53 protein-coding genes (1 of these 53 only partly in view) are annotated in these 57,671 nt (G+C 37.4%); 13 read left to right on the forward strand and 40 right to left on the reverse strand.

All coding sequences use genetic code 11. The features are described from left to right. Nucleotides 1-226 precede the first annotated feature (226 nt). The 8 genes from I858_RS12295 to I858_RS12325 all read right to left on the reverse strand — a co-directional run bounded on the left by I858_RS12295 (nucleotide 227) and on the right by I858_RS12325 (nucleotide 5,928). On the reverse strand, nucleotides 227-730 hold the full coding sequence (locus tag I858_RS12295) for a sugar-transfer associated ATP-grasp domain-containing protein (protein WP_049694777.1): 504 nt from the start codon (nucleotides 728-730) through the stop codon (nucleotides 227-229). A gap of 157 nt (nucleotides 731-887) precedes the next feature. Next, on the reverse strand, nucleotides 888-1,229 hold the full coding sequence (locus I858_RS17540) for a polysaccharide biosynthesis protein (RefSeq protein ID WP_049694746.1): 342 nt from the start codon (nucleotides 1,227-1,229) through the stop codon (nucleotides 888-890). Nucleotides 1,230-1,243: 14 nt separating this feature from the next. Further along, nucleotides 1,244-1,516 (reverse strand): polysaccharide biosynthesis protein, encoded by a 273-nt coding sequence (locus I858_RS17545; RefSeq protein WP_049694745.1) that lies wholly within the window; start codon nucleotides 1,514-1,516, stop codon nucleotides 1,244-1,246. A 15-nt stretch (nucleotides 1,517-1,531) separates the two neighbouring features. Then, nucleotides 1,532-1,687 carry a hypothetical protein gene (locus I858_RS17050; protein WP_157886519.1) on the reverse strand — a complete coding sequence of 52 codons (156 nt, stop codon included), beginning with the start codon at nucleotides 1,685-1,687 and terminating at the stop codon, nucleotides 1,532-1,534. Nucleotides 1,688-1,711: 24 nt separating this feature from the next. Next, entirely contained in the window at nucleotides 1,712-2,386 is a 675-nt protein-coding gene (locus tag I858_RS12310; RefSeq protein ID WP_239457146.1) for a CpsD/CapB family tyrosine-protein kinase, read from the reverse strand. Further along, nucleotides 2,358-3,146: a YveK family protein gene (locus I858_RS12315; RefSeq protein WP_049694743.1), complete on the reverse strand. Its 789-nt coding sequence runs from the start codon at nucleotides 3,144-3,146 to the stop codon at nucleotides 2,358-2,360. Before I858_RS12315 ends, I858_RS12310 begins: the two co-directional genes overlap by 29 nt. 200 nt (nucleotides 3,147-3,346) lie before the next feature. Continuing rightward, nucleotides 3,347-4,042, reverse strand: a complete 696-nt coding sequence (locus I858_RS12320; RefSeq protein ID WP_049694742.1) for a response regulator transcription factor — start codon at nucleotides 4,040-4,042, stop codon at nucleotides 3,347-3,349. A gap of 236 nt (nucleotides 4,043-4,278) precedes the next feature. After that, nucleotides 4,279-5,928: a sensor domain-containing protein gene (locus tag I858_RS12325; RefSeq protein ID WP_239457147.1), complete on the reverse strand. Its 1,650-nt coding sequence runs from the start codon at nucleotides 5,926-5,928 to the stop codon at nucleotides 4,279-4,281. 407 nt (nucleotides 5,929-6,335) lie between these two features. On the opposite strand from I858_RS12325, the gene I858_RS12330 reads away from it, so the two are divergent. Next, nucleotides 6,336-7,043, forward strand: a complete 708-nt coding sequence (locus I858_RS12330) for a type II toxin-antitoxin system PemK/MazF family toxin (RefSeq protein ID WP_049694741.1) — start codon at nucleotides 6,336-6,338, stop codon at nucleotides 7,041-7,043. A gap of 267 nt (nucleotides 7,044-7,310) precedes the next feature. Beyond that, nucleotides 7,311-7,739, forward strand: a complete 429-nt coding sequence (locus I858_RS12335) for a hypothetical protein (protein WP_049694740.1) — start codon at nucleotides 7,311-7,313, stop codon at nucleotides 7,737-7,739. Nucleotides 7,740-7,801: 62 nt separating this feature from the next. Here the strand turns inward: I858_RS12335 and I858_RS12340 are convergent, their stop codons facing one another. The 4 genes from I858_RS12340 to I858_RS12355 all read right to left on the reverse strand — a co-directional run bounded on the left by I858_RS12340 (nucleotide 7,802) and on the right by I858_RS12355 (nucleotide 11,120). Next, nucleotides 7,802-8,179, reverse strand: a complete 378-nt coding sequence (locus I858_RS12340; protein ID WP_049694739.1) for a lipoprotein — start codon at nucleotides 8,177-8,179, stop codon at nucleotides 7,802-7,804. Between the two features lie 200 nt (nucleotides 8,180-8,379). Then, entirely contained in the window at nucleotides 8,380-8,811 is a 432-nt protein-coding gene (locus tag I858_RS12345) for a membrane lipoprotein lipid attachment site-containing protein (RefSeq protein ID WP_049694738.1), read from the reverse strand. A 139-nt stretch (nucleotides 8,812-8,950) separates the two neighbouring features. Continuing rightward, nucleotides 8,951-10,894 carry a helix-turn-helix domain-containing protein gene (locus I858_RS12350; RefSeq protein ID WP_049694737.1) on the reverse strand — a complete coding sequence of 648 codons (1,944 nt, stop codon included), beginning with the start codon at nucleotides 10,892-10,894 and terminating at the stop codon, nucleotides 8,951-8,953. Continuing rightward, on the reverse strand, nucleotides 10,866-11,120 hold the full coding sequence (locus I858_RS12355; protein WP_049694736.1) for a hypothetical protein: 255 nt from the start codon (nucleotides 11,118-11,120) through the stop codon (nucleotides 10,866-10,868). The genes I858_RS12350 and I858_RS12355 overlap by 29 nt, the downstream gene beginning before the upstream one ends. Before the next feature lie 320 nt (nucleotides 11,121-11,440). Between I858_RS12355 and I858_RS12360 the strand changes: the two genes are divergently transcribed. Both I858_RS12360 and uvsE read left to right on the forward strand, forming a co-directional pair. After that, nucleotides 11,441-12,199: an NRDE family protein gene (locus tag I858_RS12360; protein WP_049694735.1), complete on the forward strand. Its 759-nt coding sequence runs from the start codon at nucleotides 11,441-11,443 to the stop codon at nucleotides 12,197-12,199. A 77-nt stretch (nucleotides 12,200-12,276) separates the two neighbouring features. Next, on the forward strand, nucleotides 12,277-13,149 hold the full coding sequence (gene uvsE / locus I858_RS12365) for a UV DNA damage repair endonuclease UvsE (protein ID WP_049694734.1): 873 nt from the start codon (nucleotides 12,277-12,279) through the stop codon (nucleotides 13,147-13,149). Between the two features lie 576 nt (nucleotides 13,150-13,725). Here uvsE and I858_RS12370 read toward each other — a convergent pair. Beyond that, a complete protein-coding gene (locus I858_RS12370) occupies nucleotides 13,726-14,256 on the reverse strand; it encodes a sigma-70 family RNA polymerase sigma factor (RefSeq protein ID WP_049694733.1) in 531 nt (176 codons plus the stop codon). 473 nt (nucleotides 14,257-14,729) lie between these two features. Next, nucleotides 14,730-15,248 carry a GyrI-like domain-containing protein gene (locus I858_RS12380; protein ID WP_239457149.1) on the reverse strand — a complete coding sequence of 173 codons (519 nt, stop codon included), beginning with the start codon at nucleotides 15,246-15,248 and terminating at the stop codon, nucleotides 14,730-14,732. A gap of 234 nt (nucleotides 15,249-15,482) precedes the next feature. Between I858_RS12380 and I858_RS12385 the strand changes: the two genes are divergently transcribed. Next, complete coding sequence (locus I858_RS12385) at nucleotides 15,483-16,301, forward strand: TetR/AcrR family transcriptional regulator (protein WP_049694732.1); 819 nt, start codon at nucleotides 15,483-15,485, stop codon at nucleotides 16,299-16,301. Nucleotides 16,302-16,319: 18 nt separating this feature from the next. Further along, nucleotides 16,320-19,475 (forward strand): efflux RND transporter permease subunit, encoded by a 3,156-nt coding sequence (locus tag I858_RS12390; RefSeq protein WP_049694731.1) that lies wholly within the window; start codon nucleotides 16,320-16,322, stop codon nucleotides 19,473-19,475. 119 nt (nucleotides 19,476-19,594) lie between these two features. Here I858_RS12390 and tagH read toward each other — a convergent pair whose 3' ends face one another. The 4 genes from tagH to I858_RS12410 all read right to left on the reverse strand — a co-directional run bounded on the left by tagH (nucleotide 19,595) and on the right by I858_RS12410 (nucleotide 24,865). After that, nucleotides 19,595-20,413, reverse strand: coding sequence for a teichoic acids export ABC transporter ATP-binding subunit TagH (gene tagH, locus I858_RS12395; RefSeq protein ID WP_049694730.1), 819 nt, complete (start codon nucleotides 20,411-20,413; stop codon nucleotides 19,595-19,597). 18 nt (nucleotides 20,414-20,431) lie between these two features. Further along, a complete protein-coding gene (locus I858_RS12400) occupies nucleotides 20,432-21,238 on the reverse strand; it encodes an ABC transporter permease (protein ID WP_049694729.1) in 807 nt (268 codons plus the stop codon). A gap of 84 nt (nucleotides 21,239-21,322) precedes the next feature. Continuing rightward, a complete protein-coding gene (locus I858_RS12405) occupies nucleotides 21,323-23,680 on the reverse strand; it encodes a CDP-glycerol glycerophosphotransferase family protein (protein WP_053221278.1) in 2,358 nt (785 codons plus the stop codon). A 66-nt stretch (nucleotides 23,681-23,746) separates the two neighbouring features. Then, complete coding sequence (locus I858_RS12410) at nucleotides 23,747-24,865, reverse strand: CDP-glycerol glycerophosphotransferase family protein (protein ID WP_239457151.1); 1,119 nt, start codon at nucleotides 24,863-24,865, stop codon at nucleotides 23,747-23,749. A gap of 333 nt (nucleotides 24,866-25,198) precedes the next feature. Here I858_RS12410 and tagD point away from each other — a divergent pair, with 333 nt between their 5' ends. The 5 genes from tagD to I858_RS12435 all read left to right on the forward strand — a co-directional run bounded on the left by tagD (nucleotide 25,199) and on the right by I858_RS12435 (nucleotide 30,234). Beyond that, nucleotides 25,199-25,591, forward strand: a complete 393-nt coding sequence (gene tagD, locus I858_RS12415; RefSeq protein ID WP_049694728.1) for a glycerol-3-phosphate cytidylyltransferase — start codon at nucleotides 25,199-25,201, stop codon at nucleotides 25,589-25,591. Next, nucleotides 25,588-26,757, forward strand: coding sequence for a CDP-glycerol glycerophosphotransferase family protein (locus I858_RS12420; RefSeq protein ID WP_049694727.1), 1,170 nt, complete (start codon nucleotides 25,588-25,590; stop codon nucleotides 26,755-26,757). The genes tagD and I858_RS12420 overlap by 4 nt, the downstream gene beginning before the upstream one ends. Before the next feature lie 181 nt (nucleotides 26,758-26,938). Continuing rightward, the gene (locus I858_RS12425) at nucleotides 26,939-28,144 is read left to right on the forward strand and encodes a LysM peptidoglycan-binding domain-containing protein (RefSeq protein ID WP_239457153.1); all 1,206 of its coding nucleotides are present in this window, start codon (nucleotides 26,939-26,941) and stop codon (nucleotides 28,142-28,144) included. A gap of 195 nt (nucleotides 28,145-28,339) precedes the next feature. Next, nucleotides 28,340-29,533 carry a processed acidic surface protein gene (locus I858_RS12430; protein WP_049694726.1) on the forward strand — a complete coding sequence of 398 codons (1,194 nt, stop codon included), beginning with the start codon at nucleotides 28,340-28,342 and terminating at the stop codon, nucleotides 29,531-29,533. Further along, a complete protein-coding gene (locus I858_RS12435; RefSeq protein ID WP_049694725.1) occupies nucleotides 29,530-30,234 on the forward strand; it encodes a class D sortase in 705 nt (234 codons plus the stop codon). Before I858_RS12430 ends, I858_RS12435 begins: the two co-directional genes overlap by 4 nt. A 57-nt stretch (nucleotides 30,235-30,291) precedes the next feature. Here the strand turns inward: I858_RS12435 and I858_RS12440 are convergent, their stop codons facing one another. The 8 genes from I858_RS12440 to I858_RS12475 all read right to left on the reverse strand — a co-directional run bounded on the left by I858_RS12440 (nucleotide 30,292) and on the right by I858_RS12475 (nucleotide 39,209). Then, nucleotides 30,292-31,743 (reverse strand): trypsin-like peptidase domain-containing protein, encoded by a 1,452-nt coding sequence (locus I858_RS12440; protein ID WP_049694724.1) that lies wholly within the window; start codon nucleotides 31,741-31,743, stop codon nucleotides 30,292-30,294. Between the two features lie 309 nt (nucleotides 31,744-32,052). Continuing rightward, nucleotides 32,053-32,604, reverse strand: a complete 552-nt coding sequence (locus I858_RS12445; RefSeq protein WP_049694723.1) for a divergent PAP2 family protein — start codon at nucleotides 32,602-32,604, stop codon at nucleotides 32,053-32,055. Between the two features lie 113 nt (nucleotides 32,605-32,717). After that, nucleotides 32,718-33,809 (reverse strand): threonine aldolase family protein, encoded by a 1,092-nt coding sequence (locus tag I858_RS12450; protein WP_049694722.1) that lies wholly within the window; start codon nucleotides 33,807-33,809, stop codon nucleotides 32,718-32,720. 132 nt (nucleotides 33,810-33,941) lie between these two features. Continuing rightward, the gene (locus I858_RS12455) at nucleotides 33,942-35,618 is read right to left on the reverse strand and encodes a glycerol-3-phosphate dehydrogenase/oxidase (protein ID WP_049694721.1); all 1,677 of its coding nucleotides are present in this window, start codon (nucleotides 35,616-35,618) and stop codon (nucleotides 33,942-33,944) included. A 207-nt stretch (nucleotides 35,619-35,825) separates the two neighbouring features. Continuing rightward, a complete protein-coding gene (gene glpK / locus I858_RS12460; RefSeq protein ID WP_049694720.1) occupies nucleotides 35,826-37,328 on the reverse strand; it encodes a glycerol kinase GlpK in 1,503 nt (500 codons plus the stop codon). A gap of 22 nt (nucleotides 37,329-37,350) precedes the next feature. Then, nucleotides 37,351-38,181, reverse strand: a complete 831-nt coding sequence (locus tag I858_RS12465) for an MIP/aquaporin family protein (protein WP_049694719.1) — start codon at nucleotides 38,179-38,181, stop codon at nucleotides 37,351-37,353. Between the two features lie 179 nt (nucleotides 38,182-38,360). Beyond that, complete coding sequence (locus I858_RS12470) at nucleotides 38,361-38,906, reverse strand: glycerol-3-phosphate responsive antiterminator (RefSeq protein WP_049694718.1); 546 nt, start codon at nucleotides 38,904-38,906, stop codon at nucleotides 38,361-38,363. A 24-nt stretch (nucleotides 38,907-38,930) separates the two neighbouring features. After that, entirely contained in the window at nucleotides 38,931-39,209 is a 279-nt protein-coding gene (locus I858_RS12475; RefSeq protein ID WP_049694717.1) for a YciI family protein, read from the reverse strand. Between the two features lie 574 nt (nucleotides 39,210-39,783). Between I858_RS12475 and I858_RS12480 the strand changes: the two genes are divergently transcribed. Beyond that, nucleotides 39,784-40,959 carry a DUF2157 domain-containing protein gene (locus I858_RS12480; RefSeq protein WP_049694716.1) on the forward strand — a complete coding sequence of 392 codons (1,176 nt, stop codon included), beginning with the start codon at nucleotides 39,784-39,786 and terminating at the stop codon, nucleotides 40,957-40,959. After that, nucleotides 40,956-41,405, forward strand: a complete 450-nt coding sequence (locus tag I858_RS12485; RefSeq protein ID WP_049694715.1) for a GDYXXLXY domain-containing protein — start codon at nucleotides 40,956-40,958, stop codon at nucleotides 41,403-41,405. The genes I858_RS12480 and I858_RS12485 overlap by 4 nt, the downstream gene beginning before the upstream one ends. Before the next feature lie 126 nt (nucleotides 41,406-41,531). On the opposite strand, the gene I858_RS12490 is transcribed toward I858_RS12485, so the two are convergent. From I858_RS12490 to I858_RS12555, 14 genes are all read right to left on the reverse strand, one after another. Beyond that, nucleotides 41,532-42,233 (reverse strand): CpsD/CapB family tyrosine-protein kinase, encoded by a 702-nt coding sequence (locus tag I858_RS12490; protein WP_420812608.1) that lies wholly within the window; start codon nucleotides 42,231-42,233, stop codon nucleotides 41,532-41,534. Further along, entirely contained in the window at nucleotides 42,230-42,961 is a 732-nt protein-coding gene (locus tag I858_RS12495) for a YveK family protein (protein WP_049694714.1), read from the reverse strand. Before I858_RS12495 ends, I858_RS12490 begins: the two co-directional genes overlap by 4 nt. 165 nt (nucleotides 42,962-43,126) lie before the next feature. Further along, a complete protein-coding gene (locus I858_RS12500) occupies nucleotides 43,127-43,822 on the reverse strand; it encodes a sugar transferase (RefSeq protein WP_049694713.1) in 696 nt (231 codons plus the stop codon). Between the two features lie 37 nt (nucleotides 43,823-43,859). Continuing rightward, nucleotides 43,860-45,185, reverse strand: coding sequence for a UDP-glucose dehydrogenase family protein (locus I858_RS12505; RefSeq protein WP_049694712.1), 1,326 nt, complete (start codon nucleotides 45,183-45,185; stop codon nucleotides 43,860-43,862). Between the two features lie 15 nt (nucleotides 45,186-45,200). Continuing rightward, nucleotides 45,201-46,088 (reverse strand): UTP--glucose-1-phosphate uridylyltransferase GalU, encoded by an 888-nt coding sequence (galU, locus tag I858_RS12510; RefSeq protein WP_049694711.1) that lies wholly within the window; start codon nucleotides 46,086-46,088, stop codon nucleotides 45,201-45,203. Between the two features lie 152 nt (nucleotides 46,089-46,240). Then, nucleotides 46,241-47,194, reverse strand: coding sequence for a mannose-6-phosphate isomerase, class I (gene manA, locus I858_RS12515; RefSeq protein ID WP_049694710.1), 954 nt, complete (start codon nucleotides 47,192-47,194; stop codon nucleotides 46,241-46,243). A gap of 63 nt (nucleotides 47,195-47,257) precedes the next feature. After that, a complete protein-coding gene (locus I858_RS12520) occupies nucleotides 47,258-48,643 on the reverse strand; it encodes a sugar phosphate nucleotidyltransferase (protein WP_049694709.1) in 1,386 nt (461 codons plus the stop codon). A 432-nt stretch (nucleotides 48,644-49,075) separates the two neighbouring features. Next, on the reverse strand, nucleotides 49,076-50,383 hold the full coding sequence (locus I858_RS12525; RefSeq protein ID WP_049694708.1) for a glycosyltransferase family 4 protein: 1,308 nt from the start codon (nucleotides 50,381-50,383) through the stop codon (nucleotides 49,076-49,078). 47 nt (nucleotides 50,384-50,430) lie between these two features. Further along, entirely contained in the window at nucleotides 50,431-51,540 is a 1,110-nt protein-coding gene (locus I858_RS12530; RefSeq protein ID WP_049694707.1) for a glycosyltransferase family 4 protein, read from the reverse strand. Nucleotides 51,541-51,604: 64 nt separating this feature from the next. Further along, nucleotides 51,605-52,981 (reverse strand): hypothetical protein, encoded by a 1,377-nt coding sequence (locus I858_RS12535; RefSeq protein WP_049694706.1) that lies wholly within the window; start codon nucleotides 52,979-52,981, stop codon nucleotides 51,605-51,607. A 67-nt stretch (nucleotides 52,982-53,048) separates the two neighbouring features. Then, on the reverse strand, nucleotides 53,049-54,023 hold the full coding sequence (locus I858_RS12540) for a glycosyltransferase family 2 protein (RefSeq protein WP_049694705.1): 975 nt from the start codon (nucleotides 54,021-54,023) through the stop codon (nucleotides 53,049-53,051). Between the two features lie 36 nt (nucleotides 54,024-54,059). Further along, nucleotides 54,060-55,124, reverse strand: a complete 1,065-nt coding sequence (gene gmd / locus I858_RS12545) for a GDP-mannose 4,6-dehydratase (protein WP_049694704.1) — start codon at nucleotides 55,122-55,124, stop codon at nucleotides 54,060-54,062. Between the two features lie 11 nt (nucleotides 55,125-55,135). Next, complete coding sequence (fcl, locus tag I858_RS12550) at nucleotides 55,136-56,086, reverse strand: GDP-L-fucose synthase (protein ID WP_049694703.1); 951 nt, start codon at nucleotides 56,084-56,086, stop codon at nucleotides 55,136-55,138. 212 nt (nucleotides 56,087-56,298) lie between these two features. After that, a protein-coding gene (locus I858_RS12555; RefSeq protein WP_049694702.1) for an MOP flippase family protein crosses the window boundary here: on the reverse strand, nucleotides 56,299-57,671 show its 3' portion. Its footprint extends 103 nt past the window's final position; 1,373 of the gene's 1,476 nt are visible here — the last part of the coding sequence; the start codon falls outside the window, past its right edge; the stop codon is at nucleotides 56,299-56,301.

Consider the following 57,671-nt stretch of genomic DNA (forward strand, 5'->3'; position numbering starts at 1 on the left):
CGGGCTTGCGCTCCGAATCCTAGACTACTAAACGGTTTAAAATTCTCTAAGTAAAAAAACGGATAAATAATCTAGTCTCTTTCAGTATAGTTCTATGCTTCCAACTGGTCTGGCTACGGAAACTCTTGTGAGACAGCGAAAGCTGAAGCTGAGCTCCCAGGAAAGCGAAGTGGCCAGACCGGTTGGGTTGATTCCATGCTATTTGTATTAGGTAGACCAAGACAACTTAAAGCAAGTTATCATTTTCCATTAAAGTAGTCAGTAAAATAGCTTGTCCTTCCGAATCTAATGCCATCTTCCACGAGATGACACCATTGGTCTTGTTTTCACTATGCAATTGAATAGCAAATGACTTTAATTGATTAAAATGCGGAATCTTGCTTCCTTCAAAAACAAAGCGTGTTTGTGGGTGCTTATAAATTTTATGAAGTGTTGTCAAATCATAAGCGTATGATTTCAAATTCCCTTCATGGTCTAATCCGCAGGAAATTTCACTAATGCGATTAGCAAATTCAGTATTTTTATGGATTCTGCCTATTTCTAAACTAGCTGATAACAACGAAACCGTATGATCTTCACAATAAGTCACTAAGTTGATGGTATTTAAAGCATAAGGATAGATCTTATTCAAAAACGAATGTTGCTGAATGAGTTTATCATTCATATAACAGGCATCTCTACTCATCGCTCTCTCAAATTGAAATGCGTTCGTAAGTTTTTCTTCGCTCATCAGCTCACAGCCTTTCATAATTTATTGCTTTATAATTGAAATGACCAACTCACGAACTTATTCTTCTGAGGCTTTTTTTAATTGCTTTAATAACCGTGCTAGTTCTATTTGACTAAGTCGCTTCTGCTTTGGAAGTTCTGTATACACAACTCTTTTTTTAAAATTGAGACAAATCATCTTTACTAAACAAAGCTTCTCTCCCACTGATGTGTAGAATTTGTTGAATAATATGCGTGTGAGTAAGGTTTTTTTCATCCCGCAGAGCTGTTTTTACGGATAGACCGTTTCTAAAGAAATTCTCAGATAGTCGAATTATTTTATACTGAGTTGAGCTTGTTGCTGAAACACTTTCAACAATTATTTCAGCTAGTTTTTTAGAAGCTTCATTTAAATTTACTGGTTTTGCAGCCTTCTCAGAAGAAATTAGTACGAAAATATCGACGTGAAAGCGATTGGCAGCTTCTGCCATGTTGCGTGTGCTTTGAGCCTGTGAATACACTAGTTTGGCTGCTTCTAGTTGCGTAAAATCAACTTGTTGATCTCCACTGCATGAAAAATAACTGAAGGTTTATAACAGCCCATAAGTTCAAAAAGCCTTTTTTTATCTTGAATATTGGAGATGAAAAAAACAACTTTAGTGTGTTTCTCTATCTGTTTGCTTAACTCATTTTCAACTCTAGCTAATGACTCCAACTCACTTCCAAGCAATAAAACACATGAAGGATGAAACCGAGCGACTTGGCGTCCAATTTCTGTACCAATATATTCACTTGCGCCCGTAATCATCACTACCTTATTTGTTTAATGGGGAACTGTTGGCTTAGCTACTAGTTCTATTTTTTCTTCACGTTTTTTGAATTCCGTTAAAACAAGTCCAAGAACATGACGAAAGCCTCTAAGGAAAGATGTCAAAAAACGACGAAAAATGTCGTGCAATTGTCGTTTATTGATTTTCATGCGTTCTCTTCCTTCCCCAGCATTCTAGTTCATCTCCTCGTTGTAGTTATGATAATAATAATTTTCATTGGTCATTGGATAATTATTTAATACAACTCCGACTATAAATGCTTTTGAAGTCGCTAAAGAATCACGCGCTTTTTCAACACTGATTTTTTCTGACTTTCCTGTGTTGATGACTAATACCGTTCCATCGCATCGATTTGCAAGAATTTTAGAATCTGTTACCGAAAGAATTGGCGGCGAGTCAAAAAGCACATAATCATACAAACCACGCATTTCTTCAAGCAATTCGTCTAATGCATCTGACTCGAGCAATTCCGCAGGATTAGGCGGAATTTGTCCGCTCATCAGTAAATCCAAATTAGCAATGCCACTCGCTTTTACTGAATGCTTTAAATTCCCTTTTCTTAACAATAGATTAGATAACCCTGTACTGTTCCCCAGTTGAAAAGTTCGAAACAAAGTAGGTCGGCGCATATCCGCATCGACTAATAAAACTTTTTTACCCGTCTCAGCAAATACAATTGCCATATTCGCAGCAGTTGTTGATTTTCCTTCTTCTTTAGCAGGAGATGTAAACAAGAGCACTTTTGAATCTAGTTCAGGAATCGAAAAATTAATGTTTGTTCTAATGGTCCGATATTGTTCTGCTGCAATCGATTGAGGATTAGTACGAACCACCAATTTTCGCGGCATTACCCTTTTTGTCTTGTTCTTTGTTCGCATATATATCCTTCTCCAATCTTTCAGTCAAATTCAGTGGTTTGTCCATCTTCAAATCGTTATTTACTGGGCTGACAACTCCTAGCACTTGAAGCCCAGCCATTTCCTCTATATCTTCTTCTGAGCGAACGGTTGTGTTCAATTGCTCTAAAATAAGTGTTACACCAATACCAAATGCCAAGCCAATAATTGCACCTATCGCCATATTAAATACAGGATCTGGACGAATCGGCTTTGGACTTGCAGTTGTTTCAGCTGCAGCTAATATACTGACATTATCCACTTTCATCATTTGCTTGATTCTTTTTTGAAAAACAGTAGCTGTTGTGTTCGCAACTAGCACTGCTTGTTTCATAGAAGAATCTTCGACGGATAAAGTTATTACTTGTGAGCTTTCTATATTGTTGACAGTAATTCGTTCAGTTAGAGATTGAGCCGTTTCATTTAGCTCTAATTCTTCAATAACACTTGCTAATATAGCTGGACTTTTAATAATGACATTGTATGTTCCGATCAATTGAAGATTTGTATCAATATCTAAGCTATTAAAATCCTGACTAGCTGTTGTATTTTGGTTAATTAGAATTTGAGTAGTCGCTTGGTAAACTGGCTTCATAACGGTGTAGCTTGCTACTGCACTAAAAACAATAAAGGCAAGTGTAATAAGAAGAATTAGCGATTTCCTCTTGTACATTGCTTTAAGAAATTTATTCAAACTAAAGGTAGTCTCCATAGTCCAATCCTCCTGTTTCTGATCTATTATAGAACCAATGTACGAGATAAAGGTTAAATAGGGGTTAAATAATCTAAAAATTCCAATAAAATAGAAAACTTACACTTCATTCGACTTATGTATTTACGATCATGTAATTGAGTTATTGTTGTTTTCAACACTTATAATAAAAGCATTCGGTTTTTATACACCGAATGCTTTTATCTCCATATAAACTTATAACCGAATCCTCTTACCGTTTCGATAAACTTTGGTTGGGATGGATTTTTTTCAATTTTTTTTCGTAACTTACTAATATGAACTTTGACTGTTTGTATATCGCCTTCAGAGTAATAGCCCCAGACTTGATCATATAATTGCTCAGCAGTCCATACGCGATTTGGTGTCTGTGCAAGAAGAAGCAATAACTTAAACTCTTTATGATGAAGTTTTACTTGTTCTCCTCTGATGTACAACTCACGAGAGTCTACGTGGATATGGAGGTCTCCATATTTCAAAACGGCAAGTTGATCATCGTCATTTTTTTTCCAACTGTTTCTTCGAAGAACCGCCCGTATCCGTGCTTCTAATTCATTAAAATCAAACGGCTTAGTTATGTAGTCGTCTCCGCCTGCTTCAAGACCTTGTATTTTATAAGCCATTTCTTTTCGGTAGCTAACAAACAAAATAGGTAATGTTGTTTTTAGACGAACTCTTCTACACACTTCCAGTCCATTCATGCCGGTCATTTCGATATCTAGTAGCATAAGATCCGGCTTTTCTTTTTCCAGCAGCGCTAAAACGTGAAAGCCATCTGTAGCTTGAATGACGCGATAACCTTTTTTTAGTAAAAATAACCGCATCTGTTCTCGAACACTTTCATCATCTTGTGCGAGTAGTATAGTGATAGAACTCATTTATCTTCCTCCCATCCATTCAGTAGTAAGCCAGTATCGTATATTAAACTAGTAAAAAGACCAGTATTTGTATGTTAAATAGGATTTATTGTTTATCAAAATCATAACATTATTCATTTTAAAAGAATACTTATTTTTTCTGAAAATTCAAACATTCATTATTATGAAGAAGCTAGTGCACGCTTTAATATAAATTAAATTTTTATGTAAATATTCTCCTAATACACAAGACTAATTTATGTGAAAAGTGTTTTTTCTTTTTGTTTTGCTTGGTACATGGCTAAATCTGCACGTTTCATCATGGCAGAAATAGTTGTTTTCTCTGCTGACCCTAGTGCACTGCCAATACTAATTGAAAGGTCGAAAGAAAGGTGTTGAACGTTAATCGGAGTTTCCATGGCTAAGTAAATAGCATTAGCCATTTCTTTTACACGTTTGTCGCTAGTCACATTCGTTAGTAAAAGAATAAATTCGTCTCCTCCTAAGCGTGCAACAATATTTTCGCCTTGCACACAGCCAGTTAAACGATGTCCAAATTCTTGAATCACTGAATCTCCTATTTCGTGTCCCCACAAGTCATTAATTTCTTTAAAATCGTCAATATCAAGTATCATGATAGCTATATCTTGGCTTTGTTCTAGTCTGTCATTCGCGTATTCCTGAAAATAGCGACGATTTGGTAACTCTGTCAACGCATCAAAATATGCAAAATGCTTTAGTCGGTTCTCGTATTCTTTTTGAATCGAAATATCTCTTGCAATAATTACCATGTGCTTTAAGCTCCCATCTTCTGCTAAAACAGGAGTTCCAGAGACTTCTATCCAAATCCAAGACTTTTCTTCATGCAGCAACCGAAACTGTGATTGACTACGAATGCATTTTTGAGTGGTCCACTCGAAAATACTGGATACAACAGCACGATCTTCACTATGAATACGATCAAAAAACGTGCCTTTAAAATCAGCATTTACTGGAAACCCAAAAATAGTTTCCGCAGACGGCGATATATATAAACACTCTTTAAACTGACCAACAAGCATGATGACATCGTGTACATTTTCAGCAATAATCTGATAGTTCTCTTTTTCCACTTTATAAAATTCTGCTCTTTTATCTAATTCTGTCATATCTTTTGCAACTACATAATAGCCAAGCACATCATGGTCAGTCGTTATTCGAACAAACTTGACTAAACAAGCAATGACATTACCCGATTTATTTATCAAGTGTGCGCGTTGATCTTTCATTTCTCTCGCGACTGATAAGTTAAAATGTTCTTTTGCTAGTTTTCTATCTTTAACTACTACAAAGTCGAACATGTCTTTTCCTACTAAATCATTTATTGAATACCCACTATACCGACTGCTTACAGAATTCCCTCCTGTAATAAAGCCGTCTGTATCAACTGTAACGATTATGTCCGTATTGTTATCAAATAGAGATTGAGACCGTGTAAAATTTTCTACTAAATAATCATGCGACGCTTGTTTCTTTTTCTTCGTCATTTTTTCATTTGTAATATCTGTTGTGTGGCTTACGATATGCGTGCATGTTCCATTGTCTCCATAAAGAGGCGTTAGTGATGACTTTGTATATACCAACGCATTCTCACTGGAATAATAAAAATCTTCATAGTGAGCACTTTCTTTTGTTTTAACTACTTTTGCATATCTTTCTTTCAAAAAAAATGCGATTTCTGGAGTGTGAACTTCGTCGATTGTCTTTCCTATCGAAGCAGGATTCAATATGGTTTTTTCCATTGCTGCGCTGTTCAAAAATTCATAAGTGAAAGAAGCAACTCCGTTAACTCTGATGACCATTACCATTTCTTTAATGCCTTCTGTTAATATACGTGCAAAAGACAATGCTGTTCCCTCATTCTTCACCGCAGATCCCCCAATCACATCTTACTTATATAGATTCTCTTTTATAGTTTAGCAGAAAAAAAGATTAGTTATAGCCTTAGAACTAATAAAAACCCTTTTTTCTTACAAAAAATCATTATGATATTATCATTTATTAAGTTTTTTAAAAAAGACTACTCTATATACAAGTAACCCGTTCAGTTGAGAGACGCAAAACTCTCAAATAGCATCGGAAATAACAAGGATTTTAGCAATCAAAAAATGTACACTTATAACACCAAATAGCACTCCAATTCGCAAGGTTTTCAAAAAACCTAAAATCGTGGATCGGCGTTGCTATTTTTTTCTTCTCATTTTTCTCGCCTTTCTGTTCTTTTTCATTATGATTAATCAATATTGTTAAACTTTTTATTGTTAGGTGGTGCAAAGTGAGAAAAAATCAGGATTTCATAGTTAAAAGTATAGAAAAAATAAAAACCAAACCATTTATTTTCGGAGAAGATTTAGAAAAGAAAGAATTGTTATATAGAAAAGATAAGATTATTTTAAAAAGTATATTTAGGGATTATTTGAAGCTTGAAAAAGAAAATATTTGGGTTAAAGATGATTTTTATTTTGTATCCGATTATATTAATTCGATGATTGATTATATAACGCACAAAGATATAAAAAGAAAAACACCAAAATTGAAACCAGGAAATATAGTACTGGCTAATCTTAGTTTAGGATATAAGAATGAGCCTTCTTTTATCGGTCCCGTTATGATTCTTTCTGTTTATGGTCGGAATAGAATATTTGTTGTGCCTATATTAGAAAACTATGGATTTATTAAAAATGCATACCACTATAAAAATAATGTGGGTGGCAGTAAAAGGCATTATTTGCTTACTGAAGAAGAAAGTGCCACTGATAAAAAATCAGTATTTATTCTAGACAGTTGTCAAATGATCTCTACATCAAGAATTACTTTTGAAGAGAAAGTTGGAAATATAGAAGTTAATTCACGAACTTTTAAAGATATCAAAGAACTTATCTTTCAAAGAACACTGCCAACTGAATATAGAGGAAAAACAGAATTAGAAAATGAAATAAAAGAACTGAAAGATAAAATCGAAAAACTGAAAAGTGGAAAATAAATTTCATTATTTGGTTGACTTATTAAAATATTCGAGTAAATTATTAATTAGTAAACACCTCCTTTGTACGTGTTTACATTTGGGATGAGTAACTTAATTGTGATTCTCATCAGGGCGGAATGCCAAATTTTTAACTTTGGGACGGTATTTTTACCGTCAGCGCGGAATGCGACTTAAAAGCTATCGAGAAATCGACGGCTTTTTTGTTTATACTTATTTAACAAATCTTTCATTCGGGTATACACTAATCAAAAGGAGGCATCAAAAATGAACGAACAGCAAAAAGATATTGAAGAATTTATCAAAGTGATTAAAGAAGATTTAATGGAAATCTACAAAGTATCCGACAAACAAGCTATATCAGTACTTAATGACTTCAAGCTCCGCGAATTAATCGACAAGCACGGTGAACTGGTAGCCCATTATCCGTCACAAGAACTAGCTAAGATGGCATACGAAAAAAAGAGACCAGTACTCAAACTAAATCCAAATAATAAACTTGAACAAGAAGCAGCAGAAGAATACATTGGGTTGTTGATATCAGAAATAAAAGCCAGATATCAACTCAGTGATGAAGAAACTGTAAATCTAATGATTGATTCAAGATTCGTGGAATTGTTTCAGGAAGACCCATATTTCTACTTTCATTATCAGCCTGAAGTAGTAGCCGAACAAATCTATAATAGTAAAAGATGATTCATTTCCGAAGATCGGGAATGATTTTTTTGTGCAAAAAAAATGACACCGCTAAAGCGATATCATTCGTTATTTTTTAATATTAAGTTTTCGGTTTGCCCATCCCATTCAATTTCCATTGTTATCTCTTCATTTTCTTGTATAACGGAACAACCCTCACAAGCATCATTGCCGAGATTCGCCACTTTGTCCTTTACAGAAACACCTGTACTTTTTGTTCCTCCCAAATTAGATTCCATTCTGTAATCGATGAATTCTGGAGCCGTTCCCTCGCCAATAAATGTTATAACTCCATTAGTTCTCTCACGATCACCATTTTTGACATCCACCTCATATGAAACATTCCAGTTTTCACTACTTCCAGTGAAATTATATCTGTCTCCATTTGCACAGCCACTCAAAATGAATATTAAAGCTATTAATAAAATAATCTTTTTCATAATCGTTCCTCCTGTCCTTTTCCTCTTATTAACGATTCTGCCTTATTATTCTGATAATAATAACGTTTCCTTTAATTTATGTAGAAAGGTTAGACTAACTTTTAGAATGGAACAGATATGTGTTTGATTAAATTTCATCGAATGATTTGCCACGGCTTGTGACCAGTGGTCTTTCTAAAAATGACACCGCTAAGGCGATATCATTCGTTAGTAGTTAATAAGATTTTTTCTGATTTGCCGTTCCAGATAATTTCTAACTCCAGTTCTTCGTCACCTTGCATAGGTACGCAATTCCCACAAGAACCTTGTGCGAAATCACCGATTCTATCATATATTGGTATGCCAACTCCCTCAGAGCTATTAATATCAGTTTCAGTAGCAAGTTTGTAATCTATCATTTCTGGAGTTTGACCTTCGCCAATAAATTTAGCAGTTCCATATTCATCTACTTGATTTTCGCCTTTCTTTTTATTAATAACATCTACCTTGTAAGATATTCCCCAGTTTTCGTTGCTTCCTTCGAAGATATAATTGATTTCACTAGTAACGTCTTCCGAAAAAATATCTTCATCTTGACTTGTACAACCACTTAAAATAAGTGCCAAGATAAAAAATAAAATTACTTTTTTCAAATTAATCCTCCCCCTTTTGTTATTTTAAGGTTCACCTTCTTTTTCCTCTTACTTACTATTCTACCTTATTATTCAGAAAAGAATATTCAATATTCAAAAAGAAAAAGCTCAACCAAAGTTTGGCTAAGCTATCGAAGTTTTAACGTTTATAAATAATGTCTTCCCACGTATATACACGGTCGGCAATGCCTAAGCGTTCGGCAGGTGTTTTCTTTTCTCCGTTCATCTTAAAAGGTTTACAGAAGTTGTAATAAGTCCTCAGGATCGTGATTGCCATTTGCGCATATTTCGGATTGAAGTTGGAATAGATATAACTTTTCCCATCGCCCCTGGCCGTAACCAATGGTCTTTCTAAAATCAAAAGTCTTCGTCTGACAATCTGAAAGAACGTATTTATCGCATTGTCATTGACCTGTTCCATTAAAATAGCTAGTTGAATATTTGTCAGATGGTGCGTATCGGTCAATACATCCAATAATCTGTGTCCACGATCACTTGTCGCGATTGGGTGCTTTAGCCGATTATTAGCTTGTCTGTAATAAATCTCACCGTTTGGAGCAACAAGTTTCTGATGGAATTTATGAACTTTCAACGTGTCTTGAAGTTGCCAAAGTGCAATATCGCTTAAGCTGTCGTACTTCAAGCCATTCACTTTTGCCCATTCCTTTAATTCTCGTGCCGACTTGATGAATTCAGCTCTTGCTTGTTTTCGGGTAAGCGTTTTGTCCGTTAAGCAAAGAAAATGATGAGCGTGTCCTGAACGAATTTCTTCACTGAAAACACGCGCAATAGCTGGTTTAGTAGATTTGTCATCATCGCTAATGAACCTCCAACGATCCACCGATAGCATATTTCGCAGAAGCCAGAAATGAGCCAAAGAATTATATCCATTGTTTACGTGTAATCCGTCTACATAGTGTCTACGCTGCTCAAACTGATTCAACCCACGATGATACTCTCCCATCGATTGCGTGTCATTCTTGGTAGGAGGACAGGGAGCAACGGCATATATGCCAAACCGTTCATTTTTTCTGGAAAACGAATGCAAATGATCTTCTTTGAGTTGGTGAGTGTCAGAAGCAATTTCATCCAGACTCTTTTCCCAATCAAAATTAATGTCAGAACGGAATACATAACGCGAACGCTTATCCGCAGAAGCTACGATGTAAGTAAGCAATTGCTTATCCTCAATCAAGATACCACGATTCTTCCCTTTGCCTTTCTTCAATACGTTATTCAACACATAATGAAGTTTGTCCGTTGTAATCCACATCTCTGGAAAATGTTTGTTTGCCAGTGGTTTAGTTTCTCTTGTTTCCAAAAATTCTAAGCAACAGCGATACAGCCATTCCAATTTTTGATAATAAGTTCCTTTTCCGATACCCAAAATTTCGCACGTTCGATTAATTGATGATCTATTAACCAACTGTTTAGCGAACAAGGGCAGAATTTCATTCCGTTTTTGATTGTAAGTTGTGTTTCTGCTTTTGTTTGGAGATACATTGGTGTATTTTTTACACTCCTTGCATTGGAACTGTTCTGCCTTAGCAGCGTTCGTTCCACGCTTATAGAATGACTTGGGATTTTTCTGAGGTGTGTGAGTTTCATTTACGCAATGAGGACGGTGAAACTCATATTCCTTATCAACTGGTACAACCGAATTGATTCGGATGAGCCGTTCGATTTCTTCTGTTATCGACCAATTTGAGAAAGTTACAGTTTTAGTTCCACAAGTAGGCGGACTGTCTGGTTCTACTCTATCTGGATTACAGAGAATTGCCTTTTCGCCACCAGCGTCGGTAAGTTTGAACCTACTTGGTTTTGATTTGATGCCAAACTTTTCTTGTTTCAACCCGTGATTTTTACAAAGTGGATCGGAACACGTATTGTATTGAATTTCGAACATTTTTCCTTTCCATTCAAATTCAATTGGCTTGAATACATCCTTTGAATGTTTAAAGCCAAAATCTCTCGGAACAAGTAACGGATAATCATTTGTACGATCTGTCAGTTGTTTCGCCGATACAGGATGGATGATACGGATGGCTTTTTCGTCATACTTCAGGAGACGCTTGTAAATCATCAGCAATCAACCCCAAATCCTTAAGAATGCGCTTGTTGTTTCGTTTATTCTCTACATACGTGATAAATCGCGGATCGTCTAAGATGTTTTCAAGGAAGGCAGATAACACCTCTTCCTCTGAATATCCCGTGTACTCCGCATAATGCTTTACAATCGCAATTGTTTTGTCTGGTAATGCCCAATTGACCTTCTGTAAGTTTTGCTTTTTCGGTTGAATAAATCGCATAATTTCTCTCTCCTTTTCAAATAGAATTAGCAACTGAATTAACAGTCGATTTAGCAAGGGATTTTACACCTTACAATAATTATTGTAAGTCATTTGAATGTTCTGTCAATTCAATTGTTGAAATGGTGCTATTTCTACACGAACCTTGATATGACGGCATTTAAAAGACCGCTAATTCAGGTGCGAATTAACGGTCTAATAAGGGTTTTAATTGTCTTTTTGCGTCTCTCAACTGAACGGGTTAATATACAAGAGCCCTAGTACTATCTCTACCATTGAAAACAACTATTGTATATAATGAATCAAAAAGGGGATTCTATATGTGCTTAGTCAATTTACAATTTCGCCAACACCCTACTTATAAAATGGTTATTGCCGCAAATCGCGATGAGTTTTATAGTCGCCCTGCTGCAGCTGCTGAATTTTGGAAAGATGAACCTACTGTATTAGCGGGTCGTGACTTAACACAAATGGGCACTTGGCTAGGCGTGACTAAAAAAGGACGCATTGCCGCATTAACAAACTTTCGAGATGCTACTAATTTAGAAACAGCACAACTTTCTAGAGGAGCTGTTGTTAAAAACTTTTTAACTTCTACAAAATCTCCTGAAGAATATATAAAATCAATCGATCCTGATTTATATGCGGGATTTAACCTGATAATTGGTGATTCAACGAAACTCATTTACTACAACAATATCCAAAACGAATCCTACGAAATCCCTCCAGGCATACATGGGCTTAGCAACCACTTTTTGAATACGCCGTGGCCAAAAGTAATTAAAGGAAAAGAAAAACTGGCTCTTTATATGGCACAGACAGAAAAAGTAGATGTAGAAGAAATTTTCTCAATCTTGTCAAATACTGATTATGCTCCTGATTCTCATCTTCCGGATACAGGAGTTGGGTTAGATTTGGAAAGAATGTTGTCTCCTATGTTTATCAAAACACCTGATTACGGTACTCGTTCTGCAACTGTCGTTTTAATTTCTCACGACAATACACTTACTTTTGCTGAGCGCAATTTTGAAAACGGACTTTTCAAAGAAGATAAAGTGTTTACATTTAAGATTGACTAATCTTTTTAATTAGTTGTGTTAAAAAAGGACTGCCAATAGGATTCAAGGGGTATAGAAAAACAAGGAGTTGAACTTGTATGAGATTAGGCTATGCCTGCATGAATACCGAACTAAAAACAGTTTTTAGAACTTTGCGTGTAGCAACTGCAGAAATTGAAGGCATTGAAAAGATAAAAGAACTAACCTTAAAAAACTTTCAAACGACGCTTGACGTCATCCAGTGGAATTTAGCACATGACATTTATTTTTATCGCGCGTCTAGTTCTATCGTTCCGCTTTCAACACATCCCATAAACGACTGGATTTGGTGGGAAGACCCAGATGTACTCGCCATAACAAAAGAAATACGCTCTTTTGTCGAAAAGCACGCAATGCGAATATCCGTTCACCCAGGTCAATATACAGTCATCAATTCACCCAAACCTGACGTTGTTCGAAAGTCGATTGAAGACCTTGAATACCATGATAAGTTAATTCAATTGCTAAGCGGCACAGACATTATTCTTCATACTGGAGGTGCATATGGCGATAAAGATACTGCAAAGCAAAGATTTGCTGAAGTTTACTTACAGCTATCTCCTAGTATCCGCCAACGACTTCGTTTAGAAAATGATGACAAAACGTACACAGTCAGAGATGTTTTAGCTGTCCATCAACTATGTGGCGTTCCGATTTGCTTTGATATTCATCACCACAATTGCAATAATGATGGTGAGCCGGTGGACTTTGCTGAAATCCTTAAAACTTGGAAAGGATTTGGAACACCGAAAGTCCATATTAGTACAGGAAAAGAAGGTTTTACCGACCTTCGTCATCATAATTTGGTTTCTGAAATAGATTTTCAAGAACTGTTGCTCGTATTAAAAGGAATTGATGTTGATGTTATGTTTGAAGCCAAACTAAAAGAACAATCTGTTCTTCCGTTTGTTCACCAATTAATAAACAAATAACTAAACCAGCAACCTCTAAAGAGAGGTTGCTGGTTTAGTTTTAGCTTGTAGACAAAAGAATATTCATAATAGTTATAGTTATTTTATCGTATTCGGGCTAGATCTTGCGCTCCAGACGGATGCTTTCAGCGGACGAAGCTAGCGCAGCGATGCAGGAGCACCTCTCTCCCTGTCGCCACCTTGACGCTCTGGATGCTGAAGTGGCCTGAACACCTTGCATATTGAGCTCTTTTTAATGGAACCAAACTAGCAGACTGCTTATTTCGATTAAAGCTGCACGTTTCCAACCAGTCCGGCCACGAAGACTCCCGTGGGACAGCGAAAGCTGAAGACCTCGCAGGCACGTCAGTGACGAGGAGGCTGAAGCTGAGCCCACCGGAAAGCGAAGTGGGCGGACCGGTTGGATTTTTACACGGTTATTCCTTTTTAGGATACTTTCTACAGTCTGAACTAAACCAGCACTCTAAAGAGAGGTTGCTGGTTTAGTTGGTTGTAGTTGCTTCAGAAATCTCACCGTTCAGTTAACCAACAATGCGATACGCGACTATCATACCGATTCCACTCAATTATCACCTACTATATTTCCTCGTACGATTCTATTGAACGGTTAGCAGTATTCACATCATACGTTTGGAAAGGATGCGGAGTTATGTGTCTCAACTTTTTCAATAATCGTTCACGTCGCTTTTTCATTCCAGCAAGTGATATGTTTTCATGCTTAGCTAGTTCAGTCAATGTGCAACCTTGCACATAAAGAGCTTCTAGTAATTGTTTTTCTTGTACCGTCAATCGGCACATGTGCAACCATTCAGGCAAGCTGTCATTGAGTTCTTCAGCGAACTTTTCTTGTACGTCGTACTCTTTAGGAATTAACTGTTCATTTCTTTTGGTTTCTCTTTTTAACTCATCAAGCATGGCTCCTCGAATACTTTGGTAGGCAAACGGCGTAAAATTCCCTTTCTCGTCTTCAAAGCGTTGCCATGCCTGCCATAAAGCAATATTGCCTGTTTGACGAAAAGCATCAAAATCACGATATATATGGAGCTTTCGAATAAGTGCCGAAATCATAGGTGCATATTGAATCGCTACATCTTCAAAATTTTTCATGAGTGTTTCCTTCTGAACGTTCGTGGATTCCCGGGTACATTCAGAATAAGAGAAAAAATTAAGTAGAGCCACTGGACCATTATGCAGTTTGCCTTCATGAAAAATTTTGTTTCAAAGAGCTAAATAAATTGCATTCGGCACAATATAATCTGAATAATGTATATTCTCCAAAAAATACTGTCGTATAAAGTTGAAGGTGGTAAAATTTTTATGTGATGAGAAAGGAGAGCTTTTACTAGTGAAGGGTTGCGAAAAGAATTTACTTGATCGATCGGTGTTGTTTGTAGAAAATTTTTTGAAAAAGACAAGAAATCCATATATTGATTGGAATTCTGCAAAAGCAACGTAGTCGCATGTATGAAATGATTTACTACTATTCCAACGTTTGTGAAAAAAATAAGTCTTAACGGCAAACCAAAGACACCTCTTTGTGCATTGGAAACATCCAGTGCACAAAGAGATGTCTTTCTTAGTTAAGCTGCATCGTCTGGTGTTAGTAGAAACGCAATTTCAATTGCCCACTTGTTCCAATCAGATGCTTCTTTAGAAATTGGCACAAAAAACTCAAAACGCCCATTCCAAATTTCAGCCTCTCCTTCCCAACGTTTGTCGATATTCAGCTCTTCTCTCAATGCCCATTGTTCTAGTGCGTTGAGTGACTTTTCTACATCATCGGGGTGACCTTTATGAATTGCAGTAACATAGCAACCTCCTGGTATACAACTGCCTACTACGCGTGCGTCTCCTGTTACCATCCTCATGACTGGTACAGCTACTTCCATTTTGTACTTTTTTTCCAAACCTTCCGCACACCAGTAGCGAAAAAACGGTCTTCCTGCTGGCTTAATTTCTTTTGTCTTTAACCAATCAACTAACTCTGCTATCAGGCTATTAACGCGATCCTGTTCTGATACAGTTGCAACTATAGGAATACCGACATAAGGCTGTTCTAATCGCTTTTTAACAATCGGTTCACCAATATGCTTATGCACAATCCAACACACCTTTCTATCTGAAAATCGAGTTTACTCTCATATTTATCTATACCCGACTGCATAGACTGCTCAATCACTTTTGAAAAAATGCTGTTTAAACTGACTAATTAAGATCTTCAAACTGCGACAAAATATGAGGGCTCTAAATTGACTTTCTCTATTTAAAGCGATAATCTAGAAAAGTTGACTGATTGGTCACTTTAAGTGACCGTTTGGTTTAGGAGGGCTTGAATGGACAAAAAAAAAGAAATAATGAAGCAAGCTGTACATCTGTTTTCGATAAGAGGGTTTCACCAAAGCTCTGTACAAGAAATAGTGCATGCTGCCGAAATTTCTAAGGGGGCTTTTTACAAACATTTTGAATCGAAAGAAAGCCTTTTTATTGAAATTTTAAAGCAACACCACCAAGCAATTATGGCAGAAATTTTGAATTCAACATCCAATTTCGATGCTGATAACAAGGATGTTTTCAAACAGAAGTTAGCAATTGAAATCGAGAGAACACTTTCGAATCACGAATTTTTTATGATGGTGTTTAAAGATTTCACACTTGCTGAAAGCGATCAACTCAAAGCTGTGTTTATAGAATTGAGACAGTCGACCGTGACACTACATAAAACCATTTTACTAGATACTTATGGATTAGACATTAAGTTATTCTTACCTGATTTAGTGGCCATGCTTGAAGGATTGATGCAGCAATACATTTTTGCGCTAGTCTTTGAAGAAAAACAAGTGCCCATTCCAAAAATCGTCAATTTTATCACGTCTGCGATTGATGCCGTTGTAGATAATTTAAAAAATATGGAGCCAGTTTTAACCAAAGCTCGTGCTCAAATTTCAACACGTGAAGAAGCATTCAATCACGTTTATGAAAAAATGAACGCCTCTGAAGAGCACACTGAAAAACTATTGGCTTCACTCGATTTGTTAAAAAAGGAAATTGCAAAAAAAGATGCAGAAGCATTTTTAATCGAAGCTTTACTCGTTTACATGAAACAGTTTCCTTCTATTAAAAATGAAGTCATTTATCTTGAGAAATTTATTTAATACAAAGGAGACAAAAACGTGAAAAAAATGATTGATTTTTCATTAAACAATAAGTTTGCAATTTGGATTTTAACAGTAATGGTTGTGGTTGCAGGTCTTTACGCAGGCTTAACAATGAAACAAGAATCTATTCCAAGCATTACATTACCAGCTGTAACCGTAGTTACTACTTATCCCGGGGCAGCACCAGATGAAATTATGGACGAAGTGACCATTCCAATGGAACAACGCATTCAAAATATGAATGGCGTTGAACTGACGACTTCTACCTCGATGGCAAATGCTTCTACGATTCAAGTTCAATATGATTTTGAAGTCGATATGGACGAAGCAACAAGAGAATTAGAAGATGCTTTATCCCAAGTTACCATTCCTGAGGCAGCAAACGAACCTCAAGTTTCGCGTCTTAGTTTAGATGCTTTTCCTGTTCTATCTCTAAGCGTTAGTGACCCTGATAGTACATTAGAAGAACTTACTGCGAATGTTGAAAAAAACGTGATCCCTGCTCTTGAAGGTGTCACAGGTTTATCGGATGCACAAGTTTCTGGACAGCGTGTACAAAAAGTAACGATGAAATTTAATAACAAAGCGTTAGCCCAATATGGATTAACAGAAGAAACCATCCAACAAATTATCCAAGGCTCGAATTTAACGTTTCCTTTAGGATTAACAAACTTTGATGGAGAACTAAAAAACTTAGTTATTGACGGCGACGTCACCACTGTTGATGATTTGAAAAACCTACAAATTCCGGCCGTTCCTCAAGCTGTACCAGCTGAACCAGGCGCTACGCAAGGTCAAGGAGCACCAGCAGATGCAGAAAACAGCGCTCAAGCACAACCACCTGCAGCTGCACCAACTGCAATTCCAACTGTCGCATTAAGCGACCTGGCTGAAATTGAAGTTGTTAGTAAAGCGGAATCGATTTCACGCACAAACGGTGAAGAGTCGATCGGAATTTCGATTGTTAAATCACCAGATGCAAACACTGTTGAAGTTGTAAACGGTGTGAAAGAAATTGTAAAAGATATGGAAGATGAATACGGTTTGACTGTAGCATCTACATTTGACCAAGGCGAGCCGATTGAACAATCGGTAGAAACCATGCTCAGCAAAGCGTTGTTCGGTATTTTATTTGCTGTAGTTATTATTTTGCTATTCTTACGCAGCTTTAAAACCACGTTGATTTCGATCATCTCGATTCCGTTATCATTATTAATGGCGATTTTCTTGTTAAATCAATTGGATATTACGCTAAATATTATGACACTTGGTGCTTTAACTGTCGCGATTGGTCGTGTGATTGATGACTCGATTGTTGTGATTGAAAACATCTATCGGCGCATGGCTTTGCCTGATGAAAAATTACGCGGCAAAGACTTGATTCGCGAAGCAACGCTTCAAATGTTCTTACCGATTTTTTCATCTACTATTGTAACCATTGCCGTATTCTTACCGCTTGCACTCGTTAGCGGACAAATCGGCGAATTATTCTTACCTTTTGCTTTAGCAGTTGTCTTTGCACTTTCAGCTTCGTTACTCGTAGCTGTAACCATCGTTCCCATGATGGCGCATTTGATGTACCGCAAGCAATTAAACAAGATGGACTTGCCTAAATCTACACAAAAAGAGCATAAGCCGGGCAAAATGGCGACAAGTTACAAACGAATATTAGAATGGGCATTAAACCATAAACTCATCACGTTTGGTGGGGCATCTATCGTTCTTGTAGCCAGTTTATTCTTAATACCGGTAATTGGCGTTAGCTTCTTGCCTGAAGATGAACAGAAAATGGTCATGGCAACGTACAGTCCAGAACCTGGTCAAACACGCGAAGATGTGGAAGCCATTGCATCGAATGCAGAACAAGCTATTGATGGCCGTGATGGAGTCACATCATACCAGTACTCACTGGGTGGAGGAAATCCCTTGACCGCAATGGGCGGAGGCGGAGATAATTCCGCATTGTTCTACATTGAATACGACGATGAATTTGATGCATTTAGCGATGAAAGCAACAAGTTAATCGAAGAGTTAAATAGCTCTACTGAATCTGGCGAATGGGCAAGTTTAGACTTTGCCGCAATGGGTGCAAGCGGTCTAGAATTATTCGTTTACGGAGATAATATAGAAGACATTCAATCTGCAATCGATCAAATTCAACCAATCATGGAAGACCATGGTGAGTTGGAAAACACTGAATCTAGCCTGACTGATGCTTACGACCAATATACATTAGTCGCAAATCAGCAAAGCTTGAGCGAAAGTGGTTTGACCGCAGCTCAAATCGGCATGGCGCTGAGCAGCGTCGGCGAAGCGCCTGTTTTAACAACAGTCAAATATGAAGACAAAAATATTGACGTGTACATTGAAACAGAAGAAACCGAATACGCAGGAATTGATGACGTAACAGCTGTAGAAATCCCAACAGCACTTGGAACAACGGTAACTGTCGGGGAAGTAATGACAGTAGAAGAAGGCAAATCGCCTGATACCATCAATCGTAGAGACGGCCAAATGTTTGCTTCGCTAACTGCAGATGTTGTTGGCAACAATGCAGCTGAAATCACTACTGAAATTGATAAAAAAATAGCAAACCTTGATTTGCCAGCAGGTGTAACAACAGATCAAGGCGGTGTTACTGAACAAATCAATGAATCATTCACACAGCTTGGCTTAGCCATGCTTGCAGCGATTGCCATCGTGTACTTCGTACTGGTTGTCACATTCGGTGGTGCACTCGCTCCGTTCTCTATTTTGTTCTCGCTACCATTTACGGTTATTGGTGTACTAGTGGCATTATGGATTACAGGAGAAGCCTTGAGTGTCAACGCGTTGATCGGTGTATTGATGTTGATTGGTATCGTTGTGACAAATGCCATCGTGTTAATTGACCGTGTTATCCACATGGAAAAGGCTGGTTTAACTACACGCGAAGCGCTTCTCGAAGGTGGCGTGACACGTCTACGCCCAATCTTAATGACAGCACTCGCAACAATCGGTGCATTAATTCCACTTGCGATTGGAGCAGAAGGTGGAGGCGGCGGATTAATTTCACAAGGTCTCGGTATTACCGTGATCGGTGGATTAATCAGTTCTACTTTGCTCACATTGGTCATTGTACCTATTGTTTATGAAGTAGTCGCGAAATTCCGTAAAAAACAACGAAACTAAATAAAAAACAGGCAACTCACATACGAGTTGCCTGTTTTTTTATCTACTATTTGCTGAACCGCGCTTCGATGGACACATTTCTAAGAAAGCTAGACCGCATAACAAAACCTGTAGAAATCCTAGAGGATTTCTACAGGTTTTTCATTTTTTTTAGATTGACGATTGAGAGCGCTCAGTCGGTATTTCTTTTTATCTGTTTTCGATAATGCTTTATACTCTTGTAAAAACGTTTCGTATTTGTTAATGACTTCTTTTGTAGGACCGTATTCTTTGACCACACCAAACTCCAGCCACAAAATATGATCACAGAATTTTTTCATTTGCGAGATCGAATGACTGACAAAAAACATCGTTTTACCTTTTTCCTTAAATTCCATCATCTTGTCTAAACTTTTTTCTGAAAAGGCTTTGTCGCCTACCGACAGAGCTTCATCCACAATCAAAATATCGGGATTCACACGAACCGAAATAGAAAAGCCTAAACGTGATTTCATTCCACTGGAATACGTTTTAACCGGTTGATCGATAAACTTTTCTAGTTCTGCAAAATCGATTATCTCATCTTCCATTTCAGAAATTTCTTTTTGAGAAAAACCAAGCATCAGCAATTTAAGTTCGATGTTTTCGCGTCCTGAAAGTTTCCCATCAAGACCTGCGTTCACTGCAATTAAAGCAACATTTCCGTTACTCGTAACATGTCCCGTTGTTGCGGGAATAACACCTGCAATAATGTTCGCTAACGTCGATTTACCTGAGCCGTTAATGCCCACCAATCCAACAATTGAACCTTCTTCGACAGTGAACGAAACATTCTGTAAAGCAAAGAAATCTTCCCCATAATCTTTATAGGGAACAAGCAAATCCAAAATTCGTTCAGACTGCTTTTTATAGAGTTTATAGCGCTTAGAGACATTCTTTACTTCGACTGAATTACCCAAAGATTTCACATCCAATTTTTATAAAAAGTCAATAAACTGACTTCTGAATTTTACATGAAGATAAGATCCAACAAGAAATGTTATTGCCAATACTCCTATAAAGTATAAGGTATACGTTGGATTTTCAAGGAAATACCAACCTTCCCCGAGTAAGGAATAACGATAGCCTTCAATGACGTAATAGAACGGATTAATTTTCAAAAATACTTGCCATGAATCTGGTAATGAAGTTGGCGGCCATAATATGGGTGATAAATATAACAACATACGCATGATGGATTGCATAAGCATCTGAACATCTCTAATAATCGTCGCCAACGTCGAAGTGATAAGAGACAAGCTGAATAGAAACATTAATAACCCAACGATATAGATAGGCAGTTGTAAATAATAAATTGAAATCGGAAAACCGATAAACTGCAATACAATCGTACCGATCGTCAATAACACCAGATGAGGATACAATTGCGCAAAAATTGTATAGTTTGGTATGACACTCATGGGGAAGTTCATTTTGGCGAGCATCCTAATTTTGCTATAGATCGACTTAGTAGATTTCATTACACTATTATTAATTAAAAACCATACAAGAATTCCCGCAAACATCCATTGAAAATACGGAATATCACCCACGTCTGCTCTTTGCCTAATTCCGAATCCGAAAACAAACCAATAAATTAAAATTTGAATAGCTGGGTTTATAATCTCCCAAGCTGCACCTAAATAATTTCCTCTAGTTAAACTTCGCAATTCGTAAATCGACAATCGTCTGATCAAATAAGAAAATTTAACTTGCTCTTTTATTACTGTTATCGCTGATTTCATTTTGATTCCTCACTAACTTTTCTCTAAACACTTACAAAAGCTTCTAGTAGTGCTAATAAAGCTTCTGAAAAGCTTGCTGAATAACTACAAAATACGATCTTGTTTAAGAGATTCTACAATCCGAAGTATATTTTTTCTGTCCATAAACGTATTAATTTGCTGGAATTTTTCCATAATTTCATCTTCTACTTTGTAATTTTGAGCGATGACATCTTTGACTTTTTCTATCAAATCATCAAGATCATAAATAACAGCACCTGGTGCATTCTCATCATTTACTGGTGGAATGGCTTTGTATTGATTGATTAAATACTCTTTTTCTTCCCAATAAAAAATTGGATATGCACCTCTAAACGTTGCATCGTAAATCGCAGAAGAATAGTCAGTTATAAAAACAACAGAGTTTTTCAATGCTTCTGATGGATTATTACTAATGATATGTTGGTACTCTTGCATATTCTCATAAATGTGCTCAGAAAACTTATTATGTGGAACAATTAGCAATCTATCAAGTAAACCATTTTTTTCAAAAGCTTCAATAACTCGAATAATTTGAGTATAGTAAGTAGTTTGCTCAATTAATCCTCTGTAAATCAAACCTTCTTCCCAATATCGGTAAGTAGGCATGAATGCAATTTTATCAGCATCTTCATTAAGCTTAGCATGATCGAAAGTTGCCAGTCCTGTCAGAATTAAATCCTCTCTATCATAACCCATTTTGTAAAATTCCCCTGCCTCAAGCTCTGAACTAATAACAGATTTGCGCATATTAAAAACATTTTTGTCTTTATGGAAACCAAAAGCCATTGGATTATCAACTGGTTTGGCAAACATAATTCCATGCTGAAGAAATGTTAATGGAATGGAGTTGATTTTTTCTCGAATAACATCGATATACAAGCGATCGTTTAATAAGTGATTTGATAATTCACTAGAAATAAGATTTGAAGCTCTGAAAATCAAATAATAATGTTTAAAACTAAACTTACTGACAATTGCTCTTTTATACTGGTTTTTTAGCGCTTTATAGTTTTCCGCATCTTTGCTTAAAATGAAAAAATTTTTAGATTGTAAATCCGATTCTTTCATAACTTGTTCAAAAACTCTAATTCCAGATTCATCGGCTTTCATGCTTTTCTTTTCAAAATACAAATTGATATTTTCTTTTTTTCGTGGAAGCCATTTAGAAAGAGCATGAGCAATAAAAATTAAGTTTCTATTTATAAAAGTATATTCTTCAGATTTTGATAAAATTGTGGAAGTTACATCTCCACGCAAATTAGTCCTTACAATATTCACTTGGTCATCAACTAATTTAAAATCCAATGTTTTCTTTCTTTTTGGTCGAACATTTAATTTCAAATTGTGCAAAACTGTATGTTGATCACCGAGGTATAAATTTGTATGAATACGATTATTGACATTCAAACTTGCAATTGGTATTTTGAAAAAGCCGTATCTTCGAACAAGTTTAAAGTTGAGTGGACGAACAAACTTAGTAAGCGGAGACCCTTCAGTCCCAACATACAAATAATCATAAACACCGCTTGCTTTGTAGGCGTAATGGGTATTCCTTCCGAAAATGTACAAATTTTTACCTAAAAATTTAACTTTAAGATTTGGATGAAAGCTTGAAATTTTCGTAGGTCTCCCTTGGGTCATGTAAATACCTTTGGTTCTGTTGTGTAAATAATATTTAATACCATTTACTTTTAAAACACCTAACAAATGTTTATTGCGATACTTTTCTAGTTTTGTTTTATCTGCAATTTTGACGCTTTTTCCAGCTAATTTCTTTAAATTTATATTTTTTTCTATATCTTCTAATTGAAAGTCCAGTGAAGTTGGACTTGACAAGTTAAAGTCCAAGTTCGGCTTATTTAAAAGTACAGTGAAAATAACTTTTTGTGTAACAAGCTCTTTTCTAAATAAATCATAAATAACAAACATATAAAATTGACCACAATTGATTTTTCCGATATTCAAAAACCTGTACTCTACGGTTGTTAGCCCTAAGTCAATTTGAGTGACATGAGAAGTTTTTCCAAATGTTGCTAAATCATGAATACTGTCGATATAATTTCCGGTATGATCATACATCGAAAATGTTGTGTCACCTGTTTGTTTAAAAATCAGCAACTCTGAATATATCTCGAAGTTCAATACCATTGAGTTTTTACTTATATAAAAATCAGCGCTATCTCCATGATTAAACTTAGTTATATATATTTTATCGTTTTGTACATATCCAATAATACATTCTTCTAAAAGTTGATTTACAAACAAAACTTGATCCTCTGCTTCATAAACACCAACTTCGATTGGTGTTTGTTCTAACTTCGAAAGTTGTAATGCATAAACGCCTTCCGTTTCTAACATAAAAAAAGAAATTTCTGCTAAAGATTCTTTAACTATCTGTAATTTAGAATTAAATATTTCCACTGTTATACCTTCTTTTTCAATTGTATTTATTCAATCTTTAAAATCAAATATGGACTGTGTTTAATTTTACTTTAAAAAAGCTTTTACTACTCGCTGAGTCGCATGCCCATCTTCAAGAGACGAGAATCGATTTTTAAACTCAGTAAATTTTGCATCTAGCTGAATATTGGAGTCTTTCAATACATGAATCGCTTGAAACAATTCTTGTTCTGTTTGTACGATCGGCCCTGGCGCATCATTTTCAATATCGATATAAAACCCACGTAACTGGTCACGGTAGTTTTCTAGGTCATACATAAAGAAAATAACCGGACGATTTAAAATAGCGTAGTCAAAAAAGACAGATGAATAGTCCGTAATCAGTAAATCCGATGCTAAGTATAAATCTCGGATATCAGGGTAGCTTGATACATCGTAGACCATTCCTTCATAGGCCGAGAAATCAAAGTTTTCAGCAACTAAATAATGCATACGTGACAAAAGTACCCATTCATCGCCAAATTCTTTTTTCCAGTTTTGTAAATCAAATTGAAACTCAAACTTGTATTTTCCTTTTTGATAAAACTCATTGTCTCTCCAAGTAGGCGCGTAAAGCATGATTTTTTTTTCTTCAGCAATGCCTAACTCTTTTTTGAGATTACTGATTAACGTAGCTGAGTAGTTGGTCAACACATCGTTGCGAGGATATCCTGATTCAATGACTTTTCCATTATAATGGAAAGCACGCTTAAAAATCTCTGTAGAATATGGATTTGGAGAAATTAAATAATCCCATTTCTCAGATTCTAAAATAAAATTCTTTTTGTATGAACCGGTTTCTGTGTTAGGCATATGAACTTCCTCAATATCAAGCCCAAGTTTTTTCAGAGGCGTTCCGTGCCACGTTTGTAAATACACTGTTCCTTTTGGTTTTGGCATCCACCGAGGCAACCGAACGTTGTTGACCCAGTACTGTGCTCTAGGAAAGGTCCAAAACCACTTTAATGTAAATCTCTGGATATACGGAAGTCTAAATTCTTCAAAGAGTTTGACTGCACTTTTATCCACACTCCATAACAAGTTATGACGTGGATAATGTTCCTTCATATATTCGTAGATCGCACGAGGATTGTCACTAAATTGTTTTGCGTGAAAACTTTCAAATACCACAAGGTTTTTCTTTTTAGGAAGCTTTCCTAGAATCACGAATACTGCACGAAAAAGTCTTCTCGTATAGCTGCTGTTTTTAAGTCTTTTAATCTTCTGAATCAAACTCAAGCAATTCACCTATCTTCTTTCTGAAGTATGTAGCTCGGATAAGAATTTACTGCAAAGAATAGTATCTTGCCACTTTTTATTTTATACTACAATAAAGCGCAATATACATATATTAAAAAAGCAACTTTTCTTCTTTAAAAGCGTCTAATGACACATACTTAACCCATATTTTCAATAGCTATTACACATGATAACATATAAGATGATGTTATAGCGTATTGTAAAAAATCGAAAATAAGCATTCTTGGAGTGAAGATATACATGAAGAAAGTAATAACTTATGGAACCTTTGACTTGATTCATCATGGTCATATAAATATTTTGAAACGAGCAAAAGAAAATGGTGATTATTTAATTGTTGGTTTATCTTCTGATGAGTTTAATGCCATTAAAGGCAAAGCTGCCTATCACTCTTACGAAGAACGAAAGCTGATACTAGAAGCGATAAAGTATGTGGATGAAGTAATTCCTGAACATAATTGGGGTCAAAAAGTGGCGGATATTACCAATAATCAGGTAGAGCTTTTCGTAATGGGTTCAGACTGGGAAAACAAGTTTGATGAACTGATGGATTATTGCGAAGTTCTTTACTTGCCGCGCACAGAAGGTATTTCAACCACCAAAATCAAAACAGACCTTTATAATAGCAAATGATTAAAGAACTAGGCATATCCATTTATCTCTTCTTGTTTAATATTTTATTTGCGCTGTTTAAGCTTTTCCCATTAAGAAATAAAACAGTATTTCTTTCTTCTTTTGGTGATAACGCGTTTTTCATTGCAAAAGAGCTTTCCAAAACACAACATCATTCACTGATCTTCATTAACCAAAGTAAATGTAAAATTGATTTTGCACGGATTCCTACTGACAACAAAAAGATTTATAGCTTTGAAACGTCCAATATCGTGGATACGTTTTTATCGATCTACCACTTAGCTACATCAAAATATGTCTTTGTTGATAATTACGCAGGCGTTCTTTCCGTTATTAAATTTCGACAAAAAGTTAAATGTATTCAGTTGTGGCATGCAGCTGGAGCAATCAAGAAATTTGGTTGGAGTGACCCGGAAACAGCTGGACGAAGTGAGCGCGCAAAACTACGTTTTCAACAAGTGTATGATCGTTTTCAGTATATCCCTGTTGGCTCGCAACAAATGGCCGATATTTTTTCTACATCTTTTCACGTTGATCAAAGTCATTTTATCTATACGGGTGTTCCTCAAACCGATTTTTATTTTGACTCGGTTGCTAAAGACATTGCACATGCTAACCTGCAAAGCAAGTATCCCGCTATTGTAGGAAAAAAGGTTATTTTGTACGCACCTACATTCCGAAAAAACGCATTAAGTCGTATGGAAATTCAACTAAATATAGACGAACTTTTAGAAAAATTGAATGATGAATACGTATTGTTGATTAGACTTCATCCTTCTGTTCAAGAAGTTACGAATCTCAAAAAACATTCCCGTGTATTGTTAGTAAATGATTATCCACACCTCAGTGAGTTGTTAGTTGTCAGTGATGTTTTAATCACAGATTATTCTTCTATTCCTGTAGAATATTCGTTGCTTGGCAAGAAAATGATTTTCTTTACGTATGACCTCGAAGAATATGCAAAAACGCAAGGAATTTGGGCAGAAAGCAACTTGTACTTTCCTGGCCCTATCGTAAAATCGACCAATGAAGTAATAAACGAAATTCTGAATCCAGAAATCGATGATCATAAAATCGAACAATTTTGCAGTCATTGGAATACGTACTCGACAGGTCAAAGTACAAATCAGCTTATTACAGTTATTTACGATCCAACAGATTTATAAAAGCAATCCGTTCATTCTGTAGAGGAATGAACGGATTTTTTACGGCTTACCATTATATCTGAATATTCAGTTTAAAAATAGGATTTTTACTTTTAGTTGTGGTATATTGTAGGTAAAGACGATTCTCTCCCATACATACGCTAATATACACGCAGCGAAAAAAAACAAAGGGGTGAGAAAGGTGTATTCTAAATGGATGAAAATTTCAGCCGCTTTATTATTAGTCTTGTTCACCGTGTTATCTTTCTCTAGTCCGTCGCATGCAGCAAGCTCTACGTACGTTACAAAAGCGAATACAAATAGTAAAGTCGTCGCACTTACCTTCGACGACGGTTCAGATGGCACAAATATCAACAAAATTTTAGACATTCTGTCTGCAAATGGTGTAAAAGCTACTTTCTTCTTAACGGGATCCGGTGCCAAAAACCATCCATCTTGGATTAAAAACATTAATAATAAAGGGCATCAAATTGGAAACCACTCGTATTCACATCCTGATTTCACAAAAATTTCTGCAGCTAAGATAAAAAGCGAACTTGCTACAACAGAGTCAACCATTAAAGATATAACAAAAAAAACAACAAAGCCTATTTTTAGAGCTCCTTTTGGCGTATCTAATTCAGCTTCATTAAAAGCTGTTGGCGACGCGGGATATACACATACCATTCAATGGAATATTGATACGGTCGATTGGAAAGGTGTTTCTTCTACACAAATTACCAATAAAGTTCTGAACAACATCGTGCCTGGCTCTATCGTTTTAATGCATACAGGTGCAGGAGCATCTGGAACTCCCGGTGCTTTGCCAAACATGATTAGTAAGTTAAAAGCAAAAGGCTATAAGTTTGTAACGGTATCTGAAATATTGAACTTGCCTTCAGCACCTGTGAGTGGCAGCAAGTACACGGTAAAGTCTGGAGATACGCTTTACAGCATCGCTAAAAAGTATAATGTCACAGTTAAAGCATTGGCCAAAGCAAACAACATTACTAATTACAATTTGATTCGTGTTGGTCAAGTGCTAACGATTCCTGGAAAAACACCGTCGCCACCTGTAACGCCTCCTGCTCCTTCTGCTAAATACACAGTGAAAGCTGGAGACACACTTTACAGCATTGCACGAACTTACAAAGTTACCGTTTCAGCATTGGCTAAAGCCAACAACATTACCAATTATAATTTAATCAGTGTCGGCCAAGTATTAAAAATTCCTGGGAAATCGACACCTCCACCTGCAACGACGGTAAAATATACAGTAAAATCAGGAGATACACTTTATAGCATTGCGCGCACATACAAAACCACCGTTTCAAAAATTGCTGCTGCCAATAAAATTTCAGATGTCAATTCCATTCGTGTTGGGCAAGTATTAATCATTCCTAAGTAAGTCATAACTGATGATAAAAAGAGCTGGAAATTCAACTTCCAGCTCTTTTTGTCGTTTTTTTATCTAAAAATACTTTTTAGCTTTAAAAATTGCATCAAAAAACACTTTATATGAATATATATACCTATATTATAAAATCTTAAGTAATTCTATAATAGTATGGATATTCCAATTTTTATACACAGGAGGAAGAAAATGAAACGTTTGATCATGTTTTTATTAGTTTTTGTCTTTTTACTTAGTACAGCTCCGCTTTCTGCATTTGCAATCAAATCGAATGATGCTAAATTCGATCAATTTTTAACTGAAATTAAATGGGAAAAGCAAGATTATTTAAGCTACCTTAAAAACAAAGGCTGGTCGTTAAATGAATTTTATACAGTCGATGAATTGGGAACACCTTTAACACAAGAAGGTGTAGAAGCATTACTAACTAAACTAGACATGACCCGCGCTGAATTAAATAGCTTGATGATTGAATATGGCGACCTCGAATCAGGCGAAGACGTTCTTGACGGCGTGTACTTAATCTTTATGGAAGATGTGGAAGACGCGGTTGAATTTTATTTAGATGGCTCTACGAGTACGCCGATTGATGCGACAAACCTTCAAGAATTGATGGAACGATTCGGATTTGCATCTGAAAAAGAACTTGAAGCATTTCTGCAAGAGCAATCCGATTCTCTAACAAACTATGACTTTATCGAAGACTTAGAGTCTTCCCTTCTTTTCTATACAGAACTAGATGGATTAGATATGGATTTAAGCGGCTTGTTCACTGAACTTGGTTTGACAGACGAAGAAGTAGAAAAGTTAGTTGCTCACATGGATACACTTGACTTTGAAGATCCTGCTTTCGAACAAAAACTAACACAACTAAGTGATCGCATGATCGCAATCGGTGAATTTGAAACGGCTGATGAGTTAACAGCAGAACAAATTGCTGAATTGATGGATATTTATAGCGATATGACTGATTTACTTGAAATCAGAACCACTTATTTCTTTGTCAAAGACGGCCAGAAAACACCAGTTTCATTGGCAACATTGATGACACTCGAGTCAACTAATGGTGCGGATTTGTTAATTGAAATCTACAACCTTAAAGACGTATTTTTAGCTGATATTTTATTGACTGCAGAAATGTTTGGTTCTGAATTGATTGTAGATACAGGAAAAGACTTAGGTACTGTAGAAACGATCATCACAACACCGCCCGCAGTTCAAAAACCTGTTACTGCTACTCCACCAACAACAAACCAAACGCAAAAAGGTGGTAAATTGCCTGCAACAGCTTCAGATTTCGCGACAAACACACTAGTAGGATTAGCAATTCTCTTTATCGGTATGGCACTATTCCGTCGCGCTCGTGCGACAGTAGATGAATGAAGAACGCACACAACAAAAAAAGAATATATAAAAAATCACTTCTTCTTTTTTTCTCTAGTATTTTTATTATTTTTGGCTTGTGGTTCAGTACGACGAATACTGCTACTTTTGTAAAAGGGTATATGCTTTACAAAACTGGAAGCGTTGAAGCAAACGCTTTTAGTGGCAAAACCGAAAAGCAAAATCTCTCTCTTGAAATAGAAGACAAAGCTGCAAAACCAGAACCAGCCACTGAAAGTCAGAGTCAAAGTATAGAAACACCAAAACAATCGACTCTTTCTGATTATCCACAATCGCCTGACATTGGCGATTGGATGGGTGAATTGATCATTCCTAAGCTGGATGCCAGTCTGCCGATTATACACGGTACAGACGAAGATGAGTTGGAAAAAGGGGTAGGGCATTTTGCGCAAAGTGTAATGCCTGGCGAAAACGATAATTCGGTTTTGTCTGGACATCGCGATACGGTTTTCCGTGATCTTGGGCAAGTCGGAAAAGGTGATTTGTTCATCGTCAAAACACACGCTGGAACTTTTACTTACAAAGTTCGCTATGTGCGAATTGTTGATGAAGACGACAGAACGGTTATTGTGCCAAAACCAAAAGCTACTTTGACTGTGTCTACTTGCTATCCTTTCGATTATGTTGGATATGCCCCAGATCGTTATATTTTAGTTGCAGACTTGGTTTCTAGTGAATAAAAAAAGAAATTCCCATTTCGGGAATTTCTTTTTTATTTAACTAAATTTTTGTAGTTTCTATTCGTTAATAACAATGTCGGACACATAGTAAAAACCATATTCATCCATTACAATGGTATAGGTTTTGTTGCGTTCTTGTAGAGATTCTTTGCCCGCTGCGTCTTTAAAATTGAAAGCTTCTTCTGTCGTGACGATGGCATGATCGTCAAAAATCTCGATTCCTGAAATTTCTAGCTTGGTAAAGTCGAAAGCCATCCCTTTACCTGAAATATCTGTAATGTACTCAGAGATTCCGTTATAAATGTCACTTTGATAAACAAGCAAGTTTTGAATATAGAAAAAGTCTTCTTCTTTCAATGCTGTCTCGTAGTAATAACGGAAATCGCCAATAAATTCACTTAAATTGGTTTCGTTGAAATTCATTTCTAAATCAACATCGTATTCGTAATCTTCATCTTCGTATTTATCGAAATCTTCATAGACGCCAAAGATTTCTGCAACTTCTACAGTTGTCATTGGCGATGAAACCCATTTTGATAATTGTTCATGCATAGAATACAAAGGAATTGAAAAGCCAATTGAATCGCCTTCTTCAATTACCAGTGAGTTGATGCCTACTACTTTTCCAGTTGTAGCATCTACTAGAGGTCCGCCACTACTGCCTGGTGCAATTTTTGCATCAATTTGATAAATATCTTCATACGTAAATTCTTGGTAAAAGTCACGATCGATTCCGGTGATATACCCCAATGTTGCTGTATTTTCCATACCAGCTGGGCTACCCAGAGCGATGACTTCCGTTCCAACGGCAGTTGGTTCCATTTCAGCTTGTAACGGCGTAATGCCTTCAAATGCGTCTACATGTATTAAAGCAATATCGGATTCTCCAGAAATCCCCACAACAGTTCCCGGATGATCTTGACCGTTTATGTTGCGAACGACTACGTCCGTAAATCCGGCCACAGCATGCGCGTTTGTTACAACCATTCCCGTATCAGAAAACAAGAAACCAGATCCTTGTCCACCTTCAGTTAAAATGGTGTAAACTTTCTGCTGTGATTCTTTGATAATAGCTGTTTTTTCTTTTTTCTTGGGTTCTACTTTTTCTTCTTGTTCAGAAGGTGGTACGACATCTTCTACTTTTGTCACAGTACCCGCTGTTGGTTCTTCAGCTGGAACCGTTTCTTCTGGTTCTTCAACTTTCTCAACCACACCTGGTATAACGTCATCTTTATCTTCTGATTCAAGCGGTTTGTCAGGTTCTACTGGTTTTTGTGGTTCTTTTTCAGCTGCCTGCTCTTGTTTCGGGGGTTCTGCTGTTTCTACATCATCTTTCATCAACTGTGCAGATCCTATACCGATTCCTAACAATGTTAAAAGCAGTACAATGGCATAGATAAACTTACGTTTTTTCTGTTTTTTGCTACGCGTCTGAACTAGCGATTGACCGCAGTCTTTACAGAACTTTGAGCCTTCTGCATTTTTGGCTCCACAATTGTTACATGTCATGGCTATACCTCCTGATGAATTAACATTTATTTCTTTAATTTCTACCATTATAGACCTTATAACGTCAAACAACTACTCAGGGTTGCAAGTTGTCATGAAGTCTTTCCATTTGTAATAAATCTAACTAGTTAAACTATTGTTATTTGATATCGACTGGTCATGTGGTTATTACTCAAAATGATTGCTTTTTGAATAGCTAGCTAATGCACTTCTAATCGAAACGTATTCACACCAGTAGGTAAAGCTCAAATTGGAATAGACCCATTTAGACATAGAAAAAGCCATTCTTTAAAGGAATGGCTGGTTTTGTTAATGAGAACGCGTCTTCCTGCGACCGTGTCCGTTGTGAGAAACTCGGTGTTTAGAAAGCACTTCTTTTTCTTTGATTTCACGCTCGCGGTTTTCGAGTGCTGCTGACACCAGTCCAAGAACTGTACCAAACGCTGCGCCTGCTACAACTTCCACAGGCTGATGGCCAAGTAATTCTTTCAATTCTTTTTCACGTTGAACAAATTCAAAGCTTGGAAATTCACCTGAGAATTTCACAAAACTGTCTTCTAGTTCATTAACCAATCGCGCAATTTCTCCTGTGTGACGACGAATGCCTTGTGCGTCGTACATAACGATGACACCAAATATGATCGCAAGTGCCGTTTCAGTATGACGCGCACCTTTATTTGCAGCAACATAGGCTGCAAGTGCCGATACACCCGCTGAGTGAGAACTTGGCATGCCTCCCGTAGTAAAGGCTTGTCTCCAATCCCACTCACCCGTTACGGTTTTATGTGTCACTATTTTTAGCGCTTGTGCCACGCCGATAGCACCTAGAGAGGTAATCATTCCTCTATTCATTCTTCTCATTTGCTCGTCCTCCAGTCATCAGTTTGGCAACCTGCCGCTACCATTCAATATACTTCTTTACCCATTTTGACTATAGAATATGTTTATTCGAATAAAAAAGAGTGTTTTTTACTTTACAGATTTAAGGTTTTCAATTTTTCGTCTAACCATTCAAAAAGCACTTTTACTTTTTGCTTTGGAATCTGCTCGTATTGATCACCAATACTTATTTCAAACGAACAACCTTGCTCTTCATTGTTTAAATAACCAGCTACTCCTACATTCATAATTTCTTGAGCTTGCGCTAGTATCGGAGCGATTTCCTGTGCTTGCTTTTCAAAACGAACATGAAACATATTCGTCACAGGCACTTCAGGAATAGTAGATATTCCGTCACACGCATTAAAAAGCGCTGCCAATTCCTTGGCTTGCACGTAATAATCGGCCATACGATCCTTACGCTCCGCAAAGTACTTTTCTGCTGTCATGATATATGGATACATCGAAATCAAATCGCCACCATACCGTCTTTTCCATATTTTTGATTGTGCCACGAAATCGTGATCACCTGCTAAAATAGCTCCTGCGATTCCTCCAATTCCTTTGTACATAGACAAATACACCGAATCAAATAAAACACAAATTTCTTTGATTGTTTTTTCGTAGTATGGAAGACACTCTAAAATTCGTGCGCCATCTAAATGCAGCTTGATGCCTTGTTGACGGCAATATTTCGAAATTTCTACAAGCGTTTGAAAGCTCGGCAATTGCCCACCAATTTCACGTTGCGGCAATTCCAGCAGTAAACAAGCAATATCTTGTTTCATATTCGTTACATCTTCTAGTTCAATCACGCGATCTTTGTCTGCTAATAATATCGGCTGAATTCCATGCAATTTTTTCAACCCGTCTTCTTCATTGATTTCTAAGTGACTTAGTGGATGGTAAGCAACTTTTTTACAGTCTTTTTCATCACACCAAATCCGCAAAGCAATTTGCTGTGCCATGGTACCACTCGGGAAAAACACAGCTGCCTCTTTTCCTAAGAAATTTGCCATTTTTTTTTGAAACCCTTCAATGACTAGACCACTGCCATATTTATCACTGTTGATCGTACCGTCTACTGACTCGAAGACATTTTTTAAAACGGCTATATTTCTAGGTCCATGTCCTGTTAATTGATGCGGTGTATCTTCGTAGCTTTTCACTAATTCAATCGAGTTCATTAGATCGGCTCCTCTACTAGTCAGGCTAATTTTTTCTAACTATACCACGAATTTAGAACTTGCTGTATTCACGGGTTCCATTTAAAAATCCCGTCTACAGTCATGGTTGACAATAGACGGGATTGACTTTATTTAGTTTAAACTTTGAGAAGAAACAGCAACAGGATGAGTGGCTTCATCGAGTAGGCCAACTAATTCAGCACGATATTCTTCTGTTTGTTCATCGCTCCACACGAGCATTTTGCTCATATAAGCAATAACCTTTTCTTTGTGGGCATGTACCCAATGGATATCAAAAAACAAAGCACCGGTACGACGAATAAAGAAGTCGATTGGTTTGTATGCAGATTCGTATTCCATTGAATAACGCAACATTGCATAAACGATAGGATCGAGTCCAGCTTCTGCTGCAGCATCTTGTCCGACTGTGTAGAAATGAAGAACTTTGTCGACGTTTGCACCATAGCGGCTGACAAGCATATTCATCACACCAGCTGTCAGTCCCATGCCGCTTGCTTGTTGAACACGGTCTTTTCTAAATGCTTCAAAGCCGATCGAGCCGCCTACTTCGCCACCAGAAATCGGCAAACGTTTTGTGGAGCTCTTCGGATACTTACTACCTTCTTCTTTTTGCAATTGCTCAGCAACTAAATTGACAATGCTTTCACCCATTTTACGGTAGCCTGTTAATTTACCGCCCGCAATTGAAATCAATCCAGATTCTGAAACAAAAATTTCATCTTTACGTGAAATTTCAGAAGGGTCTTTGCCTTCTTCGTGAATCAATGGACGCAAGCCAGCCCAGCTTGATTCAACATCTTCTTTTGTGATTTTCACTTCAGGGAACATAAAGTCAACCGCTTTTAATACATAATCACGATCTTCTTCTGTCATTGTTGGATGCGCAATGTCTTGATCGTAAACCGTATCCGTTGTCCCTACGTAGACTTTGCCTTGACGCGGAATCGCGAAGGCCATTCGACCGTCTGGCATATCAAAATAAATGGCTTGTTTCATCGGGAAACGGCGACCATCAAAAACTAAGTGAATCCCTTTTGTTAAGAGCAAGGTTTTCCCGAATTTTGAATGATCTTTGTCACGCAGTGTATCTACCCAAGGTCCCGCTGCGTTGACGATTTTTTTCGCAAACAATTCGTGAATCGTACCGTCAATTTGATCTTCTACACGAATGCCGATTGTTTTTCCATTTTCGTAAATAAAGCTTTTTACTTTTGCATAGTTCATCGCCATTGCGCCTTTTTCAACAGCCTTTTTCATCACTTCCATTGTTAAGCGGGCATCATCTGTTTTGTACTCAACGTAATAACCGCCGCCTTTAATGCCTTTTTTCTTTAATAAAGGTTCGCGGCGCAAAGTTTCTTCTTTACTCAGCATTTTGCGACGTTCATCTTTTTTTACGCCTGCTAAAAAGTCATACACGCGTAAGCCGAGATTTGTACTTAACGGACCAAAAGTTCCGCCTTTGTAAAATGGCAGCAACATCCATTCTGGAGTTGTTACATGCGGTCCATTTTCATACACAATTTCGCGTTCTTTCCCAACTTCGGCAACCATTTTCACTTCAAATTGCTTTAAGTAACGCAACCCGCCGTGAACCAATTTTGTTGAACGACTGCTAGTGCCGGCTGCAAAATCTTGCATTTCGACTACAGCAACATTCATGCCCCGTACTGTCGCATCAAGCGCAATTCCAGCGCCTGTAATTCCGCCACCGATTACCAACACGTCTAATTGCGTGTTTTTCATTTGTGTATAACGTTCGTTTCTGTTTAAACTAGAAAATTTCATAAGTCTATTGCTCCTTTTTATACTAAATTTGATTCTTACCGGTTAATGTTCGCTAGTCATAGCGATAGAAAAAAGAGATCTGTAACGTGTATACCCATTTTTCCATATAAAAAGAGAGATCCAGGCACAGCTGCAGAATTTTTTCTGCAAAACTGGCTTGGTCTCTCAAAGTCTCCGGCCGTATATCTCTCGTTATTAACTTTTAGGTCATGTTGTGGGTTTAAAAGATCGTGTTGCTGCTACCGCATGTTTCCAGCCATCATAAAGCTTTTCGCCTTTTTCAGTCGACATGTTGCGAGTGTACGTTTTGTCAACTTTCCATTGCTGAGCGATTTCTTCTTTGTCTTTCCAGAATCCAACTGCAAGCCCTGCTAAGTAAGCTGCACCAAGTGCGGTTGTTTCTTGAATAACTGGACGTTCCACGGGAACATCAAGGATATCGCTTTGGAATTGCATTAACAAATCATTGGCTACTGCGCCACCATCAACTCGTAATGTTTTCAATTCGATCCCTGCATCTTCTATCATAACATCTACCACGTCTTTTGTCTGATATGCGAGCGCCTCAAGTGTCGCTCGAATGAAATGAGCCTTTGTCGTTCCGCGTGTCAACCCAAAAACTGCTCCGCGTGCATCTGTATCCCAGTAAGGCGTTCCTAAACCTACAAATGCTGGAACCATATAAACACCTTCTGTTGATTCTACTTCCATTGCATAGTTTTCACTTTCTGGAGCCGTTTCAATGATCTTCAAGCCATCACGCAACCATTGAATTGCAGAACCTGCAACAAAAATACTGCCTTCTAGTGCATACTCAACTTTGCCGTCAATGCCCCATGCCAAAGTTGTTAACAAACCGTGGTCTGAAACGACACCTTCTTCTCCAGTATTCATTAACATAAAGCAACCAGTTCCGTAGGTGTTTTTTGCCATGCCTTTTTCAAAACACGCTTGTCCAAACAAAGCCGCTTGTTGGTCACCAGCAATACCGGCAATTGGTACTTCATGACCAAAGAAATGATAATCTACCGTATTGGCATATACTTCAGACGACTGATGCACTTCTGGTAACATGCTTTTTGGCACAGTCAGAATGTCTAGTAGTTCTTGATCCCACTCTAAATCATAAATATTGTACATCAAAGTACGTGATGCATTGCTATAATCTGTTACGTGAGCTTTGCCACCTGATAGCTTATAAACCAGCCATGTATCGATGGTCCCAAACATCAAGTCACCCTTGTCTGCTTTTTCACGTGCACCTTCCACGTTATCCAGAATCCATTTTACTTTTGTTCCAGAAAAGTAAGCATCAACCAAAAGACCGGTTTTTTTACGGAACAATTCGTTCAAGCCTTGTTCTTTTAACTCGTTACAAATGCCGTCTGTTTGACGCGATTGCCAAACAATGGCTTTGTAGATTGGCTTGCCTGTGTGACGATCCCAAACAACTGTTGTTTCACGTTGGTTGGTGATCCCAATACCCGCAATTTGACTCGGACTGATATCCGATTTACGTAACACTTCTGCGATACACGATAAAACAGATGTCCAAATTTCATTGGCGTCGTGTTCAACCCAGCCTGGTTTCGGGAAAAATTGCTCGAATTCTTGTTGCCCTGTCTCGACGATTTCACCTTTATGATTAAATAACACAGCACGTGAACTTGTTGTTCCTTGGTCTATCGATAGAATATAGTCTTTGCTCAAAATGATTTCCTCCTTTAATAAATTATGAAATGCTTTCTTCTATTGTATCAACGACTGTATGTTCTTTTTTCAATTCTACACTTGCTGCTCCAAATAACACTAGTATTAAGGCACCACTCATTATCCAAAACGGCAATTCGTAAACACCGGTAAATAACGCTTTATAAAACAACGCGCCGTATACCCCTCCAAAAATAGGACCGACAATCGGCACCCACGCATATGACCAATCTGAGCTTCCTTTGCCAGGAATCGGTAACAACGCATGTGCAATACGTGGACCTAAGTCACGTGCTGGATTGATCGCATACCCGGTTGTGCCACCAAGTGACATTCCGATTGCTATGATTAACGCACCTACGATTAACGGATTCAAGCCTTCTGTAAAGTCATTGGCTCCAATGAACAATAAGCCCATAACCAATACGGCAGTCCCAATAATTTCACTAACCAAGTTGGAGAAGGGACGGCGAATTGCTGGAATTGTCGCGAACACGCCCAGTTTTTTGTCAGCTTCTTTAGTCCGTTTCCAATGTGGTAAATAGTTGAAGAAAACAATTGTCGCACCAATAATGGCACCGAGAACTTGCGCTGTGATATAAATCGGTACTTTAGCCCAAGGAAAGTCACCCACCGCAGCGAATCCTAGCGTTACTGCAGGATTTAAATGAGCTCCCGAAAAATTCCCTACTGCGTAAACACCCATAGTGACCGCTAGTCCCCATGCAATTGTAATAAGAACCCAGCCATTATTTTCTGCTTTAGAGTCTTTCAACACCACACCTGCTACTACGCCTGTTCCAAAAATGATTAAAATCATTGTGCCAACTACTTCTGCTAAAAATTCCGTCATCGTTTTGCACCCCTTTGTTTTTTAGCTTCAGAACTCTTTTAAAGAACACAAAAAGACCCACACTGAATCACACACTTTTACAGAAAAAGTGGTTGTTTCAGTGCAGGTCTCCGTTATCTCCAACACAGTTCTTAACTTGTAAGTATTAAGTTATCAGTTAATGAAAACGCTGTCAACTATTATATTTTCCACAGTTCTGGTTGGGATGTTGAAATGGCTTTTGCTCCACCGTTGTAAGCCAGTTGAATATCTTCTTGTGTTCGAATCAATCCTCCCGCAATAACAGGTATACCTGTCTTATCAAAAACCTCTTTAATGACAGACGGGATAATTCCAGGTAAAATCTCAATATAATCTGGCTTGACTTGATTGATCAACTTAATGTTGTGTTCAAGCGCTTGACTATCGAGTAAGAACAACCGTTGAATCGTCAGCAACTTATTTTTCTTTGCTAACGCAATCACATTACTTCGTGTTGACACTACTCCATCTGGTTTAACTTCTCTTACTAAATACTCAAAGCCATAAGCATCTGTTTTTAGCCCTTGGATCAAATCAACATGTAAAATAACTTTTTTGTTCGCTTTTTTTGCTACCAACACTAATTGTTTTAACTGCGCCAAGCGGATTTCCAGAAAAATAATGTATTCGTGATCGCTCTTCAACAAGCGTTCAAATTCCTTCATATTGCGCAACACAGGCAAAACGCCCTTCAGTTCATGCACTTGATTTCCCCCTTTAAGTCAATGCTACTTTTCATATTCATTTGCCCAACTAGCATCCCACTCAAAAATTTCGTACTTTCTAGCGGAGCCTGCAACGTATGGATCTTCCTTCACCAATGCTTCGCAGGCTTGACGCGATTCAGCCTTATAAATAACCAATCCTCCAGAACCATCCGTAAATTTCCCATTCGCAACCACTTTTCCAGTATTGCGCATCTCTTCTAGAAACTTTAAATGCTGCGGACGAAACTCTTTACTTTTGGCAACGTCTTTCATTGGTAACAACACAGCGAAATATTTCATAAAAAATCTCCTTTACTCCATTATAGTAAGCCCATTAAAAAAAGTCTGTTTTCTTTATGAGTTTTGCTCGATAAACACGTATATATGTTCCATTTTTTGGATATACTGTCCAAACTCATTAAAATACTGTCCAAATTCTAAAAATACTGTCCGTTCCAGACCAAATACTGTCCACTTTCACTTATTTACTGTCAAAGCTCTTAGAATAGTATAATCTAGAGCTGTCTATACATCCTTCATAAAGAGCTGATTGGCTACCAAGATGACTAAAGGTGGCCTATTTATTAATTAACGTTTTATTATTTTTCCCAATAAGTTGTTACCTTGTGGAGGAAGCAACAGAATTGACCTTGGATTGAATGCTAAACAGATTTTGTTGTCTATTCTTCATCGTCTTGTCAGTACCGGAGATGCTTTTCAAACACATAGTGGCATTGCCGTTTGGGATAGATGTAAAGTTCTTTTTCCATTCCCTGCTTTGTGTCTTTTAAGACTAAGCTAACATGCCCGTTATCCGCTATCTATTCCCTCGCGCGAGAGCTATAATTACAGTAAGAATAAAGGAGGAGTGACCATGGACACGGAGAAAAAACTGCACCAATGGCAACAAGCTAATTTGTTAGACCAAGACACAGTTAACCGGATTTTGGTATTTGAAAAACGCCAACCTGCTCCGAAAAAAATTCCTCTATTAGTATTGATCGGTTTGATTTTCTTTGCACTTGCTGTATTTAGTTTTATTGCAGCCAATTGGCAATCAATACCGGATTTAGCAAAAGTATTGCTCATGCTCGCATTGATGTGGTTATTTTACATTACCGCTCATTTTTCAGAAAAAAAAGCTTTTGGCTACCCCATTTTATTTAGAGTGATTGGACTTGCAATGTTTGGTGCTACACTTTTAACAGCTGCTCAGACTTTCCATTTCCCACTAGCTAATTCTGTTTTGCCATGGGCGATGTTTTTGGTAGCACTTGCTCATTATTTCTACTGGCGTCACGTGATGTATCCCATCATTGCGTTTATCTTTGGAATGTTCGTTTTAGTGTCATTCTTGCCTGATGTTGGATGGATCGAATGGGGCGTCTTTATCATCATCACAGTAGCTTGGTTCTACTTTAGCAAAGATTTTGCATCTGTTGTATTTAGTTGGCTGCTGTTATTTGCTTCAGGCTTTATGCTTTGGGGATTGGTCGATTACGAAAGCTTCTTATGGCCAATTTGGACTTTGTTCGCGCTGGTTTTACTGTTTGTGAGCAGTCCGGAAAACAAAAAACAACTGATTCGTCCACTCTATTTAACGGTTGCTGGCATTTTGCTTGTCGTGTATTTAGCCATTCGCGGACAATCGTTTATTGATTTAATCGATCAAAGTCATTGGACAGAAGCAATTGTGCTTGCGCTTGTTGGAGCAGGGCTACTGGTATTTAGTTCCCTCAAGTTTCGTTCACTCATATGGGTAGCCACTCTTGGCTTTATCGGGCTATTGCTATTTGATGAAACAGCGATTGGCTTGGCTGTTTTGGCTGAGCTGACTGGACTTTCTTACTTGCTCATCGCTCAACGCAAAAATGAAGCTTTAGGGTTAGGATTTCTTTACTTTATCGTCGTTCAATTTGTTATTTACATCATTTATGCGTGGGAACGTCTCGACATGTCTCTGTTCTTCCTCATTGGCGCGATATTGCTGTTTCTGCTGTCTGGAGCAGCTTGGTGGATTAACCGCAAGAAAGAAGGTGGACAGTCATGAAACCTTGGCTATTTCCAATCGTTCAAACCGTAATTGTTATGGTGTTGCTCATGAGTTATTACGCTGCTTCTTGGTTTGGTGAGCAATATGTGTTAAGAGCCGAACCTTACGATCCCTTTGATCCTTTCTACGGAGAGTATGTCATGTTGCAATATCCTGATTTAACAGCTCCATCTAATGCAACTGACGGTGCTGTTTATTTTACACTGACAACTGGCGATGATGGCTATGCCATTATCGATCGCATTGACAACGACTCGTTTTTCGGAGCGATTAAAGGCACTGCTTACGACGGTAACGTCACAGCGCCTCAATTAGAGCAGTTTTACGTTGAACAAGGATTGGGTCCACAACTCGAGTCGGCACTCGATTTAGAAGTCATCGTAGACGTTTCAAGCTGGGGAACTATCCGACCTGTCATTTTACAAGAACGAACAGAAAAATAATTCTTTTGACTAGTCCCCCAAAAAACAGGCTGTTCCAAACCGTCATTTTTTATGACAATTAGGAACAGCCTGTTTTTTTATACACACACTAATTTAACTCTGCTACATTCGATTTGAAAGCTCTTGTTACTCGTTTGCTCCGTAATAAGCAGCATCTCCCATTTCTTGTTGATTTTCAACGTTATTAATAACTACACCAAGTAAGCGTATTTTAGCAGCGGCCGTAATGGCTTCTTTTGCTTTAAGTGCTTGCGCTCTTTCCGTTTTCCCTGAATTTACTACGAGTATGGTTCCTTCACATTTGTTTGCTAAAATAACACTGTCCGTAACAGATAACACAGGCGGTGTATCAAAGATCAACAAATCGTATGTATCGAGTGCATGATCAAAAAGAAAATCCATATTGGGTGAGCTCAATAATTCAGCCGGATTAGGTGGAATCGAGCCACAAGGCAGTAAATCAAGATTTTCAATACCACTCGATTGAATGGCCATTTTCAAAGCAATTTGACGTGCTAATACATTCGATAATCCCCGTGTATTTGGAATTTTAAAAGTCTGATGCATCGTTGGCTTTCGCATATCTGCGTCAATTAACAAAACACGTTTGCCTTCTTGTGCAAATACAATCGCCAAATTTGACGAAGTGGTTGATTTACCTTCTGAGTGAGAAGCTGAAGTGACCACTAGTGACCTAATATCGCCGTCTGGAGAAGTAAAATGAATGTTCGTCCGTAACGTTCTAAACTGCTCAGATACACGTGATTTCGGATGAGTAATCGTCATTAACTTCCTACTTTTTGTTGCTAATTCCTTTTTATTTTTCACTCTTTTTGCGCCTCCCTACGTTTAAAAGCAATCGGCTCGTTTGCTGGGATGTCTTCTTCATTCATCGATGAGATAGCTCCTAAGACAGGAAGTCCTAATACGTTGTGGATATCTTCTTCATTTCTAAGCGTAGTATCCAAATAACGTAAAATCATTGCAATAGCTGCACCGACAATCAACCCTATAATAGCCGCTAACAAAATATTCAATGGTGGATTGGGAGACACTGGCGTTTGGTTTTCTGTAACTACTGCTGGTGACAGCAGTGTAACGTTGTCTACATTCATCAGTTCGATGATTTCAGCCTTAAACACTTCAGCTGTGTTATTTGCGATACTGACAGCTAAAGCAAGATCTGCATCTTGTACTACGATTGTAAGCAATTGAGAATTTTCCGTAATTTCAACGTTTACTTTTTCTTGAAGTTCTTCATAAGACACGTCTAATCCCAGCTGGCTAATTACTTGTTCAAGTATGATGGGACTCGTGATAATTTCACTATATGTACCAACCAATTGCAAATCAGTTTCAATACTTTGTGTAGTAAGCGTGACGATGTTTTGTTCTTGGTTAATTAGCAACTGTGTAGAGGTTTGATAAACAGGCGTCAGCAAATAATAAGAGACTGCTGCCGTAATAATCATAATCCCAATTGCAATGACCAGTATTAAACGAATACGTTTTTTTAGAATTTCATAAATTTCACGCATGCTAATGGTTTCTTTCATTTCGCCAAGCCTCCTTTCAATAACAAAACGGTATAAAAGACTAGACTCGGCTACAGGACATTTCCTTGTTTATCAATGTCCTTTCATCGAATTGACTGACAGAAGTCAACAATTAGTGGGAGAACGTTAGATGAATCTACGATTGTTAAAAGCAATCGCTTTCCGTCAATACGCGTCTTTTGAGCCGAACAACACGAGAATGGTTTTGAAGATCAATTTAATATCTACTGCTGTAGTTCGATTTCGTATATAATCCAAATCCATTTCGACCCATTCTTTAAAGCTAATATTACTTCGCCCATTCACTTGCCAAAAGCAAGTAAGTCCCGGAGTTACGCTGATTCGTTGTTTTTCGTAATTTGTATATTGCGCAACTTCATCAGGTAAGGCAGGTCGTGGACCTACGATAGTCATTTCTCCTTTTAACACATTAACCAATTGAGGCAATTCATCAATACTCGTTCTTCTAATAAATGTTCCAATTTTAGTAATTCTTGGATCAGATTTGATTTTGAATACAGGTCCAGACGCTTCATTTTGCTGTTGCAAAGAAGCCTTCAACTCTTCTGCGTTGCAAACCATCGATCTAAATTTGTACATGTCAAACGTTTTTCCGTGTTTGCCAATTCTTTTTTGCTTGAAAAAAACAGGTCCTGTAGGATTTTCTAGTTTGATCAACAAACTGATAACGAGAAATAGAGGCATCAACATGATCAGTCCCATTGTCGAACCGATCACATCCAAAATACGTTTTGTATACAAATAACCATTGCCAGTATTGGTTTTAACGCTTTCAAATACGTTCTCGTTGTATCTTGTTTTCACATTCGTTTTTTCTTTTTCAGGAGCAGATACTGTCATTTAAATCACCACTTTCTCTGTAGATTCCTGGTGCTCTTTAGATGGGCGCAGCTTCGACCAACTGTGGCGTAAACGGCCTGCCAATCGAACGATATTCTACTTTGTTCTTCGCCATTTCATTAATTGAAAAACAATTTCGTCCATCGATCACGAGTGGATTTTTCATCTTAGCAAACACAGTCAAGTCTACATTTTTTATTTCGTCCCAATCTGTTATGATTAGTGCTGCTTCACTGTTTTCAACGGCTTCTTCAATTGATGATGCATAGCAAACTAACGGATTAAGAATAGATTTCGCATTCTCCATAGCAATCGGATCATACGCCATAACTAAAGCGCCTTGTTTGATTAATTCTTCTGTTATTAAAATAGAAGCAGACTCTCGCAAGTCGTCTGTATTGGGCTTGAACGAAAGACCAAGCACTGCAATTTTTTTACCAGAAATATCAGACACACATTCTTTTAGTTTTCGAATTAGTATTCCTTGTTGCATTTTATTAACGTTTACAACACCTTTTAGTAACTCGAATTCATATTCGACATTCCCCGCAATTTGGATCAAAGCTTTTGTGTCTTTTGGAAAACACGATCCGCCATAGCCAATTCCCGCTTTTAAAAATTGACTACCGATTCGTTGATCCAAGCCCATACCAACTGAAACACTTTCTATATTAGCTCCCACTAATTCGCATATGTTAGAAATTTCGTTGATAAAACTAATTTTGGTTGCTAAGAAAGCATTAGATGCATACTTAATCATTTCCGCACTTTTAATGTCCGTTTTAAAAATAGGTATATTAAATGGCTGATTTATTTGCTCGATGACTCCAAATGCATGTTCGTTTTCCGCTCCAATGACAATTCGATCTCCATGAAATGAATCATAAATAGCTGAGCCTTCTTTTAAAAATTCAGGATTAGAAACCACTTCGACAGTAAACCTTCCCATCAAACGCGAATTAATGATTTCTTTAATCCGATGGTTAGTCCCGACCGGAACTGTACTTTTAGTAACCACAATCACATTGTGATCAATGCACTCAGCAATGTTTTTAGATGCTTCATCTACAAAAGACAAATCTGCAGAACCATCTGGATCTTCTGGTGTTCCTACAGCAATATAAATAACGTCTGCTTGCTGCATCCCCGTTCGGTGATCATTTGTAAAACTCAAGCGTTTAGCGGCACTATTTTTCATCATCATTTCACTTAATCCTGGCTCATAAATAGGTGATATGCCTTGTCTCATTTTTTTAATTTTTTCTTTATTTACATCGATACAGACTACATCGTGACCGATTTCAGACAAGCTCACACCCGTCACCAACCCGACATAACCCGTACCTATAACTGCAATTTTCATACCGATGCCCCCAAACTAAGTTAGTGGTGCAGCTGTTTTTCCAGCCATTAGTTCATTAATGATGTTTTCTACATCTTGGCCGAACTCTGGACTGTCTAACGCAAATTCAATTGTGGTTCTCAAAAACCCAAGCATTTCTCCGACATCGTAGCGCTTGCCTTCGAAGTCATAAGCATAAACAGACTTTACTTCATTGAGTCTTTGAATCGCATCTGTCAATTGAATTTCTCCACCCGCTCCTGCACGTTGTGTGCTAAGAAAGTCAAATATTTCGGGTTCCAAAATATACCGTCCCATAATAGCCAAATTTGAAGGAGCTGTTCCTGGCTTTGGTTTTTCAACAAAATTACTAACTTCGTAGCAGCGTCCTTCATTTGCTTTGGGCTCGATAATGCCGTAACGATGTGTTTCATGATCGGGTACTTGCTGAACTCCTATAACAGAAGCTTGTTTTTTATCGTATTGATCTATCAGTTGCTTTAAACATGGCTTTTCAGCTTTTACAATATCGTCTCCTAATAACACTGCAAAAGGTTCATTTCCAATAAATTTCCGAGCGCTCCAGACCGCATGTCCCAATCCTTTAGGTTCTTTTTGACGAATATAATGAATTTCCACATTCGACGTGTGTTGAACTTTTTCTAACAAGTCGAACTTCCCTTTTTTAAATAAATTATCTTCTAGTTCAAAATTTTTATCAAAGTGATCTTCAATCGCGCGTTTTCCTTTACCAGTCACAATGATGATGTCTTCAATCCCCGAAGCAATTGCTTCTTCTACAATATATTGAATTGTTGGCTTATCGACGATTGGTAACATTTCTTTTGGCATTGCTTTCGTTACTGGTAAAAATCGAGTTCCAAGACCTGCAGCTGGTATGATTGCTTTCGTTACTTTTTTCATTGAGTCACCATCCACCTTTCGCTTTTCCAACATCTTCATAACTGCTTTAGAATAAACATGCTCCCGGTTTTGAAAAGCTGTTTCCAGACGACTAACAAAGATCTGCATCACCGATCTTAAAATTCGAAAAATTCAACTAATTAATAACAGTTCTATGTGTGAGAAACAATCAATTCTAGATCGCCGTCAATAAAGTAATCTCCAATTGTTGCTGGCACAATAAAGTTATCACCTTTTTTTACAGTAGATATACTCTCTTCTGTGACAATTTGTCCAACACCATTGATGACACTAACTAATAGAAAACTATTTTTTACAGGTATCTCAGCTTTTCCACCCAGTTTCCAATGATAAACGGTAAAGTATTCTCCTTGGATTAAACGAGTCGATTCTAAATTATTTAATTGTTCTTTCACATTGTCTTGCACCACTTCTTTATGTGGACATGTCATAACTGCCATCGCCTGTTCTAAATGCAGTTCGCGTTTTTTACCTTCTCCATCAACGCGGTCATAGTCATAAAGCCGGAATGTGATATCGGAACTTTGTTGTGTTTCTAAAATCACAATGCCTTTACCGATTGAATGCAAGGTTCCGCTTGGAACATAGACAAAATCACCTTTTTTCACCTTTAAACTTTGAAAAAGATTTCCCCATTCTCCGTTAACGACTAGACGTTGAAATTCTTCTCTGGATTTTGCTTGATGGCCAATAATGATTTCAGCGCCTTCATCACAATCCAATATATACCAGCATTCTGTTTTCCCACTAGGCTGTGATACAAGTTCTTTTGCATAGAAATCATCAGGATGTACTTGAACAGATAATTGATCATTTGCATCGAGAATTTTCACAAGTAATGGAAATTCACTATCTGCTATATCAAATCCAAACAATTGCGGATAGCCTTGCCAAATTTCTTTTAAACTCATACCTTTCAACTGACCATTCATTACGATCGACGGACCATTTTCATGTGCAGAAATAACCCACGCTTCTCCCGTCGTTTGTGAAGGGATATCGTAATCGAATAATTTCTGAAGTTTCCCTCCACCCCAAATCCGTTCTTGAAAAACCGGTTTTAAAAAAACGGGTTCTTTATACATGAGATTTCCTCCCATCATAGAAATGATAAATCGCGTCTGATCTTAAACGTTTATCTTGCTACGTTATCCAAATCGAGCTGTTAGTTTTACTTTGCAAAGGGCTTCAATTTCATCCCATTCATGTGAAGTCCGGTAAATATCTTCTTCAATCAATTCACTACCAGTTTGTACTTCGATAATTTCCATATGAGTTGTAGCTTTTAATGTATGCTTAGCGCCGAGTGGAATATGAATGACGTCACCCGTTCGAACATGACTTAATTGATCATTAAAAACAAAAATCCCTTCACCTTTTACAATTGTCCACACTTCACTTCGTTTGTAATGCATTTGGTAACTCAGGTTTTTACCGGCATTGATTCCGAGTCGCTTGATCAATACTTCGTTGCCTTCAGCATATCTCGTATATTCCAATACGCGATACCAGCCCCATCTCCGCTCTTCGTACATTGGTCGAGCGTTAAAGCCTTCTACGTATTCTTTTACTTTAGTACTGGCATCTTTATCCGTAACCAAAATTCCATCTGGACTTGCTGCTACAACGACATTATCTAGTCCTAATAAAGTAATCGGAATACCAAGTTCGTTGACGATATGAGAATTTTTTACGCCTTTTCCAATAACACCTTTACCTGTTACTTGCACGGCCATTTCTTCTGTTAACGTATTCCACGTACCTAAGTCTTTCCAATAGCCGTCATAAGGCAAAGAGATAATATGATTTGCACGCTCCACTACTTCATAGTCAAAACTTTTTTTAGGTAATCGGTGGTAATTTCTCAGCAATTGAGAATACTCGACAGGCATTCCTCTTTCTTTTAAGAGGTCGATAATATAGCCCAATTTAAAAGCAAAAACCCCGCAATTCCATAAAGCATTTTGCTCGATTAACTGTTCTGCCTGTAATTCAGTAGGTTTTTCTTTAAAATAATCAACAGTCAAATAAGAATTATGTGTTTGATTGTCCGGTATAATATAGCCATATTTTGCAGAAGGATAAGTTGGCTTTACGCCCATTAATGCCAAGTCTGCTCCAGAAGCTAACAAAGCAGCTTCCAAATCTTGAACTCGATCAAAAAAGCGATTTTCTACATAAGGATCTACTGGCAGCATTCCTACAACTTCATCTACGCCACATTTCTGAACAGAATAAAGATATACTGCTGCTAATGCAATCGCTGGAAAAGTATCTCTTCTTTCAGGTTCAGTAACAACGTGCACGTCCTGACCTAATTGAGTTTTAATCATATCGACTTGAGAACTACTCGTCGCTATAATGGAATTTTCAGCCATCCCTATTTCTTCGATTTGTTTCCAAACTCGTTGAACCATTGATACTTTGTTGCCATCTTCATCACTAAGCACTTTAAGAAACTGCTTGGACCGCGCGTCACTCGAGAGTGGCCATAACCGCTTTCCAGAACCTCCTGATAGTAATACTAATCTCATATTACGCCCTCCTTTTTCCTATCCGGTCATAGTCTTATATAGTTCTTTATACATAATAGATTTTCAAAATTGGTAAATAAAAAAATAAAGAACCAGTACTATTCAGCTAAATGACTAACTAAATAACTAGAATATTCGTTTAATCCGCTCTTCATGTCCCTATTATATATATAAATACCTAATATTTCAACCAAATTTTCTAATTAATTAGAAATATCAGATATATATACCCATTTTCAATACAAAAGCTTGTCGTATCAAGGTTATTCAATTTTTTTCATTTTTCTAATTTTTTAGAAATTTCAACTCGTTTTTCTTGTTAATGTGAATTTCCAACTCATCAACTATTCTTTTTACTCTTCAAATTAGAAATTACAGACAAAAAAACCTACGAAATCGAATGATTTCGTAGGTTTTTTCTAGTGACTTCTTTTATTTTTTAGTCGCCACATTGCTATAAGAATTTTTTTGATGTGACTTTTCCAAACCAGAAGGATCTGCTACTGACTGGAGCACGTGGCGGTATTTATTGATCGAAGTGTCACGCGTTAAATGTTGTTCTAAATACACGCGACCTTTAGAGCCCATCTCTTTTAACTCTTCTGGTTTTAAACTTCGCAAATAAGTAATCGCGTGAACAACTCCTTGGTAATCTTGTGGTTCAATAACGATGCCTGCTCCGCTTTCGAATAACAGGCGCTGCACTTCACTGTCTTGCTCAAGAACACCTAGTACCGGCTTCCCGGCAGCCATAACTCCATATATTTTACTCGGCACAGAAACGCCTTTTATCCCTTTTTGATTGACAACCAAATGAACGTCCGCAGCATTCAGCGAATACTTAAGAAACTCTTTTGGTTGGTACGGCAAAAATTTTACATTGCTAAGCTCATGGTCGAAGGCATATTGTTGAAGACGCTCTTTAACTGCACCTTCTCCAATAAACAAGAAGACGATATCTCTTTGGTCCACAAATTCTTTAGCTACTCTAATCAAGTTTTCCAAATCATAATACAGACCTAAATTTCCAGAATACATAACAATGAATTTATCTTGCAGTTCATGCAGCTCTAAAAATTCACGTATTAACGGCTCGTTTTTATCAAGTGGCACTATTGCTTTTTCATCGGTCCAATTGCTAATTACCGTATGACTTGGTACTTGTTGTCCTTTAAAACGTTCTCTCAATGTTTTCGTCATGTCTTCGCCAACCAATAGCACTTGATCGGCATAACTGCAATTCAATTTATCAATAGCTTTGGCTACTTTAAAGACTAGTTGGTTATTTGTGTATGCCACTGCTTGTGCTTGTTCTGGGTTAAAATCATGGATACTGTATATATGGCGAGAACGCTTCAGAAATTTCCCAATCGTCCCAATCAAGCCTCCCAATACAGGAGGTTGCGAAATGGTAAAAATAACATCTGTTTGTTTTTCTTTAAGCAAAGCAATTGTCGCTAACGCAAAATAAGAAGTAATGTATTTCAAGCGACTTTTTTTGGAATTTTTATTCACTTCAGGTAATTGGATCCGAACCACTTTGATATTTTCTAAATGAGCTTCTTCAAAGATTTTTTTACTAGCACGTCGCTCTCCTGCATATCCAGGCTGAGCAGCAATGACCGTAATATCAAAGTCGTCTTGAAGACGTCCCGTTAATTCTGTCATTAATTGACTAGTTGCCGCTAAATCAGGGTAAAAGTAATTGATAACAAACGTAATTTTCCTTTTGCGTAACATAGGCTCTTCCTCTCCTGGACAACACGCATAAAACACGTTGTTTCCATTTAAAGTTCATCGAAAATCGCAACCAAAGAATCGGTGTATTTGTCTTCTGTATAAAACGCTTCATACGTTTCACGACTGATTCTCCCTAACCGCATTCGTTCTGCATCATCAACCACTAAGTCTTTAATTGCTGCTTTGACGCCTTCGACAGTAGGTTCAATCACCACACCACAATCTTTGATCAGTTCTGCGATAATTCCTCGATCTGCAGAAATAATTGGTAACCCTGCAGCCATGCCTTCAATAATCGACATTGGCTGTCCTTCTACTCTGTACTTTGTTGGCAAGGCCATCAAATCCGACTTTAAGAAAAAGCGTTTTTTTTCTTCTCCTTGCTTCAGCCCATGATATTGAATAAGCTCATTCATGTTGTTGTCTTCAATATAGCGTTTTACCTCTTGGAATTCCCGTTCGTTTTGAATGCCCCCCACTAAATCTAATCGCAAATCATACCCTTCTTGGATTAAAGCAGTTGTGGCTTTGATCAATTCAACATAGCCTTTCTCAAACATGAGATTGCTCAAATACAATAGAGAAAGCGGTCCTTTTTTCTTGTTTGGAACCACTTCATTTTTTAAAATAAAATCTGCCGGTATGCCATTCGACACTACTTCTACGCGCTTAACATGCCCTCGATAATTGGATGCTAATTTTTCACCTAGTACAATGCCGACATCAATTTTTTCTAACGAATTAACAATAAATTTCCGTGTCATTCCTGTAGTGGCATCAATCGTTCCACCCAAATTGTTGCCATGTAAATGACTCACTGCTTTGCCATGCCCTATAATTTTGCAGGCTTGAATCATTACACAATCGCGTAACAAGCCCATTTTTGTTTGCGAAATAGAAATATATAAAATTGGATGCTTCATACGAATTGATAAATACGCTGTGTACATAATCGCAAAAGAGTCACGGAATAATTTTTCAAAAGAAAGCGCACCCGGTCGTTCAAAGTCTTTGCGGTTTAAATTAATCTTTTTGACGTCATAGTGACGATGAAGTTTTTCTGAATTGTATAGAGATTGAAGAGCAATACTTTCTCCGAGTATCGGCGGAGGTAATGGTCCAACAAAAATCAACTCTCCCTTTTTTGTTCTAGTCATGTCGAATCCCCTCTCATCTAATTGACATTCGCTTGCGTTTTACAATTGGCAAGAGCACAAGCTATTAATGTGGATCTGTGGATTTTAATGCCGGTTTGTGCACTAAATCCTTTTCAAACGACGCGATAATAAAGTAGATGATGATAAAAACGGGAAGAATAATGACTAGCGGCTTAATATAATAGATAAAGCCATACCAAAGCACTCTTGCCACGGTTAAAACAATCCAGTAATACCCCAGCGCCAAACCAAAATTACCAAAAATTTTCTTTAAGATCAAAGCAGGTAAGAACAAAATCATGTATGTAACAAAAGGTGCTAGTACCATCCCAATCACTTTAAAATTTAAATAAAATTCTCCAAAAGCAAACAACCCGTAGTTTGTGTGAATGAGTGAAGCGACAAGATGGGCTGCTTCAGGACTATCTGCTTCAACTCCAAAGAAAGACGGGATCAACTGTGGAATATAATCTATGAGCGTATAAAAATTACCATAGACTTGCGTTACTTCCATCGCGGCTGCCGTTGAGTAAACAAGATCCTGAACTGTTGGGTAATTAATAAGCATGGATACAGATTCCAAGAGCGCTTCTGCATCAAAAACAAGCCCTGTATGTCGCACTAACCCTAAATAAGAAAAGACCAATAAGCCTCCACCAATTAATGCTGCTTTTTTGACTGAAAAACGCGACTTGATAACATCTAGTTTTTTTGTAGCAGTTAAAAGCAAGTATAAAATAAGCAACAAGCCTAAAATATCCACACGAGCGTAATGAGTTAACAACCAAAAAGGCACAAAGAAAAGCGCAAACTTCCGAATGGCACTTTCTTTCACCCCCATAAGCACGAAGAAATAAGAAATAACAACAACCGAGTTCCATGCATTGCCTGGCAATAAGCTTGGTGACAGATCTTTATAGGCGAGACCCGGTAAATCAGGCAAATAGATAATTGAAGCAATTATCGCTAACGCACTGAAAACCCAGGTAGCCAACAAACTATGAACCGTGCCTGAAAAATAACTTAAAATTTTGGCATCGTAATTGCGATAAGTTTTGTTTGTTAGCCAAAGCAAAATTGACCAAATATAATAAAAGAAAAGCGCGCCAAATGCCAAAGCGTAGAAATGTTTTTCAATAAGGTGAGTCCGATCATTAAACAAAGGCTGCACTTCTCCAATCGGAGCAAAACCTAATATGCTAACGACTGGTAAAAATAAAAGCACCAACGAAAAAGAAGCAAAACCAATTTTAAAGATATACATGTCCATGAGTAACTTACAAGAAAACAACAGTAAAATAAACAGGTTCCACGGATCGTCCGTCTTAAACACTTGATCTATACGCAGCAAATAATAGACAAGTGAAATTCCAACTAGCAGATTGACGATGATGTACAGGACTTTTTCAAATCGATAATCAGCTTCGATATGCTCTTCCATCGTCTCATTCCTTTATTCGTTTTTCCCTTTCTAACCATCCAATAATACCCAGTCCATACTCTTTGGTTTAAGAAGAGACATTGACAGACAGCAGACGAGATTCGCCGTTGGTTTTCTTGGATTGTCTATAGAGATAACCTAACATTTTCAGAGGTAAAAAAGTGATCAAGTAATAATACAGAAACTTTACAGATATGCGATTATTTTTGTATCCTTCAAGCAATACATGTCTAGATAGTCGTATCGTTTCTTTGTTTTGATCCATGATCCCTGTTCGAAAAATGACTTTCCAAATAATGAACACAAAACGGTGATACGTCGTTTTCCGCTGGTTTTCAGCCAACTCTTTGTACTTCTCAAAAATGCTTAAATGGCCGTTAAGCACTGATCGTTTATTGGTTGTAATACGCTCTCCACTATGGTGATAAAACAACACCATGCTGTCTTTCACAAAATCGAATTGAGTTACTTGTGCTAGCCGAATATACAAATCCCAATCTTGACAGCTAGGTAATTTCTCATCAAAGCCATTTACTTTATCTAACACCTTTTTTTTAACCAATACAGATGAAGTGGTATCAATGCAATTGGATTTAAACAACTCTGACAAAATACGGCCACGGCATTCCGGAATAATTTTACGAGTATTCAAGTTGTTTTCATTAACAACTTGAACACCTGTATAAACTACACCAATACCAGGTTGTTCTTTAAATTTTTCCAGTTGCTTTTCTAATTTTTCGGGAAGCCATTGATCATCTGAATCTAAAAAGCCGATAAAATCTCCAGTAGCTCGTCGAATTCCAGTATTTCTAGCCGCCGCTCCACCTTTATTGGTATCGTGTTGCAGGTAGATGATACGCTCATCAGTCATCTCTTTAACAACTGCCGCTGTATCATCTGTAGAAAAGTCATCGATAATAATAATCTCCATGTTTTGATGACTTTGGTTTTTTAAACTTCCAATTGCTTTTATTAGCAGTTCTGAACGATTATACGTTGGAATAATGACACTTACTTTATCAGTTAACCCTTCTGTCAATATGTATCCCTCCACTCGTAAAAAAGCCCACTCTGCTTACTGTTCCGAAATGGCACTTTTTTCTTTATCGATCAATGCACAATCATGCGTAACCATTATTTTTACTAATTCTTCAAAAGACGTAGCTGTTGGGTTCCAATCAAGCAGCTTTTTCGCTTTTGAAGGATCTCCCATCAACTGCTCAACTTCTGACAAACGGAAATATTCAGGATTGACTTCTACTACGACTTCCCCTGTTTTTGGATCAATTCCTTTTTCTTCAACACCTTGACCTTGCCACTCAATTTCAATACCTACATGCTTAAAAGCCAATGTCGCAAACTCACGGACTGTGTGCATTTGGCCTGTTGCAATAACAAAATCCTCTGGTGTTTCATGTTGCAAAATGAGCCACATGCATTCGACATAGTCTTTTGCGTAACCCCAGTCGCGCCGAGCGTCCAAGTTCCCTAATAAGAGCTTGTCTTGTTTACCGTTCGCAATACGCGCAACAGCCATAGTAATTTTTCGCGTAACAAAAGTTTCGCCACGGCGTTCAGATTCATGGTTAAAAAGAATGCCATTCACGGCGAACATATTATAAGACTCACGGTAATTTTTAGTGATCCAAAAACCATAAAGTTTCGCTACGCCGTATGGAGAACGAGGATAAAATGGTGTCGTTTCTTTTTGTGGAACTTCTTGGACTTTGCCATATAGTTCTGACGTTGAAGCCTGGTAAATACGCGTCTTTTTCTCTAATCCCAGAATTCGAACAGCTTCTAAAATCCGTAGCGTTCCGATACCGTCTACATCTGCTGTATACTCAGGTGTTTCGAATGACACTTTGACATGAGACATTGCTGCTAAATTATATATTTCATCTGGTTTGATTTCGCTAATTAGCCGGATGATATTGGAAGTATCTGTCATATCCCCGTAGTGAATATAAAAATTTTTACTAGACTTTAACTCTTCAATGTACAAATGCTCGATACGTCCAGTATTAAAACTAGAGCTTCTTCGAATAATGCCATGAACTTCATAGCCCTTTTCTAATAAAAAATCAGAAAGAAATGATCCATCTTGCCCGTTAACTCCTGTAATTAATGCCTTTTTCATGATGCTCCCCCTCAATGAATTGATAATGTACTTTTCTCTATATGTTCTAAAAACCACGTATAAGCCATCGTTAAGCCATCATCTAATGGAATTTTCGCTTCCCACCCAAGACTTGTTATTCGACCAATGTCTACTAACTTTCTTGGGGCTCCATCAGGTTTTGACGTGTTAAACACAATTTCCCCATCATAGCCAACTGTTTTACCAATCTTTTCTGCTAGTTCTTTAATCGAAATATCTTTTCCCATTCCTATGTTGACTAATTCATCGCCGTCATAAGTATTCATCAAGTAAATTACAGCTTCCGCTAAATCATCGGAATACAGAAACTCACGTTTGGGTGTTCCTGTTCCCCACACTTCGACTGTCGGTGTATTGTTTATTTTTGCTTCATGAAATTTCCGAATCAATGCCGGCAAGACATGTGAACTGTCTAAGTCGAAATTATCGTTTGGTCCAAATAAATTAGTTGGCATTACAGAAATAAAGTTAGTTCCATATTGACGATTATACGATTGGCACATTTTAATGCCCGCAATTTTAGCGATTGCATATGGCTCATTGGTTGCTTCAAGTTCACCTGTTAATAGAGAATCTTCTCTCATCGGCTGTGGGGCAAGTCTAGGGTAAATGCAGGTACTGCCAAGAAATAACAATTTTTGGACACCATTGCGATGAGCCGCATCGATTACATTTGTTTGAATCATTAAGTTATCTCGAATAAAATCGGCAGGGAAATCGTTATTTGCAACTATTCCGCCTACTTTAGCAGCTGCTAGAAATACGTATTCTGGTTGCTCTTGTGTAAAAAAAAGATCCACTTGTTGACAATTTGTAAGATCTAACTCTTTGCTAGTACGATAAACAATATTGGTATATCCATTTTTTTGTAAGTTTCTAATAATAGCTGATCCTACAAGACCTCTATGTCCGGCGACATAAATTTTCGATTCTAGCTTCATAACTACCTCCACCTTTCCAACTGATGCTAAATACGACTTAAAGACTGTATAAGACCGATTTAACTTTCAAAAAACAAAAAACACTTTTAACACAAGACTATATACTTACCTAAATCTTTTATTTTTCTTATTCTACCATACAATAGTCTTAATATTACAGATTATTTAGATTATTTGATATTTTATAACTAGTTTACTTTAAGCCGCTGTCGCTAACTTTGTTTAGCTGCATTTCGTTTTCGAAAAAATCCTTTAACTTCACTTGCAAGGTCTCGTTGATTTACGCTAAATAAAACCCCATAAATCAATATTCCACTAATAACATCGACCGCGACAATGCCAATCGGCTCTACACTTGTTAATAGCTTGTTAATGCCATATAAAAAAGCTACCATTATTGCGGAATGTACTACCGGTTTTGCAATCAATCGATTTAATTCACTTAAACACTCACCAATAATTTGACGAATTCGCACAAAATAACTGACGTAAAACAAGATCATTCGTAGCAGTCCCACTGCTACAGCTACTACCGCGATACTGCCAGATAAGCTCGCAAGAAAGACGACAACTGGAATAATGCCTAATTGAAACAGTTGCCAGTAGAAGCTCCATCTTACTTTTCCTACCGCGATAAACAAGCTACCGCTCGGATTTCCTAACGCTTTAAACAATCCGTATAAGCAAAGAATTTGGATAATGATCGTGCTTCCGATCCATTCGTCACCGAGCAAAACTGGAACTGCAAAGGGTGCTAATACAAGGACGCCTGCAAGTAAAGGCGCATTAAAACTAGTCAATAAATTGGTAATCAGCAAATATGTTTTTCTTAATTTACTTTTATCCAATTGAATTTTTGAAAATACAGGAAAAGCTACTCGATTAATCATAGAATTTAATTTTTGCACTGGCTGCATTATCAAATTCATGGCCATGCTGTAATAACCAAGTGCCACGGATCCTAAAACAACCCCAACGATCATTTGATCAACTTTTGTGGTGAAATAATTGATACTCGTGGAACCAAGACGATACAAACCAAATGCAACAAATCCTTTAATTGCAGTCCAAGAAAAGAGCAGTTGTGGTCTTGTTTTTGGATTGCGATACCCGCCAATCACCCAAGGTACGCTTCTAAATAACGACATAACGATATGACCATAAACCAAAGACCATGCACCGAGATCTGTAGAAACCGCCAAGTAAACCGTTACCAGCACACCGATGGTCGTCGCTAAAATTTCGTTTTTGGTGATTTGTAGAAATTCTAATTTTTTTGTTGCTAGTGTCTGAAATTGAAGACCAAATGGCAAGATGATAAAACTAACACCTACCACTTGAATCATGGCAGTTAAACTAGGTTCATTAAACAAAAAGGCAAGTGCAGGAGCCATTAAAAACAAAATCAAAAACAAAACAAATCCGATGAAAATCGAAAACCAATACAAGCTAGATAATTCGATTTTTGTAATTTTTTCTTTTTGAATAATGGCATCCGTTATGCCCATCTCAAGGAATAATTGAGAAAACTGAATGACAATTTGCACCATGGCAATCAAGCCAAAAACTTCAGGTCCAAGTACCC

Source organism: Planococcus versutus, assembly GCF_001186155.3.
GTDB lineage: Bacteria > Bacillota > Bacilli > Bacillales_A > Planococcaceae > Planococcus > Planococcus versutus.

What these genes read in the sequence shown, in the direction of transcription:
- manA (WP_049694710.1), bottom strand. Translation starts at nt 47,194, where the DNA reads ATGTATAAAGAACCCGTTTTTTTAAAACCGGTTTTTCAAGAACGGATT.
- I858_RS12535 (WP_049694706.1), bottom strand. Translation starts at nt 52,981, where the DNA reads ATGGAAGAGCATATCGAAGCTGATTATCGATTTGAAAAAGTCCTGTAC.
- fcl (WP_049694703.1), bottom strand. Translation starts at nt 56,086, where the DNA reads ATGAAGCTAGAATCGAAAATTTATGTCGCCGGACATAGAGGTCTTGTA.
- I858_RS12480 (WP_049694716.1), top strand. Translation starts at nt 39,784, where the DNA reads ATGGACACGGAGAAAAAACTGCACCAATGGCAACAAGCTAATTTGTTA.
- I858_RS12310 (WP_239457146.1), bottom strand. Translation starts at nt 2,386, where the DNA reads ATGCCGCGAAAATTGGTGGTTCGTACTAATCCTCAATCGATTGCAGCA.
- I858_RS12475 (WP_049694717.1), bottom strand. Translation starts at nt 39,209, where the DNA reads ATGAAATATTTCGCTGTGTTGTTACCAATGAAAGACGTTGCCAAAAGT.
- I858_RS12530 (WP_049694707.1), bottom strand. Translation starts at nt 51,540, where the DNA reads ATGACTAGAACAAAAAAGGGAGAGTTGATTTTTGTTGGACCATTACCT.
- I858_RS12525 (WP_049694708.1), bottom strand. Translation starts at nt 50,383, where the DNA reads ATGTTACGCAAAAGGAAAATTACGTTTGTTATCAATTACTTTTACCCT.
- I858_RS12315 (WP_049694743.1), bottom strand. Translation starts at nt 3,146, where the DNA reads ATGGAGACTACCTTTAGTTTGAATAAATTTCTTAAAGCAATGTACAAG.
- I858_RS17545 (WP_049694745.1), bottom strand. Translation starts at nt 1,516, where the DNA reads ATGATTACGGGCGCAAGTGAATATATTGGTACAGAAATTGGACGCCAA.
- I858_RS12455 (WP_049694721.1), bottom strand. Translation starts at nt 35,618, where the DNA reads ATGAAATTTTCTAGTTTAAACAGAAACGAACGTTATACACAAATGAAA.
- I858_RS12360 (WP_049694735.1), top strand. Translation starts at nt 11,441, where the DNA reads ATGTGCTTAGTCAATTTACAATTTCGCCAACACCCTACTTATAAAATG.
- I858_RS12340 (WP_049694739.1), bottom strand. Translation starts at nt 8,179, where the DNA reads ATGAAAAAGATTATTTTATTAATAGCTTTAATATTCATTTTGAGTGGC.
- I858_RS12295 (WP_049694777.1), bottom strand. Translation starts at nt 730, where the DNA reads ATGAGCGAAGAAAAACTTACGAACGCATTTCAATTTGAGAGAGCGATG.
- I858_RS12320 (WP_049694742.1), bottom strand. Translation starts at nt 4,042, where the DNA reads ATGAGTTCTATCACTATACTACTCGCACAAGATGATGAAAGTGTTCGA.
- I858_RS12370 (WP_049694733.1), bottom strand. Translation starts at nt 14,256, where the DNA reads ATGAAAAATTTTGAAGATGTAGCGATTCAATATGCACCTATGATTTCG.
- I858_RS12440 (WP_049694724.1), bottom strand. Translation starts at nt 31,743, where the DNA reads ATGACATGTAACAATTGTGGAGCCAAAAATGCAGAAGGCTCAAAGTTC.
- I858_RS12400 (WP_049694729.1), bottom strand. Translation starts at nt 21,238, where the DNA reads ATGAAATCAGCGATAACAGTAATAAAAGAGCAAGTTAAATTTTCTTAT.
- I858_RS12335 (WP_049694740.1), top strand. Translation starts at nt 7,311, where the DNA reads ATGAACGAACAGCAAAAAGATATTGAAGAATTTATCAAAGTGATTAAA.
- I858_RS12430 (WP_049694726.1), top strand. Translation starts at nt 28,340, where the DNA reads ATGAAACGTTTGATCATGTTTTTATTAGTTTTTGTCTTTTTACTTAGT.
- I858_RS12420 (WP_049694727.1), top strand. Translation starts at nt 25,588, where the DNA reads ATGATTAAAGAACTAGGCATATCCATTTATCTCTTCTTGTTTAATATT.
- uvsE (WP_049694734.1), top strand. Translation starts at nt 12,277, where the DNA reads ATGAGATTAGGCTATGCCTGCATGAATACCGAACTAAAAACAGTTTTT.
- I858_RS12500 (WP_049694713.1), bottom strand. Translation starts at nt 43,822, where the DNA reads ATGACAGTATCTGCTCCTGAAAAAGAAAAAACGAATGTGAAAACAAGA.
- I858_RS12495 (WP_049694714.1), bottom strand. Translation starts at nt 42,961, where the DNA reads ATGAAAGAAACCATTAGCATGCGTGAAATTTATGAAATTCTAAAAAAA.
- I858_RS17050 (WP_157886519.1), bottom strand. Translation starts at nt 1,687, where the DNA reads ATGAAAATCAATAAACGACAATTGCACGACATTTTTCGTCGTTTTTTG.
- I858_RS12385 (WP_049694732.1), top strand. Translation starts at nt 15,483, where the DNA reads ATGGACAAAAAAAAAGAAATAATGAAGCAAGCTGTACATCTGTTTTCG.
- I858_RS12505 (WP_049694712.1), bottom strand. Translation starts at nt 45,185, where the DNA reads ATGAAAATTGCAGTTATAGGTACGGGTTATGTCGGGTTGGTGACGGGT.
- tagD (WP_049694728.1), top strand. Translation starts at nt 25,199, where the DNA reads ATGAAGAAAGTAATAACTTATGGAACCTTTGACTTGATTCATCATGGT.
- I858_RS12450 (WP_049694722.1), bottom strand. Translation starts at nt 33,809, where the DNA reads ATGAACTCGATTGAATTAGTGAAAAGCTACGAAGATACACCGCATCAA.
- gmd (WP_049694704.1), bottom strand. Translation starts at nt 55,124, where the DNA reads ATGAAAAAGGCATTAATTACAGGAGTTAACGGGCAAGATGGATCATTT.
- I858_RS12355 (WP_049694736.1), bottom strand. Translation starts at nt 11,120, where the DNA reads ATGCGATTTATTCAACCGAAAAAGCAAAACTTACAGAAGGTCAATTGG.
- I858_RS12520 (WP_049694709.1), bottom strand. Translation starts at nt 48,643, where the DNA reads ATGAGATTAGTATTACTATCAGGAGGTTCTGGAAAGCGGTTATGGCCA.
- galU (WP_049694711.1), bottom strand. Translation starts at nt 46,088, where the DNA reads ATGAAAAAAGTAACGAAAGCAATCATACCAGCTGCAGGTCTTGGAACT.
- I858_RS12485 (WP_049694715.1), top strand. Translation starts at nt 40,956, where the DNA reads ATGAAACCTTGGCTATTTCCAATCGTTCAAACCGTAATTGTTATGGTG.
- I858_RS12435 (WP_049694725.1), top strand. Translation starts at nt 29,530, where the DNA reads ATGAAGAACGCACACAACAAAAAAAGAATATATAAAAAATCACTTCTT.
- I858_RS12465 (WP_049694719.1), bottom strand. Translation starts at nt 38,181, where the DNA reads ATGACGGAATTTTTAGCAGAAGTAGTTGGCACAATGATTTTAATCATT.
- I858_RS12445 (WP_049694723.1), bottom strand. Translation starts at nt 32,604, where the DNA reads ATGAGAAGAATGAATAGAGGAATGATTACCTCTCTAGGTGCTATCGGC.
- I858_RS12350 (WP_049694737.1), bottom strand. Translation starts at nt 10,894, where the DNA reads ATGATTTACAAGCGTCTCCTGAAGTATGACGAAAAAGCCATCCGTATC.